The organism is Nocardia ninae NBRC 108245 (assembly GCF_007990755.1).
GTDB lineage: Bacteria > Actinomycetota > Actinomycetes > Mycobacteriales > Mycobacteriaceae > Nocardia > Nocardia ninae.
Genome location: NZ_BJXA01000080.1, coordinates 1 through 40,742, shown reverse-complemented (window position 1 = coordinate 40,742; position 40,742 = coordinate 1). Strand labels below are relative to the sequence as shown.

37 protein-coding genes are annotated in these 40,742 nt (G+C 68.1%); 19 read left to right on the top strand and 18 right to left on the bottom strand.

The window, feature by feature from the left end; genetic code table 11:
* Positions 1 to 176: 176 nt before the first annotated feature.
* A complete protein-coding gene (locus NN4_RS36840) occupies positions 177 to 1,352 on the bottom strand; it encodes a DUF2786 domain-containing protein (protein WP_147140861.1) in 1,176 nt (391 codons plus the stop codon).
* A gap of 198 nt (positions 1,353 to 1,550) precedes the next feature.
* Positions 1,551 to 2,429 (bottom strand): helix-turn-helix domain-containing protein, encoded by an 879-nt coding sequence (locus tag NN4_RS36835; protein ID WP_147140859.1) that lies wholly within the window; start codon positions 2,427 to 2,429, stop codon positions 1,551 to 1,553.
* Between the two features lie 129 nt (positions 2,430 to 2,558).
* Here NN4_RS36835 and NN4_RS36830 point away from each other — a divergent pair, with 129 nt between their 5' ends.
* Both NN4_RS36830 and NN4_RS36825 read left to right on the top strand, forming a co-directional pair.
* On the top strand, positions 2,559 to 3,350 hold the full coding sequence (locus NN4_RS36830) for an SDR family oxidoreductase (protein ID WP_147140858.1): 792 nt from the start codon (positions 2,559 to 2,561) through the stop codon (positions 3,348 to 3,350).
* Between the two features lies 1 nt (position 3,351).
* Positions 3,352 to 4,419: an NAD(P)H-dependent amine dehydrogenase family protein gene (locus tag NN4_RS36825; RefSeq protein ID WP_147140857.1), complete on the top strand. Its 1,068-nt coding sequence runs from the start codon at positions 3,352 to 3,354 to the stop codon at positions 4,417 to 4,419.
* A gap of 2 nt (positions 4,420 to 4,421) precedes the next feature.
* Here NN4_RS36825 and NN4_RS36820 read toward each other — a convergent pair whose 3' ends face one another.
* Together NN4_RS36820 and NN4_RS36815 are read right to left on the bottom strand one after the other, a co-directional pair.
* Complete coding sequence (locus tag NN4_RS36820) at positions 4,422 to 5,654, bottom strand: alpha-hydroxy acid oxidase (RefSeq protein ID WP_147140855.1); 1,233 nt, start codon at positions 5,652 to 5,654, stop codon at positions 4,422 to 4,424.
* Positions 5,651 to 6,427 carry an SDR family NAD(P)-dependent oxidoreductase gene (locus NN4_RS36815; RefSeq protein WP_147140854.1) on the bottom strand — a complete coding sequence of 259 codons (777 nt, stop codon included), beginning with the start codon at positions 6,425 to 6,427 and terminating at the stop codon, positions 5,651 to 5,653. Before NN4_RS36815 ends, NN4_RS36820 begins: the two co-directional genes overlap by 4 nt.
* Before the next feature lie 210 nt (positions 6,428 to 6,637).
* On the opposite strand from NN4_RS36815, the gene NN4_RS36810 reads away from it, so the two are divergent.
* Genes NN4_RS36810 through NN4_RS36785 form a run of 6 tightly spaced genes read left to right on the top strand, consistent with a single transcriptional unit; the run spans position 6,638 to position 12,835 of the window.
* Positions 6,638 to 7,975 (top strand): L-fuconate dehydratase, encoded by a 1,338-nt coding sequence (locus tag NN4_RS36810; RefSeq protein ID WP_147140851.1) that lies wholly within the window; start codon positions 6,638 to 6,640, stop codon positions 7,973 to 7,975.
* Positions 7,972 to 9,069, top strand: a complete 1,098-nt coding sequence (locus tag NN4_RS36805; RefSeq protein ID WP_147140849.1) for a sugar ABC transporter substrate-binding protein — start codon at positions 7,972 to 7,974, stop codon at positions 9,067 to 9,069. Before NN4_RS36810 ends, NN4_RS36805 begins: the two co-directional genes overlap by 4 nt.
* Positions 9,066 to 10,562, top strand: a complete 1,497-nt coding sequence (locus NN4_RS36800) for a sugar ABC transporter ATP-binding protein (RefSeq protein WP_147140847.1) — start codon at positions 9,066 to 9,068, stop codon at positions 10,560 to 10,562. The genes NN4_RS36805 and NN4_RS36800 overlap by 4 nt, the downstream gene beginning before the upstream one ends.
* Positions 10,559 to 11,590 carry an ABC transporter permease gene (locus NN4_RS36795; RefSeq protein ID WP_147140846.1) on the top strand — a complete coding sequence of 344 codons (1,032 nt, stop codon included), beginning with the start codon at positions 10,559 to 10,561 and terminating at the stop codon, positions 11,588 to 11,590. The genes NN4_RS36800 and NN4_RS36795 overlap by 4 nt, the downstream gene beginning before the upstream one ends.
* A 2-nt stretch (positions 11,591 to 11,592) precedes the next feature.
* Complete coding sequence (locus NN4_RS36790) at positions 11,593 to 11,928, top strand: L-rhamnose mutarotase (protein WP_147140844.1); 336 nt, start codon at positions 11,593 to 11,595, stop codon at positions 11,926 to 11,928.
* Positions 11,921 to 12,835 (top strand): aldo/keto reductase, encoded by a 915-nt coding sequence (locus tag NN4_RS36785; protein WP_147140842.1) that lies wholly within the window; start codon positions 11,921 to 11,923, stop codon positions 12,833 to 12,835. Before NN4_RS36790 ends, NN4_RS36785 begins: the two co-directional genes overlap by 8 nt.
* 14 nt (positions 12,836 to 12,849) lie before the next feature.
* Here the strand turns inward: NN4_RS36785 and NN4_RS36780 are convergent, their stop codons facing one another.
* Positions 12,850 to 13,518: a FadR/GntR family transcriptional regulator gene (locus NN4_RS36780; RefSeq protein WP_147140841.1), complete on the bottom strand. Its 669-nt coding sequence runs from the start codon at positions 13,516 to 13,518 to the stop codon at positions 12,850 to 12,852.
* A gap of 40 nt (positions 13,519 to 13,558) precedes the next feature.
* Here NN4_RS36780 and NN4_RS36775 point away from each other — a divergent pair, with 40 nt between their 5' ends.
* Together NN4_RS36775 and NN4_RS36770 are read left to right on the top strand one after the other, a co-directional pair.
* Positions 13,559 to 14,440, top strand: a complete 882-nt coding sequence (locus tag NN4_RS36775; protein WP_147140839.1) for an amidohydrolase family protein — start codon at positions 13,559 to 13,561, stop codon at positions 14,438 to 14,440.
* Complete coding sequence (locus NN4_RS36770; RefSeq protein ID WP_147140837.1) at positions 14,437 to 15,321, top strand: fumarylacetoacetate hydrolase family protein; 885 nt, start codon at positions 14,437 to 14,439, stop codon at positions 15,319 to 15,321. The genes NN4_RS36775 and NN4_RS36770 overlap by 4 nt, the downstream gene beginning before the upstream one ends.
* A 2-nt stretch (positions 15,322 to 15,323) precedes the next feature.
* On the opposite strand, the gene NN4_RS36765 is transcribed toward NN4_RS36770, so the two are convergent.
* The 4 genes from NN4_RS36765 to NN4_RS36750 all read right to left on the bottom strand — a co-directional run bounded on the left by NN4_RS36765 (position 15,324) and on the right by NN4_RS36750 (position 20,876).
* Positions 15,324 to 16,373, bottom strand: a complete 1,050-nt coding sequence (locus tag NN4_RS36765; RefSeq protein WP_147140834.1) for an aminotransferase class V-fold PLP-dependent enzyme — start codon at positions 16,371 to 16,373, stop codon at positions 15,324 to 15,326.
* 191 nt (positions 16,374 to 16,564) lie between these two features.
* A complete protein-coding gene (locus NN4_RS36760; RefSeq protein ID WP_147140832.1) occupies positions 16,565 to 17,209 on the bottom strand; it encodes an MBL fold metallo-hydrolase in 645 nt (214 codons plus the stop codon).
* A gap of 64 nt (positions 17,210 to 17,273) precedes the next feature.
* The gene (locus NN4_RS36755) at positions 17,274 to 20,363 is read right to left on the bottom strand and encodes an ATP-binding protein (RefSeq protein ID WP_147140830.1); all 3,090 of its coding nucleotides are present in this window, start codon (positions 20,361 to 20,363) and stop codon (positions 17,274 to 17,276) included.
* A 30-nt stretch (positions 20,364 to 20,393) separates the two neighbouring features.
* Positions 20,394 to 20,876: a nuclear transport factor 2 family protein gene (locus NN4_RS36750; RefSeq protein WP_147140827.1), complete on the bottom strand. Its 483-nt coding sequence runs from the start codon at positions 20,874 to 20,876 to the stop codon at positions 20,394 to 20,396.
* A gap of 172 nt (positions 20,877 to 21,048) precedes the next feature.
* Between NN4_RS36750 and NN4_RS36745 the strand changes: the two genes are divergently transcribed.
* Entirely contained in the window at positions 21,049 to 21,309 is a 261-nt protein-coding gene (locus NN4_RS36745) for a three-helix bundle dimerization domain-containing protein (protein WP_147140825.1), read from the top strand.
* Between the two features lie 177 nt (positions 21,310 to 21,486).
* On the top strand, positions 21,487 to 22,329 hold the full coding sequence (locus NN4_RS36740; RefSeq protein ID WP_135237030.1) for an IclR family transcriptional regulator: 843 nt from the start codon (positions 21,487 to 21,489) through the stop codon (positions 22,327 to 22,329).
* Positions 22,330 to 22,338: 9 nt separating this feature from the next.
* Here NN4_RS36740 and hemC read toward each other — a convergent pair whose 3' ends face one another.
* On the bottom strand, positions 22,339 to 23,268 hold the full coding sequence (hemC, locus tag NN4_RS36735) for a hydroxymethylbilane synthase (protein WP_147140823.1): 930 nt from the start codon (positions 23,266 to 23,268) through the stop codon (positions 22,339 to 22,341).
* 97 nt (positions 23,269 to 23,365) lie between these two features.
* On the opposite strand from hemC, the gene NN4_RS36730 reads away from it, so the two are divergent.
* The 3 genes from NN4_RS36730 to NN4_RS36720 all read left to right on the top strand — a co-directional run bounded on the left by NN4_RS36730 (position 23,366) and on the right by NN4_RS36720 (position 26,377).
* Positions 23,366 to 24,508 (top strand): acyl-CoA dehydrogenase family protein, encoded by a 1,143-nt coding sequence (locus tag NN4_RS36730; protein ID WP_147140821.1) that lies wholly within the window; start codon positions 23,366 to 23,368, stop codon positions 24,506 to 24,508.
* A gap of 35 nt (positions 24,509 to 24,543) precedes the next feature.
* The gene (locus NN4_RS36725) at positions 24,544 to 25,164 is read left to right on the top strand and encodes a PadR family transcriptional regulator (protein ID WP_222595235.1); all 621 of its coding nucleotides are present in this window, start codon (positions 24,544 to 24,546) and stop codon (positions 25,162 to 25,164) included.
* A 292-nt stretch (positions 25,165 to 25,456) separates the two neighbouring features.
* Positions 25,457 to 26,377, top strand: a complete 921-nt coding sequence (locus tag NN4_RS36720; protein ID WP_147140819.1) for an expansin EXLX1 family cellulose-binding protein — start codon at positions 25,457 to 25,459, stop codon at positions 26,375 to 26,377.
* Positions 26,378 to 26,396: 19 nt separating this feature from the next.
* On the opposite strand, the gene NN4_RS36715 is transcribed toward NN4_RS36720, so the two are convergent.
* Positions 26,397 to 28,082 carry an FAD-binding dehydrogenase gene (locus NN4_RS36715; protein WP_147140817.1) on the bottom strand — a complete coding sequence of 562 codons (1,686 nt, stop codon included), beginning with the start codon at positions 28,080 to 28,082 and terminating at the stop codon, positions 26,397 to 26,399.
* Positions 28,079 to 28,714, bottom strand: coding sequence for a TetR/AcrR family transcriptional regulator (locus NN4_RS36710; RefSeq protein WP_147140815.1), 636 nt, complete (start codon positions 28,712 to 28,714; stop codon positions 28,079 to 28,081). Before NN4_RS36710 ends, NN4_RS36715 begins: the two co-directional genes overlap by 4 nt.
* Before the next feature lie 165 nt (positions 28,715 to 28,879).
* Here NN4_RS36710 and NN4_RS36705 point away from each other — a divergent pair, with 165 nt between their 5' ends.
* From NN4_RS36705 to NN4_RS36695, 3 genes are all read left to right on the top strand, one after another.
* Complete coding sequence (locus tag NN4_RS36705) at positions 28,880 to 29,935, top strand: zinc-binding alcohol dehydrogenase family protein (protein ID WP_246181285.1); 1,056 nt, start codon at positions 28,880 to 28,882, stop codon at positions 29,933 to 29,935.
* 163 nt (positions 29,936 to 30,098) lie between these two features.
* Positions 30,099 to 30,755, top strand: a complete 657-nt coding sequence (locus tag NN4_RS36700; protein WP_167769079.1) for a cutinase family protein — start codon at positions 30,099 to 30,101, stop codon at positions 30,753 to 30,755.
* A gap of 226 nt (positions 30,756 to 30,981) precedes the next feature.
* On the top strand, positions 30,982 to 31,200 hold the full coding sequence (locus NN4_RS36695) for a hypothetical protein (protein ID WP_147140813.1): 219 nt from the start codon (positions 30,982 to 30,984) through the stop codon (positions 31,198 to 31,200).
* A 172-nt stretch (positions 31,201 to 31,372) separates the two neighbouring features.
* Here NN4_RS36695 and NN4_RS36690 read toward each other — a convergent pair whose 3' ends face one another.
* Both NN4_RS36690 and NN4_RS36685 read right to left on the bottom strand, forming a co-directional pair.
* Positions 31,373 to 33,385, bottom strand: coding sequence for an SDR family oxidoreductase (locus tag NN4_RS36690; protein ID WP_147140811.1), 2,013 nt, complete (start codon positions 33,383 to 33,385; stop codon positions 31,373 to 31,375).
* 268 nt (positions 33,386 to 33,653) lie between these two features.
* Positions 33,654 to 35,315, bottom strand: a complete 1,662-nt coding sequence (locus NN4_RS36685) for a bifunctional metallophosphatase/5'-nucleotidase (protein ID WP_147140809.1) — start codon at positions 35,313 to 35,315, stop codon at positions 33,654 to 33,656.
* A 217-nt stretch (positions 35,316 to 35,532) separates the two neighbouring features.
* Between NN4_RS36685 and NN4_RS36680 the strand changes: the two genes are divergently transcribed.
* Entirely contained in the window at positions 35,533 to 36,585 is a 1,053-nt protein-coding gene (locus NN4_RS36680) for an endonuclease/exonuclease/phosphatase family protein (protein WP_246181284.1), read from the top strand.
* 52 nt (positions 36,586 to 36,637) lie between these two features.
* Here NN4_RS36680 and NN4_RS36675 read toward each other — a convergent pair whose 3' ends face one another.
* The 4 genes from NN4_RS36675 to NN4_RS36660 form a co-directional block, all read right to left on the bottom strand.
* Entirely contained in the window at positions 36,638 to 37,411 is a 774-nt protein-coding gene (locus NN4_RS36675) for an SDR family oxidoreductase (RefSeq protein WP_147140807.1), read from the bottom strand.
* Between the two features lie 98 nt (positions 37,412 to 37,509).
* Positions 37,510 to 38,619 carry a glycosyltransferase gene (locus NN4_RS36670; protein WP_147140805.1) on the bottom strand — a complete coding sequence of 370 codons (1,110 nt, stop codon included), beginning with the start codon at positions 38,617 to 38,619 and terminating at the stop codon, positions 37,510 to 37,512.
* On the bottom strand, positions 38,616 to 39,983 hold the full coding sequence (locus NN4_RS36665; protein WP_147140803.1) for a glutamate-1-semialdehyde 2,1-aminomutase: 1,368 nt from the start codon (positions 39,981 to 39,983) through the stop codon (positions 38,616 to 38,618). The genes NN4_RS36670 and NN4_RS36665 overlap by 4 nt, the downstream gene beginning before the upstream one ends.
* A 29-nt stretch (positions 39,984 to 40,012) precedes the next feature.
* Positions 40,013 to 40,742: GNAT family N-acetyltransferase (locus NN4_RS36660; protein WP_147140801.1), on the bottom strand; the 730-nt coding region annotated here is incomplete at its 5' end.

Genomic DNA, 40,742 nt, shown 5'->3' with positions numbered 1-40,742 from the left:
CCTTCACGAAAGCCCCCCAGCACAGCTGGGGGGCTTTCGTCGTTTCCAGACCACCCACGCGAAAATCCGCACCCTGTCTCGGGATTCGTACCGATTGCAGGGGTCCAGAGTCAGTGCGTTTCCAGAGAGAGAGTGCGGCTGAGCGCCGGACTGAACAGCGGTGAAGGCGGCTTGAGTTACTTCCGAAGGGGGCGGCGGGCTCCGAGTTCGGCGGTCTCGGCCGCTGCGCGTCCATCATCCCAGCCGTTCGCATTGGGAATGGAGACACCGCGATTCCGGACTTCCGGGAACAGCGAATCGAATGCTTTGTCCACCTGCAACTGACGGGAAGCGAGCACCGGCAGTAACCGCGCGGAATCCGCTGAGGTGGCGATAGTGCTCTCGTTCGCAACTGCCAACCGCTCACCGATCCGCGTGGCATAGGCGATGAGGAACGATTTCCGGTACGAACGACTCCGTGAGTCGGCGCTGCGCTCAGCCTGGTTACCGCTGGCGATCATTGCTCTGGTCGCTTGTACGAGCAATGAAGTCGTCAACAGCTCTACGACATCCAGATCGTTCTCGTCTCCGACGACCGTCATGAATCCCCAGGCCGACGAGAAGATCGCCCGGCAACGATTGGCTTTGGTGACCACATCGACCAACAACGCCTTGGCGTCGACGTACGGCGTATCCAGCCAAATCCGGCGGGCACCAGGCAGATCCGGTACGGAGGCGTCCGTGTCGACCAGCACGCGGTCCACCGCGTACTTGGTCATCAACTCCTGTGCTTTCGCCGACAGCGTCTCCGCCTCTTCCGGAAACGATGTCGACTCGGCTTTCGCCAGCAACCCCCGCACCCGACTCAGTATCTTCTCGTCCACATGGTGATGACCCGCGGCACTCGGTCGCGCGGTCCCGGGCAGCGGGCGGATGAGCTCCAACTTCGGCAGCCGGATCAACAGCGCCAACGCCTCGACCACGGTGGTGAGCGCTTCCTCCGCGGTCAGCAGATGCTTCACCGCCCATTGGCCGAGGTGCGGAGCGGACTCCGACCACCACACCGCCGCATCGAGCTCCTCGAGCTGCGCACGCCACGTCTCGTCTACCGACGCGGCGGCGAACGGGCGCATGTACCCGGCGATCACATCGGTCAGCAGCGCTACCGCATACTCGTCGAGATGCCGCCGCGCCGCCTGGTGCACGTCCTCGGGCAGCCAGCCGTACTGAAAGATCCGCGAGATGATGTGCTGCCCTGCAAGGTGCGCACCGTGCTCCACCTGCGGCGTCAACGCCCCACGCCCGACCAGCGCGGTCGCGCAACGCTGCGCAGCAGTCGCAACGCCTTGCGCGAACTCCATGGCGGCAGCCATCACCGCATTGGCGATCTGCTCCGCATCCGCCGGCGCTGCGGACCCCTGCGCAGACCAGAAACCCGCGCCGCCGGACGGACCACTCTCCGGTCGACGACCCGACCGCTTCCGCCGATTCTGATTACCGATGCCGTCACCTCCGTCCCAGTGTCTGTTCTGCAACGATAGGGCAGTCCACGAACGCCACCGGCACATGGGTCAGCGGTGTGGAGCACCAGAAAGAGCCGCAGTCAGCTGCCTCGCCGCATCGAGGGTCGCCGAAATATATTCATCGCGTTCAGGTTTGGCTACCTCCGCGCGTAGCGGTCCGAGCTGCACCTCGTAGGCGGCGGTACCGGTGGCATCGAAGACCGGGGCCGCCAGATAACTCAATGCCAGCGCATCATCGGAGTCCAATTCACTCCTGGTGAACGGCCGCGACGTGAGTGCCGCGAGCTGGCGGAGTGCGCGCGTGCGCAGATGTGGTTGCAGTAGGTCGGATCCCACGGCGCCGAGCAGATCGGCCAGCAGGTCGACTAGGCCCGCGTCATCGGCGCGTGGCCGGAAGACCGCGACTCCGCGTTCCCGGACGACGGCGAGCAACGTGCTCGCGGTGCGCCGGTCCGCACCGGCGGCGGTCGCGGTCCAGGCATTCTGTTCGCTCGCTGAACGCCAGGGCATCACACTCGCCCCGGCCGGGAACTGCAACGGAATGCGATGCCCGACCGGTATTCCGGGGACCACGCGGTGCGTGCCGTGCCGGACGTCGAGAACGGTCAGGCGATCGGGCTCGATGCGACTGAACGTCGCACCCGATCCGGTCCGTTCGGCGAGTTCCGCGAGCACCGTGCCGACGCCGGAGGGGAGCGCCGCACCGTGCAGGCCGGCCAGGGCCGGGCCGATTGCATAGCCGCGATGGGGATCCCGGCCGACCCAACCGGCCGCGTCGAGCTCGGTGAGGATCGCGGTGGCGGTGGCGCGGGCGATGTCGAGCCGTTCGGCGATCCCGGCGACGCTGATCGGCTCGGTCGACGTCGCGAGCAGCGAAACGATGTCGATGACGCGGCGCGTCGGCGGTGACGTCGAGCGGTCCGGCATGACGGAACCTCTTGTTCTGCTCGGTTGGGCGACCTACGATGTGTCGAATATTAGAGCATTAGTCGTCGAATATTCGACGCCTGGCCGATGGGATCGGCGGGAGTTGTCTACGGCGCGGATGGAGCGCGAATGATTCTGGATCGATTCCGCATAGACGGACAGGTCGCCGTGGTGACCGGTGCAGGCCGTGGCCTGGGTGCCGCGATTGCGGTCGCCTTCGCGGAGGCTGGCGCGGACGTCGTCATCGCCTCGCGCACCAAGAGTCAATTGGACGAGGTAGCCGCAAGGGTGACCGCAGCTGGACGCCAGGCGCATGTGGTCCCGGCGGACCTGAGCGATATCGAGGCGACCGCGGCACTGGCCGGTATCGCGGTGGAGCGCTTCGGCCGGTTGGACATCGTGGTCAACAATGTCGGCGGCGCGATGCCGTGCCCCCTGCTCGACACCACCCCGCAGGCCCTGGTGGACGCGTTCAACTTCAATGTCACCAACGCGCACGCACTCGTCCGCGCGGCGGTGCCGCACATCCTCGAAACCGCCGGTGGCGGTTCGATTCTCAACGTCACCTCGACCATGGGCCGGTTGCCCGGCCGCGCGTTCGCGGCGTACGGCACCGCCAAAGCCGCGTTGGCGCACTACACCAAACTCGCTGCACTGGACCTGAACCCGCGCATCCGGGTGAATGCCATTGCCCCCGGCTCGATCCTGACCTCAGCGCTGGAGATCGTCGCGAGCAACGATGCGATGCGTACCGAACTCGAAACCAAGACGCCGCTGCACCGCCTCGGTGAACCCGAAGACATTGCCGCAGCCGCGCTCTACCTGGTCTCCCCGGCGGGCAAGTACCTCACCGGCAAGGTGCTCGAACCCGACGGCGGCCTGATCGCCCCCAACCTCGACCTCCCGATCGGGGACCTGTGACATGACCTATCGCGTAGTGCAGTGGGGCACCGGCAATGTCGGCAAACATGCCCTGGCAGGTGTCATCGCCAACCCCGACCTCGAGCTGGCCGGCGTCTGGGTATCGGGCCCGGCCAAGGACGGTATCGACGCGGGAACCCTTGCGGGACTGGATGATCCGGTAGGCGTCGCCGCATCGATGGATACCGACGCGATCCTCGCGGCCCGACCCGACTGCGTCGTCTACTGCTCGATGACCGACAACCGTCTGATGGAGGCCCTCGCCGACCTGCGGCGAATCCTCAGCGCCGGAATCAATGTCGTCGCCTGCGCCCCGGTGTTCTTCCAATACCCCTACGGCGTCCTGCCCGACGATCTGCTGAAGCCGGTGCAAGAGGCTGCGGCACAAGGCAATGCGTCGCTGTGGGTCAATGGCATCGATCCGGGTTTCGCAAACGACCTACTGCCGCTGGCGCTCGCGGGCACCTGCCTGCGCATCGATCAGCTGCGCTGCATAGAGATCGTGGACTACGCCAGCTACGACAACCGCGAAGTCATGTTCGACATCATGGGTTTCGGTAAACCACTGGACGACATCCCGATGCTGCTCCAGCCCGGTGTGTTGTCGCTCGCCTGGGGCGGCACCGTGCGCCAGCTCGCCGCGGGCATCGGTGTCACTCTCGACGCGGTCACCGAGACCTACCAGCGGATTCCGGCCGACCGCTCCTTCGACATCGCCACCGGCCACATCGCCGAGGGCACCGCAGCTGCCCTGCGTTTCGAGGTGCGCGGCATGGTCGGCGCAGAGCCCGTCACGGTCCTGGAGCACGTCACCCGGCTGCACCCCGACCTCTGCCCGGACTGGCCGCAACCGGCCCACCACGAGGGCTCGTATCGGGTCGAGATCACCGGCGAACCCAGTTACGCAATGGATCTGGTCACGTCGAGCCGCAACGGCGACCACAACCACGCCACCCTGCTCGCCACCGCCATGCGCATCGTCAACGCGATCCCCGCCGTAGTTCGAGCGCCCGCCGGAATCCTGACCGCCTTGGATCTGCCGCTGATCACGAAACCCGCACAGCGCTAACCCTATTCTCGCGGGCGGTACCGCTCGAGCAGGCGCACATGCCCCGGCTCGAGCTCCTCGACCGAGCCGACGCCGAGCAGCTTCATGGTCCGCACGATCTGGGTACGGAGAATCTCGATCGTGCGGTCCACGCCCGCCTCGCCGCCGGCCATCAGCCCGTACAGGTAGGCCCGGCCGACGAGGGTGAACCGCGCGCCGTGTGCGAGAGCGGCGACGATGTCGGCGCCGTGCATGATGCCGGTGTCGAGGTGGACTTCCAGGTCATCGCCCACCTCGCGCACCACCGCGGGCAGCAGGTGCAGCGGTACCGGTGCGCGATCCAATTGCCGCCCACCGTGATTCGACAGGATGATGCCGTCGACGCCGAGCCCGGCCAGGCGTTTGGCGTCATCGACCGTCTGCACGCCCTTCACCAGCAGCTTGCCCGGCCATTGCGCCCTGATCCAGGCCAGATCATCGAAGCCGACGGTCGGGTCGAACATGGCATCGAGCAGCTCGGCGACCGTCCCCGACCAGCGGTCCAGCGATGCGAAGGCCAACGGTTCGGTGGTGAGGAGGTCCCACCACCACCATGGCCTGCGCAGCGCATCCACCGCGCCGCTCAGCGTGATCGAGGGCGGCACCGTCATGCCGTTGCGGACGTCGCGCAGCCGGGCCCCCGCTACCGGCACATCGACCGTGACGACGAGCGTGTCGAAGCCGGCCCGTGCGGCGCGCTCGACCAGCGCCAGGGAACGGTCTCGATCGGTCCACATGTACAGCTGAAACCAATGGCGCGCGTTCGGTCCGGTGCCCGCGGCGACATCCTCGATGGCGGTCGTCCCCATGGTGGACAGCGTGAACGGGATGCCCGCGCGTTCGGCGGCGCGCGCCCCCGCCAGCTCGCCCGCCGTGTGCATCATCCTGGTGAACCCGGTCGGCGCGATACCGAAGGGCAGCGCGGCCGTTTTACCGAGTACCTGAACCGTGGTGTCGGCACTGCTGACGTCGCGCAGGATCGCGGGCCGGAACTCGATGTCGGCGAACGCCTCCCGGGCGCGGGCGAGGCTGATCTCCGCATCGGCCGCGCCGTCGGTGTAATCGAACGCGACCTTGGGAGTACGTTTGCGGGCCAGCTCACGCACGTCCCAGATCGTCTGTGCGCGAGCCAGTTTGCGCTCCCGGCCGCCGAACGGCCGCTCGAATTTGACCAGCGGTGCGAGGTCTCGCGGTCGGGGCACCCGGCGCGCGGTCATCGGTGCGCCCCAGCGACCTGTGCCGCCGCCCGCAGGCGTAGTGAATGCATGCCGCCGTCGACCTCCAGCATCGTTGCGGTGATGGACGACGCCGCCGGTCCGGCCAGATACGCCACCGCGCTCGCGACTTCCGCGGCGGTGACGAGACGCCCGTGCGGCTGCCGTGCTTGCAGCGCGGCCATTTCCGCGCCGGGATCCGCGCTGCTCGCCAGCAGCCGCTGCACCCAGGGCGTGTCGACGGTCCCCGGATTGACGCAGTTCACTCGGATGCCGTCGTGGAGGTGGTCGGCGGCCATCGCGCGCGTCAGCGACAGGATCGCCCCTTTGCTCGCGCTGTAGACGGCGCGATCCGGCAGCCCGGTGGTGGCCGCGATCGAGCAGATGTTCACGATCGCGGCGGCCGGTGACCGGCGCAGGTGGGGGAGCGCGGCGCGGGAAACGCGCACCGTGCCCAGGACATTGACCTCGAACACCCGCCGCCACTCGTCGTCGGTGTGGTCGGCGATGGTGCCCTGTGCGCCGATGCCCGCGTTGTTGACGAGGATGTCGAGCCGGCCGTACTTGTCGACGACGCCCGCGATGGCATTGCGGACTGATTCGTCATCGGCGACATCGCAGCGCAGGGCGATCCCCGGGGTGTTGCCAGGGTGCAGATCGAGCACCGCCACTCGCGCGCCTGCCGCCGCCAAGGTCTCGGTGACGGCCATTCCGATGCCGGACGCACCACCGGTGACCACTGCTACCAGCCCGTCGAACGTGCTTTTTACCGACATACCGCCCACCTTCTCACCTCGGTTCCGGTGCGATAGCTCGACCCGGACAGATCCGATGTTTAACACTGGCGAACATAACACCGATCGCGGGTATTCGCGCGAGATTGCCACTGCGCAACCAGGATTGACGGATTTTCCATCTCCCATTGCGCAAGCAGACATCCGATGTATAGTCGTGACCCAGATCACTATCTGGAACGAGGATCACCCATGGCGCACCTCACGGCGCTGGACACGTTAGACGTCCGGTTCCCGACCTCGCGCGAGCTGGACGGCTCGGACGCGATGAATCCCGACCCCGATTATTCGGCGGCCTACGTGATCCTGCGCACCGACGATCCGGCGGGCCCGCAGGGCCACGGCTTCGCGTTCACCATCGGCCGCGGTAATGATGTGCAGCGCGTCGCCATCGAATCGCTGGCGCACTTGGTAGTCGGGCGATCGGTGGCCGAAATCGCCGGGAACCTCGGAGGATTCGCCAGATCCCTCACCGCCGATTCCCAGCTGCGCTGGCTCGGTCCGGAAAAGGGCGTCATGCACATGGCGGTCGGTGCCGTGATCAACGCCGCCTGGGATCTCGCAGCGAAACTCGCCGGAAAACCGGTGTGGCAGTTGGTCGCCGAGATGTCCCCCGAGGAGATCGCCGACCTCATCGACTTCCGCTACCTCACCGATGCGCTCACCCCCGGCGAGGCGCTGGCGATCCTGCGCCGTGCCGAACCGGGCAGGCAGGAGCGCATCGCTCGGCTACTGGACACCGGGTATCCGGCATACACGACCTCGCCGGGCTGGCTCGGCTACTCCGACGAGAAGCTCGCCCGGCTGGCCAGGCAGGCGGTGGCCGACGGTTTCGGCACCATCAAGATCAAGGTCGGCCGCGACGTGGACGAGGACGTGCGCCGGGTCAAGGTCGCCAGGGAGGCGATCGGACCCGACATCGGACTGGCGGTCGACGCGAACCAGCGCTGGGACGTCGACGTCGCGGTGGACTGGATCTCCCGGCTCGCGTCGGCGAATCCGGCCTGGATCGAGGAGCCGACCAGCCCGGACGACATCCTCGGCCACGCCGCGATCCGCCGCCGCGTCGCGCCGGTGCGCATCTCGACCGGCGAGCACGGGCAGAACCGGATCTTGTTCAAGCAGCTGTTGCAGGCCGGGGCCGTCGACCTCGTGCAGATCGACGCGGCCAGGGTCGCCGGTGTCAACGAGAACCTGGCAATCCTGTTGCTGGCGGCCAAGTTCGGTGTGCCGGTGGTGCCGCACGCGGGCGGCGTCGGTCTCTGTGAGCTGGTCCAGCATCTCGCGATGATCGATTACGTGGCGATCACCGGCACCACCGAGGACCGCGCGATCGAGTTCGTGGACCACCTGCACGAGCATTTCCGTCATCCCGTGCGCGTGGTCGGCGGCCGTTATCTAGCACCGCGTGAGCCCGGTTTCAGCGCCGAGATGCTACCCGCGTCGCTGCGCGACTACACCTATCCGTCCGGCGCCGCGTGGCAGGCGGATCCGCAAGCCCGCTCGTTCCAACCGCAGGAGAACTCATGAAAACCGCCAGCATCATCGGCGTAGCCCTCGGCGCGACCCTGATCATTTCCGCGGGCGCCGCGTGTACCAGGGAACCCACCGGCACCGGTGACAGCGCACCCGCCGTCACCGTTGGTAGCGGCGCGGACAACGGCGTCCTCGTCGGTGCCGATCAACCCCGCTCGGACTCCGACTTCTGGAGCGCCTACGCGGGTTATCTGGGACCGAAAGCCGCTGCCGCGGGGGTGAAGCTGGAGAACACCTCCTCCGACAACGACGCCAACCGGCTCAAGTCGAACGTCGACACTTTGCTGTCCAAGAACGTGAAGGCGCTCATCATGGCCCCGCAGGACACCGCCGCGGTCAAGCCCGCCCTCGCCGCGGCGGCCGCCAAGAATGTGCCGGTGGTCAGCGTCGACACCCGGCCCGACAGCGGCGGGGTGTACATGGTGGTGCGGGCGGACAACCGCGCCTACGGCACCAAGTCGTGTATCTACCTCGGCGAAACCTTGAAGGGCACCGGCAAAGTCGTCGAATTCCAAGGTGATCTGAGTTCGATCAACGGACGCGATCGGTCCGAAGCGTTCGCCGAGTGCATGAAGACGCGGTATCCAGGCATCAAGGTGATCGAGATCCCGACCGACTGGAAGGGCGATCGGGCCGTCTCGGGCCTCCAGGACAAACTACTGACCGATCCCGACATCAACGGCATCTACATGCAGGCGGGCGGCGTGTTCCTGCAGTCGACCCTGGCTTTGCTGCGGCGCAGCGACAAACTGGTGAAAGCCGGTGCGCCGGGCCACATCACGATCGTGTCCAACGACGGCATCAAGGCCGAGCTGGACGCCATCGAAGCCGGCGAGATCGACGCCACCATTTCCCAGCCCGCCGACCTGTACGCGCAATACGCGACCTTCTATGCCAAGGCCGCCGTCGACGGCCGCAAGTTCACCCCGGGACCCACCGACCACGGGTCCACGATCATCGACACCGGCGTCGGCGGGACCCTCGAAGATCAGCTGCCCGCCCCGGTGGTCACCCGAACCGGCGGCAAGGTAGGCGAACTCGACACGCTGAGTACCTCCGCGCCCGGCCTGTGGGGTCACGGCGGATGACCGGCGAACCGATCGCCGAGGCGATCGACGTGTCGAAACGCTTCGGCCGCAATGTGATCGCGCTCGACAAGGTGGGGCTCCGGGTGGCGGCGGGCCGGACGCACGCGCTGGTCGGCCGCAACGGTGCCGGAAAATCGACCCTGGTATCGATCCTGACCGGACTCACCACGCCCGACGCGGGGGAGGTGCGGTTCAACGGAGTTCCGGCGCCCTCGCCGGCCGACCGGGACGCCTGGCGCTCCCGGGTGGCGTGCGTGTATCAGAAGTCGACGATCATTCCCGAACTGTCGGTGGCGGAGAACCTGTTCGTCAACAGTCAGGGGTTCGGCGGCCGAATCATCAACTGGCGCAGAGTCCGTGGCCGGGCGCGCGAGCTGCTCGACACCTGGTCGGTGCCGGTCGATGTCGACACCGTCGCCCGCGATCTGTCCGTCGAGCATCGGCAGCTGGTGGAGATCGCGCGTTCCCTCTCGCACGGTGCGCGTTTCATCATCCTGGACGAGCCGACCGCCCAGCTCGACGGACCTGCGATCAAACGATTGTTCAGCAGGATCACCGACCTCCAAAAGCAGGGCGTCACCTTCCTGTTCATCTCCCATCACCTCGATGAGACCTACGAAATCTGCCAGGACATCACCGTTTTCCGGGACGCCAGACACGTGGTGACCGCGCCGGTCGCCGAGCTCGGCAAGAAGGCGCTCGTCGCGGCGATGACCGGCGATTCGGTCGAACTCGCGACGCCGGCCGCGCGGCGCGATCCCGTGGCTGCGGACGCACCGACGCTGCGGGTCGACGGACTCTCGCGGGCAGGCGAATTCGCCGACGTGACGTTGTCGGTCGGGCCGGGGGAGATCGCCGGCCTCGCGGGTGGTGGCAGCAGCGGCCGGATCGAGGTCGCCGAAACCATTGTCGGACTCCGCAAGGCGGCCACCGGCTCCGTCTTCGTCTCCGGGAACCGGCTGCACCGCAACGGTGTTCGTGCCGCGCTCGACGCCGGCATCGGCTTCGTGCCGCGGGACCGGCACGAGGAGGGGCTGATCCCGGAGATGAGCGTCGCCGACAACGCCACGCTGACCGTGCCACGCCGGCTGGGGCGCCTCGGGCTGCTGTCCCGGCGCACCCGGAACGCGGTGGCGGGCAAAGCCATCGGCGACCTGGGCATCAAGACCGAGGGCCCGGACCAGAGCGTCGCCGAGCTGTCGGGTGGCAACCAGCAGAAGGTGGTCTTCGCTCGCGCGCTGGCCACCGACCCCGCCGTGCTGGTGCTGATCACGCCGACGGCGGGTGTCGACGTGCGGTCGAAGGAAACCCTGCGCGGTGTCGTGCGCGACGCCGCCGACCGCGGCACCGCCGTCCTGGTGGTGTCGGACGAACTCGACGATCTGCGCGACTGCGACCGGGTACTGGTGATGGTGCAGGGCCGGATCGCGCGGGAATTCGAGAAAGGCTGGGGCGACAAAGAACTCGTCGCCGCGATGGAAGGACTGTCATGATCCCGATCGCTACCGGGCGCGAACCCGCGACCAGCGCGTCCCCCGCGACCCGGCGGTGGCCGGGGACGGTGCGCTGGGGTGCGCTACGCGACTTCCTGCTCGTGCCGCCGATCCTGCTGGTCCTGGTGGTCGGCTACTTCATCAACAGCAACTTCGTCTCCTCGGCCAACCTCACCAATGTGCTGACCGCGATGAGCGGAATCGCGCTCATCGTGCTGGCCGAGGTGCTGGTGCTGGTGGTCGGCCGGATGGACCTGTCGCTGGAATCGACCTTCGGGCTCGCTCCCGGCGTCGCCATCTGGGCGACCATGGGCACCGCGAAGGTGGGCGCCTACACCTGGACCTCGCCGTGGATGGCGATTCCAATCGCGCTGCTCGTCGGTCTCGCCGTCGGCGCGCTCAACGGCGTGCTGATCGTCCGGTTCGGCTTGAACGGCTTCATCGTCACCCTGGCGATGCTCATCGCCTTGCGCGGACTGCTGACCTTCCTCACCGAAGGGTTCACGCTGACCAAGATTCCGCCGTCGGTCGAATGGCTCGGCAACACCGACATAGTGGGCGTGCCGGTGGACGTGGCAGTCTGTCTGGCCTTGTTTGCCCTCGGCTATTTCGTCCTCACCTATACGACGGCCGGCCGTGCCCTCTACGCCGTCGGTGGCAACGAGGCCGCCGCGCGGGCCGCTGGTATCCGCACCGATCACGTCGTTATCGCCGTGCTGGTCGTGGCGGGTGGGCTCGCCGCGGTCGGCGGGCTCATCTACTCGGGGCAGTTCGCCAGCGTGCAGGTCAGCCAGGGTGACGGGATGATCTTCCAGGTGTTCGCCGCCTGTGTGATCGGCGGAGTGGCGCTCAACGGCGGGCGGGGTTCGGTGCTCGGCGCGTTCTTCGGTGTGCTGATCCTGACGTTGATTCAAAAGCTGCTGTCCTACGGTGGCGTCAGCGCCGACTCGCTCAAGTTCATCAACGGCGCGCTGATCCTGGTGGCCCTGGTGATCACTCGCATCGCCAGCGGACGACGGCAGGAGTGAGCGTGCGAATCGCGTTGCACACCAAGCTGAAACCCGGGGCCGAGGCAGCTTACGAGGCGGCACACCGGGCGGTGCCGGCCGAACTCGTCGCGGCCATCAAGGACGCCGGGGCCACCTCCTGGACGATTTGGCGCAGTGGCACCGACCTGTTCCACGTGATCGACTGTGCCGCCTATGATTTGCTGCTCAGCCAGTTGGCTGAGTTGCCTGTCAACGTGGCGTTGCAGTTGCAGATCAACGAGTACCTGGAAGGGACGCACGACTACTCGGCGACGGGAGCCGCCGCGACCCTGCCGGTGGTGTGGGAGCTGAATCCGGCGGGTGACGCCGATGAATGACGTAGCCGACATCGTCCTCGGCGGCGCGGGTTACGCGGGCCTGTTCCGCACGGTCGGCGAGGCCGAAGCCCAAGCGGGCATCGCGGCCGCGTGGGACGCGGGCATCCGCGCCTTCGACACCGCGCCACACTACGGCGCGGGCAGCAGCGAGGAACGTCTCGGCCGGTTCCTACGGTCGCGCTCCGAGTACACGGTATCGACAAAAGTGGGGCGGCTGCTCTACGAGGACCCGCTCGCACCCGATGGTGTCGATGACTTCTACGGCGCACCGAAACGCGCACGCTGCCGCGACTATTCGGCTGCGGGCGTGCGGCGTTCACTGGAGGACTCGCTGGAGCGCCTCGGCCTGGATCGGGTCGATCTGCTGCTGATCCACGACCCGGACGACTACCAGGAGCAGGCCCTTGCCGAGGCAGTGCCCGAATTGGCGCGGATGCGCGCCGCAGGGATCGTCTCCGCGATCGGCGTCGGCGTCAACGACGCGGATGTCGCACTGCGCTTCGTACGGGAAACCAGCATCGACCACGTGCTGATCGCCGGCCGGTATACGTTGCTGGACCGGCGGGCCGAAGCCGAGCTACTCCCGGAGTGCGCCCGCCGGGACGTGCGCGTGCTGGTCGCCGGTGTGCTGAACAGCGGAATTCTGGCTGATCCTTGGCACAGAACGACTTTCGACTATCGGCCCGCGCAGCAGCAGATCGTCGAACGGGCACAGGCGATGGCGCGGATCTGCGCGAAATACGATGTCGCGCTGCGGGCGGCGGCATTGCAGTTCGCCCGGCGCAACCCGGCGGTCGCCGCCACTGTCATCGGCGCGGGCACTGCGGCGGAGGTCGCAGACACCATCGCGATGCTGAATACGACAGTGCCGGAAGACCTCTGGTACGAACTGGACCGGTGCCTGTGATCGGCCGTCAGCGCTCAGCCGGCGGCGCGGCGCAGCCACTCCATGACACCCGCCACATGGGCCAGGGCCCTGGCGTGCGCGAGTTCGGGATCGTGGGCGGCGATCGCGTCGCAGATGCCGCGGTGCTCAGCAACGGTGCGCTCGAACGCGCGCTCCTCGGTGATGCCGCGCCAGATCCTGGCCCGCATGGTCGGCAGCGACAGCGACTCCAGCAGGGAGGCAAGCACTTTGTTGCCGGAGGCGGCGGCGATGGCGGCGTGGAACTCGAGGTCCAGCGTCACCAGCTCGGTCACCGACGACGTCTCGGGCTCGACCAGGGTGCGCAGATGCGCGATCTGGTCCTCGGGCATCGCGCGTGCGGCGAGTGCGGTGGCGGCGGGTTCGAGGATGCGCCGGATGGCGAGAATGTCGAGAACCGAGTCGTCCTGGTGGAATTCGAGCAGGAAGCTCATCGCGTCGAGCAGCGACTTCGGCTCCAGGCTGGCCACGTAGGTGCCGTCGCCCTGCCGGACGTCCAGGATCCGGACCAGCGAGAGTGCGCGGACCGCCTCCCGCAGCGAGTTGCGCGAAACGCCGAGCTGCGCGGCGAGGTCCGCCTCGCGGGGCAGTCGCGCGCCCGGCTCCAGATCGCCCGAGATGATCATCGCCTTGATCTTCGCTATCGCGTCGTCGGTAACCGACACCTGTTTCCTTCGCCCTCGAGGATGTGAACGTATGCCTCCGATGACTGTAGACTCACATGTTCATGTTTGGCGGGTAGACGGCGGAGAATTCGGCGTCGAGTACGACTGGCTGACCGAAACATCCGATGTTTTGCACCGAAACTACGCGCTACCGGATATCGAGCCGGAGCTGTCGGCGCACGGGGTCGGCGCGGTCGTGCTGGTGCAGGCCGCCGATTCACTGGCCGAGAATCGCGCGCTGCTGGCCGCCGCGACGGCGACGCCGCACCCTGCGGCCGTGGTCGGCTGGCTGCCGCTGCACCGGCCCGAGGTCGTCGCCGCCGAACTGCCCGCGCTACGCGCCCATCCCGAGTTCGTCGGCGTCCGGCACATGATCCACCGCGATCCGGACCCGAAATGGTTGCTGCGGCCCGAGGTTTCGGCGGGTCTCGCGCAACTGGCCGAGGCAGGGCTCGTTTTCGACGCGGTCGCCGAACGACCTGATCTGCTCGCGCAGGTGCCGGTAATCGCGCGGGCACACCCCGAACTGACCATCGTGCTGGACCATCTGGGCAAACCGCCGATCGCGACCGGTGACTGGCAGCCTTGGGCCGACCTGCTCACCGAAGCGGCCGCGCAGCCGAATGTGGTCGCCAAGATCTCCGGTCTGGCCACGGTTTCCGGCCCGGAGATCAGCGCGAAAGCGTGGCAGCCCTACGTCGACCACGCACTGGCGGTATTCGGTCCCGGACGGCTGATGGTCGGCGGTGACTGGCCGTTCACGCTCACCGCCGCGTCGTACCGGACCGTGTGGCGGACCACGCTGGACACCCTCGCCCACCTCGCGCCCGCCGACCGCATCCAGGTGCTGACCGAAGTCGCCTGGCGCACTTACCAACTACCGCTCGCACCGACCTGGATGACCGAAGGAGAACCCGAATGAAGTTGCAGCGTATCGGCGAAGTGGGCGCGGAGCGGCCGATCGTCGTCGACGGCGAGCACGCCTACGACCTGCGCGCGCTCACCGGCGACATCGACGGCGACTTCCTCGCCGCGGGCGGCATCGCGGCCGTCGCCGAAGCGCTTGCGGCGGACCGGCTTCCCCGCATCGACATCGCCGGACAGCGCATCGGCGCCCCGATCGCGCGGCCGCAGGCGCTGTGGTGCGTCGGCATGAACTACGCCGCGCACGCCGCCGAATCGGGCTCGGCGCCGCCGCAGACGCCCGTCGTGTTCTTCAAGACGCCGAACACGGTGGTCGGCCCCTACGACGACGTGCTGATCCCGCGCGACTCCGCGAAAACGGACTGGGAGGTGGAACTCGCGGTGGTGATCGGCCGGCGGGCCCGCTATCTCGACTCGGTCGAAGACGCGCCGAATCACATTGCGGGGTACACCATCTCGAACGATGTCTCCGAGCGTGCGTTCCAGCTCGAACAGTCGGGCGGCCAGTGGTCGAAAGGCAAGTGCTGCGAGACCTTCAACCCGCTCGGCCCCGCGCTGGTGCCGCGCGACCGGCTCGATGCGGGCAACCTGCGCTTGCGTTCTTTCGTGAACGGCGAGCCCCGTCAGGACTCCAGTACCGCCGACCTCATCTTCGGCGTCGACTACCTGGTCTGGCATCTGTCCCAGTACGCGGTGCTCGAACCCGGCGACATCATCAACACCGGAACCCCTGCGGGCGTGGCACTTTCCGGTCGTTATCCGTACCTGCGCGACGGTGACGTGGTGGAGGTCGAGATCGAGGGGATCGGCCGGGCCAGGCAGCGCTGCCGCGACGCGGTGTGGGCATCCGCGGCAGCGCCCGCTCCGGTGCAGGCCTGAGGTCACTCGGCGGCAAGAACCTCTAGCGCTCGGTCGACCTCCTCAGCGGTGTTGTACAGGTGGAAAGCGAACCGCAGCCCGCCATTGCGCGCGGAGGTGATGACATCGGCCTGCTCCAGGCGCCCTGCCGCATCGCCCGCACCGGGAAGGTTGACGATCGGCGAACGGGTGGGCACCAACGGCAGGCCGAGTTCGGTCAGTCCGGCGCGGAAGCGGTCGGCCAGCGCGAGGTTGTGCGCGTGGATCTTCTCGAGCGTCAACTCCTCGATCAGCGAGAGCCCCGCGCTCGCCGCAGTCACCCCCAGCCAATCGGGCGTGGAATCGAAGCGCCGGGTGGTCTTCGGCAGCTCGACCGGGTTGTACAGCTCGGCCCACGGGTCGGCCGCCGCGTACCAACCGGGTCCGACCGGCCGGATCGACTCGAGCGCTTCGGGTCCCGCGGCGAAGAACGACACGCTGCGCGCGCCGATCAGCCACTTGAACGTCGCGCACACCCAGTAGTCGGCGTCGGCGAAGCTCAGCGGCAGCCAGCTCGCCGCCTGCGTGGCATCCACCAGCAGCCGGGCATTGTGCGCCCGCGTGGCGGCCCGCAGCGTCGGCAGATCGGTGATCCGTCCGTCCGCCGACTGCACCACGCTCACCGCGACCAGCGCGGTCTCCGGCCGCACCTCCTCGGCCAGCCGCTCCAACGGCACCACCCGCACCGCGAGATCACCCCGGTGCAGGAACGGCATGGTGACCGAGGCGAATTCACCCTCGGCCACCAGCACCTCGGCCCCGGACGGCAGCGCGACCGCGATCGGCCCGATCAACTGCGAAGCGGCGCCACCGAGCGCGATGTCGTCCGGGGTAGCACCCGCCAGCAGACGTGCGAACCCCTCCCGCAACCTCGGCACCAGTACGTCGTTCGACATCGGACCACCTCGCCCCGCCGCCCACCGCTCGCTCGCCTCCTGAACGGCGACCAGCGAACGCGCGGACGGCAGCCCGAACGAGGCGGTATTGAGATAGGTGACTTCGGTCGAGAACTCATCAGGCGCAAGGGAGGACATAGTAGGAGCATCCGCCGCCGAGCCACACCGGTACAGCGCCAGCACCCTGAAACTGGACCGAAATGTGCCGCCGAGCCGACGGTCGTACGGCTTCGCACGCGAGGACGTCGAACTCGTCGCGGTAGGCGAAGAGAGCCGTCCGGAAGGCTGGTGCGGCGGCCCCGCATCGTCGGCGGGGCCGCCGCGTGCGTCTACTCCTTCGGCGGATCGGCGAGCAGACCGCCGCGTGCTTCGGCGACGCACTCGGACCATGCGCGGTCGCCGAGTTCGATGACGCCCTTGTCGCTCATGAAGGCGCTGGAGACGATGACGTCCGGCTCGAGTCGGGCGAGGGCGTCGAGGGTGGCGAGGAGGGTGTCGCGGTCGCTGTGGCCCTCGATGTAGCCGGCCCACCACTTGCCGTTTTCGCCGAGGACGAGGGTGTCGCCGGTGAAGAGGTAACGTTTGCCGTCGATGGTGGCGAGGTAGCAGGCGCTGCCGGGGGTGTGGCCGGGGGTGGGGATCACCTCGAGGCCGGCGATCGCGGTGTGGCGGGTGTCGAAGGCGTCGTCGACGGGGGTGTCGGTGACCATGACCGCGTCTGCTTTGTGGATGTGCAGCTTTGCGTCGAAGCGTGCACGGACGGTGGCCAGGGACGAGGTGATCTCGTCGCGATGGCTCAGGTAATGGTGGGCGACACCGCCGAGCTCGGCCATCTTGTCGAAGTCCTCGGGGAAGGTGGTGTTGTAGAACAACACATTTCCCTCGGGGGTCGTCCAGAGGTAGGCGTGGGTGTTCAGACCGGGGAACGGGCTGAGGGTCTCGGTCTCCCAGAGGTTGGGGACGATCTGGTGCATGGTGTGCTCCTTCCGAGTGTGGTCTCTACTGGGAAGGCGCTAGATCGGATCTCGCGGCGCTAGATCAGAGCCGCCAGCGGATGTCGCGGTGGGGCTGATACCGGCAGAGCAGGCCTAGAGAGACGGCGGCGCGCAGGTGTTCGGTGAGTTCGGGGTGCAGCCGATCGACCCGGCGCAACGTGTCGCGGACCCGGGCGGAGACGGATTTGCGGGCGCGCTCCGCGTCGTCGCCGAGCTGACGGGTGCGTCCGGCCAGGCCCGCTGTGCGGCGTAGCTCCTCGAGCAATGCGGCCCGTTCCTGGTCGAGTTCGACAGCGCGAGCATCGTTTCCGATCTCGACGGCCCGATCGATCTCGGCGTCGAGGGTGCTGAGTCGCCGCTGGTACTCGGCTTTGGCTCGGTCGTCGAGCACGGGATCACTGCCGAACGACTGTGCCGCGTGCTGGGTTCCGGCGTCGGGTGCACCGAACAATTCCAGCGACGGAATGTCGTGTCCCGGATGTGCGAGCAGCACGTGCAGATCCCGGATTCCTTTGGCGTCGGGCAGATGGACAGTGCGATCGGCGAACCGCAGCGTCCACACCGCGCCGTCGAACCGGAACTCGTTGTCCGGCGGCGGTACCGGGGCTCGGACCGGCGGTGGCTCCCGATGTGAAATCAACCGCAGGTGGTGCCGCGCGGCCTCGACCCACGGCTGCGCCCGCATCCGGTGTGCCGAATCCGCTGCGGCCGTGAGATGTTCGGCCGCGGCGTCGAGGTCCCCGTCCGCCGCCGCCACCCGCCCGAGCCAATAGGCGTACGGACCGTAGACGGCGCCGCCACCGGCGACGACCGCCCACCATCCGGCCAGCGGAACCAGCTTGGCGCGCACCGCCGCTCGCAGATCAGCGTCATCGAGGGCGAGCGCGGCATACACCTGCGCGATCAGGATGGCGGGGTGGAAGTGCCGGGGATAGAACTCGTACAGCGCCGGAAGGTCGCCGACGCCGCGCCGAACCCGCTCGACATCACCACGCCGGGCCGCCGTGATCACGTCCACGATCGCCGCGTACTCGCCCGCCATCTCGCGATAACGGTCGACGAAGGCACCGGCCTCCGCGAGATCGCCCGTGAACAGGGCTAGGGCCCAACGCTGTTCGAGCCAGAGCGGCACCCGATCGACTTCGCCGAGTCGTTCCGCGAGGGCGTACGCGTCGTCGATGGCCGTGCGTGCGTCGGCGAATCGGCCGCTCACCATCGCCAGGGCACCCGTTCGCGACAACGCGATGAAACGGAACCGGGGATGGCGGGCCCGGTCCGCCAGCGCGCGGAACGCGGCCAACTCGGTGTGCACGCGCGGGTCACCGAGCTCCAGCAGCGCGGCGAAGCGCAACAGGCGGCCCTGCAATTCGAGCTCGTCGCGGTGCATGCGGCGGCCGACGCGGGCGAGCTCGTCGGCCAGCGGCAGTCGGTCGCCTGCGGCACCGGGCCGCCAGATCGCGTCGTGCCGGGCCAGCAGGCTCGCCGCGAGTGCGTCGTCGTCCCCGGATTCCCGGGCCAGGCGCAGCGTTTCGGCACTCGCCTGATCCGTGGCGTCGCGTAACGCATGCCCGGTATGCACCCGCACGCGCGTCGCGGCGGCCAGCACCTGCACGGCGAGGGGATCGGTGGGCGGGCGTTCGGCCAATAGCATCCGGTGCGCCTGGTCCATGATCTCGATCTCGCGCTGTGCCTCCCGTTCCGGATCGGGCATGCCGAGCATGTGCAGCCCGAGCGCGGCCCTGGCGAACAGCTCCGCCGCCGAGCGGGCCCCGGCGGCGGTCAGCAACGCCTCGTAGGTGTGGCGCGCGGCGGCCAGGTCACCCGAATCACTTTGTGCCGCAGCCAAACCGAGGCCGACGGTGCCACGCAGATCGGCCTGATCCGCCGGAATGCGGGTGAGCGCGTGCCGATAGTGCTCGGCGACCTCGCCCGCGGCCAGCCGCCCGCACGCGTCGGCCGCCGCGTCGAGCAGATACCGCAGCGTCCGGGCATCGTCGATCGCGTCGGCGGCGTTGTAGGCATGCTGCGCCAGGTCGCGCGGGGTCGCCCCGGAGACCTCCCGTGGCAGCTGCTCGAGCGCGGCGAGGATGGCGGCGTGGCGTTTACGGGACTCCGCCTCGCCGATCCGGGCGCGCAGTGTCTCGCGGACCAGATCGTGCACGAAGATGAATCGGTCGCTGGGGAGTGGGGTCACCAGCCTGGCGCGCACGGCTGCGGCCAATTGTTCTTGCACGACGGCGATTTCGCACCCGGTACTGGCCGCCACCACCGCCGCGGCGAACTCGCGCCCGACCAGTGCGGCGGTCGTCAGGATGTCAATCGCGGTCGCAGGCAACGGTTCGAGACGCGCGTCGAGGGTTTCCCGCACACCAGGAGCCAGGGTGTCGAGCGGATTGCCCGCCTGCCACAGGCGCGTGGCCTGCTCGATGAGGAAGGGGTTACCGCCGGACAAGCTGTGCAGCGTGTGCACGACCTCGTCGTCGGCGTACGCACCCGTCACGCTGCCGACCAGCGCCGCGACCCCGTCGACCGGCAGACCCGTCAACTCGATGGTTCTTGCGGCGGTCAGTAACTCCGCGAACACCTTTCGCAGTGCTGCGTCGATATCGGTGTCGCGCACGGTGCCGACGATCGCCAGCCGCTCGAACCACGAATGCCGGGCGACGAAAGCCAGCAACCTGATCGATGCCGGATCGGCCCGGTGCAGATCATCGATCACCACGAACACCGGCCGCAGCGCGCTGGCGGTAACGAGCGCCTCGGTCACCGCGTCACCGATCCGGAACAGCGACCCGGCCGCAGGGTCCGGCTGTTCCGCCTCACCGATCAGGAACGACAGCGCGTCGTCGACGGCGGCCCACTGCTCAGGGGTGGCGGCGCGCCGGAGTCCGCGCAACACCTGCACCCAGGGCCAGAAGCCGGGGGTGCCGTCGCCGCTCCAGGCCGTCGCGGTGAGTACCAGCACCTCGCCCTCGTCGAACTCACCGACGACCTCGGTGACCAGCGTCGTCTTCCCGATGCCCGCCTCGCCGGACACCAGCACCAGCCCACCGTGACTGGACACCGTGCGGCGCAATGCCTCCCGCAGCAGCGCCGCCGGGTGGTCTCGGCCGATCAGCCGCGTTCCCGCCACGCACCCAGCTTAATCGCCGCGCCGAGCCGCCTATTTCGCTGTGGGCGCCGCCCACATGTTCGTCAGCAGTTGATGGCTGGGGGTGTCGGCGAGCGACTGCATCGATTCGTAGATCCGCTGGTAACTGGTCGAGGCGATGCGCCAGGTGCCGTCGGCGTCGAGCCGGTAGCTGTCGGTGTAATATCCCGCGCCGCGGATCAGCACGTTGTATTCGGTGGCGATCACCGTGTCCTCGAAAGCCCATGAGCCGGTGGCAGTCTCGCCGTGCACGGTGATCTCGGGATGGTTCGCGATGTGGACCGTGACGACCGTGGGTCCGAGGTTCTCCCGCATGAACGCGATGATGGCGTCACGGCCGTCCAGGATGAGCGGTTCGCCGAGCGCGTGCGTGCCGTAGCGGCCGGCGGCGTCGACGGCGAGGGTGTCGCCGAACGCGTCCCACTGTTTGAGGTCGAGCGTCCGGAAGTATCGGTACTTGAGCTGACGGACGGCTTCGATGGCGGCGAGATCCATCCGACCAGCGTGGCATGCCACCGCCCAGTAAACAATAACCTGTTCTAATTTGTCCGGTGACGGCCCGGAATGTGTTCCGAGCCGACCGTTGGGTACTCGACCAACCGAGGCATGTCGCAGCCAGTACATGCGCTCACCGCACCGAAAGTCTCGTCACGATCGGGAGTCCGCAGTGAACGACAGCCCTGTTACCACGCCCAATCCGCACGATCCGTCCCTCGATCAGGCGGTCGCCCTGCACGCGGCCGCACTTCGGCTGGAGGAAGAATTCGACGGTCTCTTCGACGACGAGGCCATCGAGCAGTTCCTCCGCTCGGCCTATGAGCACGTCGCCGACCATGCCACCATCGACAACTTCCTCCCGCTGCTCGCCGAGCGCTACACCCGAGAGTGGTTGTCCGCCATGGTCGAGGAGCAGAGCAGCCGCGCATAGCTGTCAAGATTCGTTCCCGGCTACCGAGAAGATCCGTAGTGCTCTCCGTAGTTTCCGGGATGTCACTGCGCGCCCGCCGAGGCACTGTGATGGGGCACACACAGGAGTGCGCCGGAAACGTACATGCCTATTAGAAATACTTCTAAGCTCTAGGCGAGCACACAGTGGAGGTGAGCCATGGCGGTCGAGGCGGTGACCCCTCCCGAATCCGGAGAGTTGTGGGCGGGATCGGCTCCGGTGCCGGCTCGGCCGTCCCAGCCGCCGGTCTCCATGATCGAGCGAATGACGTTGATACTGGACGCTTTCGACGGCGCGACGCCGACGCTGACCCTGCTGGGGCTGTCCGAGCGCACCGGCCTGCCTCGCTCGACGGTGCATCGCATCCTCGATCAGATGATCCGGCTGCGCTGGCTCGCGCACGCTCCCGGCGGCTACCGGCTGGGCATGCGCACCCTGGAGCTGGGCGGACTTGCCGCTGACCACAACGAGATTCGCGATGTGGTGAGCCCGCTGCTGCACGACCTCTGCCAACGCACCGGCATGGTCGGGCACCTCGGTGTGCTGGACGGCCGCGAGGTGCTCTACCTGGACAAGGCGGGCGGCCGGTTCGCCGCCAGCATCCCGACGCGCCTCGGCGGCCGGATGCCCGCGCACAGCACCGCGCTGGGCAAGGCGCTGCTGGCTTCCCTCGAACCGAGCATCGTCGAGACCTCGTTCCGGGATCACCTACCACAGTTGACGGCCCGAACTATCTGCGACAGAGCCGAATTGCATCGCGAGCTGGCCCGCGTCCGGCAGCGGCAGGGCGTCGCGGTGGACAACGAGGAGTCCGTGGCGGGCATCGCCTGTGTGGCCGTCCCGCTCCGCGGGCGCGGCGCCGCGGTGGCCGCGCTGTCGTTGTCCGGCCAAATCGGCGGCGAGCGAACAGTTCTGGATACCGCCCGGCTGGCTCGGGTGCTGGTCGAGGTCGCGCACGAGGCAGGCCGTTCGCTCTTCCCGCGGCACGCCCGCTGGCGCTGAGCCGACGGATCAGTGCGGGATCGCGTCGATGATGGCGCGTGCGCCTTGGCGCAGCAGATCCGCGCCGACGAAGAAGCCGAGCGCCTGCGGATCTTCCGGGACACCCCACTGTCGTGAGTCCAGCCACTGGGCACCGTCCGGGCTGAACACCTTGCCGTGCAGGGTGAGTCGGCCGGTGCGGTCGGTGGTGGCGTAGCCGGCGATGGGGGAGTTGCAGTGCCCCTGCAGGGCATGCAGCATGGCGCGTTCGGCATCGGCCTGACGGTGCGTGTCCGGGTCGTCCAGGCGAGCGCCGAGTTCGATCAGTTCGGTGTCGGTGGTGCGGCACTCCAGCGCGATGATGCCCGCGCCGATCGGCGGGCACATGGTGTCGAGATCGAGGGTCTCGGTGATCCGATGGGCCTGCTCGACGCGGTGCAGCCCGGAGACGGCCGCGATCAGCACATCGACGTGGCCCTCTTCGAGCCGGGCCAGCCGGGTATCCACGTTGCCGCGCAACGGTTTCACCGTCAGGTGCGGATAGTGCAGGAGCAGCTGCGCGGTCCGGCGTACCGAGCTGGTGCCGACCACGGTGCCCTCGGGCTGTTCGGCGAGCGGTGCGCCGTTACCGGTGATCACCGCGTCGTGCACGTCGTCGCGCGCCAGATATCCGGCGAACGCGAGGCCCTCGGGCACCGGGATGTCACCGGGAATGTCCTTGAGGCAGTGCACGGCCAGGTCGGCCTCGTCCACCAGCAGCGCGTGGTCGATCTCCTTGACGAAAGCGCCCTTGCCGCCGAGCTTGGAGAGATCACCCATCCACCGATCCCCGGCAGTAGTGACCTTGACCAGCTCACTCTCCGCCCCGAGCCCCGCGAGCAACCCGGCAACCTGCTCCGCCTGAGCCACCGCCATGGGACTGGACCGAGTAGCGATCCGAATAATGCGCGCACGCGACATGCCGAGCACCCTACTCCCGCCCCGATGGTTGGCCGGAACGGGGACGCGCGGGTGGGGCGGCGGTGACAATGAGGGTGGCCGGGACGAGGAGCACCGCATGATGTACAGCGACGAACATCAGGAATTCCGGGCGATGGTCCGGCGCTACGTCGAGCAGAAGATCAACCCGCACGTCGACGAGTGGGAGCGGGCCGAAATGATGCCGCTGCACCAGATTTTCGCCGATATGGCCAAGCTCGGCATGCTGGGGCTCGAATACGATCCGGCCTACGCGGGGCAGGGCGCCGACCATCTGTTCACCGTGGTGCTGTGCCAGGAACTGGGCCGGGTCGCGCACGGGTCGTTCCCGATGGCGCTGGGCGTGCACGTCGCGATGGCCACGCCGTCGCTGCACGCGCACGGCAGCGAGGAACTGAAGCAGGAGTATCTGGCGCCGGCCATGCGCGGTGAAACAGTCTGCGGCGTAGCGGTTACCGAGCCGGAGGCCGGTTCCGACGTGGCGGGCATCCGGACCAGCGCCCGCCGCGACGGCGACGACTGGGTGATCAACGGCTCGAAGATGTTCATCACCAATGCCGTGCAGGCGGATTGGCTGTGCACCCTGGTCCGGACGTCGCCGGAGGGCGGGTATCGCGGTATCAGCCAGATCATCGTGCCCACCGACGCCCCCGGCTTCCGGGTCGATCGCAAGCTCGACAAGCTGGGCATGTGGGCCTCCGATACCGGCCTGCTCACCTTCGAGGACGTGCGAGTTCCGGTGCGCAACACCATCGGTGAGATCGGGCGCGGCTTCCAGCAGCAGATGTCGCAGTTCGTGATGGAGCGGATGTTCGCCGCCTACGGTGTGCCGGTCAGCTGCGCCATGGAACTGGAGATGACGCGCGACTATGCGCGGCAGCGCAGGGTTTTCGGTCAGCCGCTGTCCGCGAACCAGTACCTGCAGTACACCTATGCCGAACTGGCCGCCAAGGTGGACCTGCTACGGGTCTACACCGAGGCCGTCGCCCAGTCCTATCACGAGGGCGGTGACGTCACCCGGATGGCCACGATCGCCAAACTGGAGGCGGGCAGGCTGTCGCGCCAGGTCGCCGACTGGTGCCTGCAGGTGCACGGCGGCATGGGCTACATGGCCGAGACCTGGACCTCGCGCGCGTACCGGGACAGTCGCCTGCTCAGTATCGGCGGCGGCGCGGACGAGGTCATGCTGCGCGTTCTTTCCCTGATGGACGGTTTCACCTAGCCCCCGAAATATGCCTGAGCGATATAGTTCTGCTGGTGACCGACGCGCAGGCTGTTTCGGCGAAAGCCGAGGTACCCGACCTTCCCACGACCAGCTGGGCCGTGCTCGGAATGCTCTCGCATGCGGACGAACTATCCGGCTACGACCTGAAGAAGTGGGCCGACGGCAGCTTGCAGTTCTTCTACTGGAGCCCGTCGTTCAGCCAGATCTACGCCGAGTTGAAACGGCTGGAGAAATACGGCTACGCGACCTCGCGCACGGTGCTGCAGGAGGACGGCGTGCGCGGCAAGCGAATGTATGCCATTACCGCGAACGGTCGTGCGGCAGCGGCACATTGGGTGAATCACGCGCCGGTGGAGGCGCCGGTGCTCAAGCACAGCGTGATGCTGCGCGCCTGGCTCGGCCACCTGGCCGAGCCGGATCGGCTGCGCGAAATCCTCACCGAGCACATCGGTTACGCCGACCGGATGCGGGGGCTGGCCGAGGCGGACGTGGCGGGCGCGGGGGACGATCCGGCCCAGCCCTACCCGGCCGCCGTATTGCGCTGGTGCGTGCGCCATTACGAGGCCGAGGCCGAATTCGGCCGGGAACTGCTCGCCGATGTCGACAAGATCGCCACCAAGGCCGTGCCGAAAGCGAAGCGTCGCGCTTCCTGACCGATTCGCGTCGCCGAGGGCGCGGCACGACCGGATGATTTCCGGCGGGCTGCTGGAGTGTCCAACAGTATGCTGGGCGTTTGCCCTACGCTTGCTGAAGCGTGAGTCTTTCACTGCGAAGAATTTTCGTTCCCCGTATGGGCGGGCCGTCCGACTGCTTTCCTGATGGACGTCAGGATGGACAGTCCGTGAAGGAGCGCAGCGAGCGAACCATCTTGCAGCGCGTCCGGCGCGTGACGCAGCCGAGCGCTCGCGAGGCCGTCACGTGCAGGTGAACCGTAGTCGGGGAGCGATGCACCGGATACCTATCAATCAACGACACGTCCGTTCGGGGTGGCTGTGGTCGGCGATCGGTTTGGTCGCGATCGCGGGTGCGGCGGTCTGGCTGACCCGACCTGACCCGCTGCACTGTGAGACGCCGAGCGCGCTCACTCAGTCATCGACGGCCCGAATGCCGGTGGACAACAGCGGTTTCACGCCGATCACCGCCCCCGCGACGGACCCGCAGCCGGTGGTCGCCGGTGAGGCGCGGTTCTACTCGTTCAGCCAGGGCGTCTCGTGCTCGTTCGCCGGTCTGCCGCTGGACGGCTTTTATGCGGGAATGTCGACGCCGGAGTTCGGCAGGGCCGATCCGTGCGGTGCGTACCTCGACATCCAGGGGCCGCGCGGCGACGTACGCGCACTCATCGTCGACCGTTGCCCGGCATGTGCTCCGGGACAACTGGATCTGAGCGTCGCCGCCTTCGCTCAGCTCGCCGACCTGTCCGACGGGGTGGTGCCGATCCGCTACAACGTGGTGCACAATCCGGAGCCGCCGCCGGAACTGTCCTACCAGGTGAAACCGGATTCCAGCAGCGCGTGGTTCGCCATGCTGGTCAGCGGGGCAGGAAACCCGTTGCAGGACATCGCCATTCGGCATGTGCTCGGCGGCGACTGGCGGCCCCTCACCCGCGGCATGGACAACTACTGGACCATCTCCGGCGCCGGGGCGGGCCCCTTCGTCGCGCGGGTCACCGACGTGCACGGCAACCAGGCCGAGATCTACGACATCGACCTGGAGCCGGGCGTGCATCCGACCGGTACCCGGCTCTACAGCGGGACACCGCCGGTCGCCGCGCCCGTGACCACGCCACCGCCGATCACCTCGCCGACCACGCTGGCCGCCGCGCCGCAACCGCCGTCGAGCCTGGTCTCCGCGGCCTGCCGCCCCTAGACGCGGCTTTCGACAGGGCCTAGCCGAGTTTCGCGGCCAGCGCCTTACCCGCGGCACGCCCGGAGAAGATGCACCCGCCGAGGAAGGTGCCCTCCAGCGCGTTGTATCCGTGCACCCCGCCGCCGCCGAACCCGGCCACCTCACCCGCCGCGTACAGGCCGGGGAATGCGGTGCCGTCCTGGCGCATCACCTGCGAATCGAGGTTGGTTTGCAAGCCGCCCAGCGTTTTCCGCGTGATGATGTTGAGCCGGACCGCGATGAGCGGGCCTGCTGCCGGGTCGAGGATCCGGTGCGGCTTGGCGACTCGGCTCACCTTGTCGCCGAGGTACTGGCGCGCGTTGGTGATCGCCATCAGTTGGCTGTCCTTGGTGTACTTGTTCGTCACTTCCCGGTCCCTGGCGACGATCTGGCCTTCCAGCGCGTCGTAGTCGAGCTGCGGGCCGCGCGCGATCTTGTTCATCCCGGCGACCAGCTCGCGCAGGTTGTCCGCGACCACGAAGTCGACGCCGTGCTGCTTGAACGCCTCCACCGGTCCCGGCGCGCCCTTGGCCAGGCGGCTCTTGAGCGTGAATTTCCAGTCCTTGCCGGTGATGTCGGGGTTCTGCTCCGAACCCGACAGCGCGAACTCCTTCTCTATGATCGACTGGGTGAGCACGAACCAGGAGTAGTCGTAGCCGGTGGACAGGATCGCCTTCATCGTGCTGATGGTGTCGAAACCGGGGAAACACGGTGCGGGCATCCGCTTTCCGTTCGCGTCGAACCACAGCGAGGACGGTCCGGGAATGATCCGGATGCCGTGGTCGGGCCAGATCGAATCCCAGTTCATGATGCCCTCGGTGTAGTGCCACATCCGATCCCGGTTGACCAGGGCGCCGCCCGCGGACTCGGCGATGGCGAGCATCCGCCCGTCCACGTACGCGGGCACGCCGGAGATCATCGTCTCCGGGCACTTGCCGAGCCGTTCGGTGGGCCAGTTGCGCCGGATCATCTCGTGGTTGTGCCCGATGCCGCCGGAGGTGACGATCACCGCCTTCGCCCGGAACTCGAACTCGCCGACCACCTCTCGCGACGAGGCCTTGCCGCGGTCGAGGTCGGTCTCGGCCAGGACGCTGCCGCGCACGCCGACCGCGGCACCGTCCTCGATGATCAGCTCGTCGACCCGGTGCCGGAAACTGAAGCCGACCAATCCTTTTCGTTCGCCTTCCAGGACCGGCTCGGCGAAGACCCGCACCACCTCCGGCCCGGTGCCCCAGGTGAGGTGGAAGCGCGGCACCGAATTGCCGTGCCCGTCGGCGAAACTTCCGCCGCGCTCGGCCCACCCGACCACCGGGGTGATCCGCAGTCCGAGCTCGTGCAGATAGTCGCGCTTCTCGGTGGCCGCGAACCGCACGTAGGCCTGCGCCCACTGCTTGCCCCAGAAGTCCTCGTCGTCGCGGTCGAAACCGGCCGAGCCGAGCCAATCCTGCAACGCCAGGTCGTAGGAGTCCTTGATGCCGAGTCGCCGCTGCTCCGGGGTGTCCACCATGAACAGGCCGCCGAGCGACCAGAACGCTTGTCCACCGAGGTTGTTGCGGTTCTCCTGGTCGAGCACGTGCACCTTGCGGCCCGCCTTGACCAGCTCGTGCGTCGCGACCAGGCCGGCCAGCCCGGCGCCGACGACGATGACATCTGCCTCGGTGGCGAATGCGGAATCGGACATGTTCATCCTTCGGTCTCGGTGCTGTAGGCCAGCACGACGTGGTAGAAGAGGTCGGTGCGCCTGCGTCGGACGACGCGGCTGCGTGGTTCCATCAGCACCTGCACGCTGGTGCCGTCGTGCACCGCGACGAGGGCCTGACCCAGCGCTTCCGGGTCGGGCACGGTGCGGCCGATCTTGGCCAGGCCCGCGACGACGGTCGGCATCAGGGCACCCACGATCGCCTCTTCGCGCGCGGCCATCACTCGCCGCAGTTCGGGATTGCGCAGCGCATGCGTGGTGAACTCCGCGGTGATGCGGTACCAGCCCTCATCGATCGGCACCGCCCGCTCCAACCGCTCGATCGACGTGCGCACATCGGTGCCGCCGACCGGGATATCGTCGAGCAGGCGTTGCACGTCGGCGAGCATGGCGGCCGAGCGCTGCTCCCACATGGCCAGGAACAACTCGTCGAGCGAGCCGAAGTTCGAGTAGAAGGCGCCCCGGGTGAACCCGGCGCGCTCGCAGACGCGTTCCACGGTGGCCTTGCCGAAGCCTTCCTCGGCGAAGGCTTCGTAGGCGGCGGTGAGCAGCCGCTCCCTGGTCTCGGCGCGGCGGCGGGTGACGCGGGTCGCCGAGGTTCTCGCGTCGGTGGTCGACAACGGGCACCTCCTCGGGCGGGACCGGCGAGCACCGGCCGAATGGATACAAAAATGTATTCAATACACAAACGTATCAGATTAGGCGCTGTGACGTGGTGAAATCAGACGAGTAGCGGGATCGCTACTCGATACGACCGTGCATCCTGGTGACAAGGAGAGATCGGTATGAACGAGGTCGACCGGCCCGCATCCATGACCGGCTGGCGCGTGCGACGCCCCGGGCCCATCGACGAGGCACCGTTGGATCAGGTGTGGGAGCCGGTGCCCGAACCTGCGGCCGACGAGTTACTCGTGCGCGTGCTGGCGTGCGGTGTGTGCCGGACGGACCTGCACGTGGCCGAGGGCGACCTGCCGGTGCATCGGGTCGGGGTGGTGCCCGGACACGAGGTGGTCGGTGAGGTGGTGGCCGTCGGACCCGGGGTCGGCGCGGTGGCCGAAGAGTCGCGGTTCACCCAGACCTTCGCCGTAGGCGACCGAGTCGGCATCGCCTGGCTGCGGCATACCTGCGGCGCCTGTAAGTACTGCCTCCGCGGCGCCGAAAACCTCTGCCCTCGTTCGACTTACACCGGCTGGGATGCCGACGGCGGCTACGCCGAATTCGCCACTGTGCCAGCCGATTACGCGCTGCTACTACCGGACGGCTACGCCGATACCGAACTGGCCCCGCTGCTGTGCGCGGGCATCATCGGTTACCGCGCGCTGGAACGCGCCGCGCTGCCACCCGGCGGCCGCCTCGGTCTCTACGGCTTCGGCGGCAGCGCGCATATCGCCGCCCAGGTGGCGCTGGCCCGCGGCGCGGAGCTGCACGTGATGACCCGCGACCCGGCCGCACGGGAACTGGCCTTGGCGCTCGGCGCCGCTTCCGCGCAGGATGCCGCGGATCCACCTCCGGTGCAACTGGATTCGGCGATCATGTTCGCGCCGGTCGGCAACTTGGTGCCGCCCGCGCTCGAAGCACTGGATCGCGGCGGCATCCTCGCCATCGCGGGCATTCACCTCAGCGACATCCCGGCGCTGAATTACCAGCGGCACCTGTTCCAGGAGCGGGAAATTCGCTCGGTCACCGCCAACACCCGCACCGACGCCCGCGAGTTTCTCGCCCTCGCAGGCGAACACCGCATAGAAGTGACCACCCGTGGGTACTCCTTGGGGATGGCAAATCAGGCCCTCGCGGACCTCGCGCACGGACGTTTCACGGGCGCAGCGGTTCTCGTGCCATAGAAAAAGCCGAGCAGGACACGATTCGGTGCTGAGTACGCATCGTTCGGGTTCTTTTGCTTGACGGCCCGCTCCGCCGTTCTTACCTTCGCAGATATAGCCGAGTGGCACTTGTCTATGACAAGTGTCACTCGGCTCCTCACAACGGCGTGAGCGGGTGATCACGATGGCAAACCGGAAGGTAATTCATTTCGAAAAGTGGCGGGTGGTGCAGGCATTCATTGTGCTACTGCTCGTCGCGGGATTCGGAACGACGACAGGATCGAGTGCGTGGGCGTCGCCCTGTACAGCGGTCGAGGTGGTGGTCGCACGAGGTACCAACGAACCCGGATATCTGGGTTCGGGGGTCGGCGATCCACTGTATGACACGCTGCGGCAGACGCTTCCGGTGAGCTCCAGCGCGTACCGCGTCAATTATCCTGCGGACCTGCTGGATCCGACCTCGATCAGCCGGGGCACCCAGGACATGACCGCGCACATCATGTGGCAGTCCTCGATCTGCCCTGATCAGCGGTTCATCCTGGTCGGCTACTCGCAGGGCGCGGTGGTCACCCACGGCGTGCTCGGTACCGGCATCGTGACCGCGCTCGGTGGCATGCACACCCTCCCGTTCGACATGGAATGGCGGGTGGCGGCGGTGCTGCTGTTCGGTGACCCGGTCCGGCTGGTCGGCTGGAACGTGCCGGATCTGTACGGCTGGCGCACCGCGAACTACTGCACCGGTGGCGATCCGGTGTGCGGTGCCGGCTTCGACTTCGGGGCGCACGGCAACTACGGGTGGGCCATGTGGCCCGCGGCCGAGTTCGCCGCTTCGCGAGTCTGAGTCCTCCACCGGGGAATCCGCGGCGGGGCCGACCCGAGGGTCGGCTCCGCTGTCGGCTGTTCGCGGCAGGTGCGTCGGTACCACCGACGGTCCTTTGTTCGCCATGCGCAGCAAATTCTCTGAAACACCGGTGGTCCTTTTCGATTCGGACACGCTGCGGCGAAATCCGGTGGAACGCGGGGAGTTCCGGTGGTGCGGCCCGCGGAACGCGTGATAGGAACAGCGAATGTCCGATGATTCCGACATCGCACAAGCCCGGGTATTTCTGGACTTGCTCGCCGCACACGCCCGCACCCTCGTGCGCGCCATCAATGCCGCCGAAAGGACATTCCAAACACAGCGACTGCGCGACCTACACGCGGAGCTGCACACAGTGCGCCACTGCATCGCCCGAATCCACTACCGCTACCCCCATATCGCCCCACCGAACCGCGCCCGAATCTGAGCGATTCCGCCCCGATCGCTCACAATTTGCGAAATCGGGCACGGGTTGTGAAAGGAAGGCGCACACCACTTGTGCAAGCCGCACACCCGGCATAGGGGTGTGCGGCTCGAACATAAAGCGTGGGTTCGTTGCGGATCAGCGGATCCGGTGCGATCCGTCGATCAGCTCGCGGCTACCACTGCAGGCCGGGCACCACCCGGGCCACGCGCGCGGCCGGGCCGGGGAGCGCCATGAAGGGCATGAGGACCGGCGAGAGGACCTGCAGCGGGCTGCGCCCGGCGTCGGCCTTCTTCGCCGCCGCCTTCTTCTTGCCCTGTGCCGCAGGGGATTCCCCGAAGAGGCGGAAGCCCTGGTGCAGGATGGTCTGCTTCACCGACGGCATCAGGAGGTCGACGGCCTGGGCGAAGGTGCCGACGGGGGTGTCGATGCGGTGCGGGCGATCCTCGAGTGCGCGGACCACGATGGCGGCCGCCTGGTCGGGGTCCGGGACGGGCAGCGACTTGTAGAGGTCGGTGGGGGCGATCATCGGGGTGCGCACCAGCGGCATCCGGACCGAGGTGAAAGTGATTCCCGCATCCCGGTTTTCGACGGCCGCGATCTCGCTGAAGTTGTCCAGCGCCGACTTGCTCGCGACGTAGGCCGCGAACCGGGGCACCTTGGTCTGGACGGCGATCGAGGAGATGTTGACGATGTGGCCGAAACGCCTTGCCCGCATGGAGGGCAGCAGTGCGAGGATCAGCCGGACCGCGCCGAAGTAGTTGACCGCCATCGTCCGCTCGAAATCGTGCATGCGGTCGGTGGAGTTGAGCACCGACCGGCGGATCGAGCGGCCCGCGTTGTTCACCAGGTAGTCGACGTGGCCGTGCTCGGTGAGCACGACCTGCACCAGCGTCGCGACCGCGTCGGCGTCGGTGATGTCGCACGGATAGTCATAGGCCACACCACCTTCCGCACGCACGGAGTCGGCCGCGTCGGCCAGGTCGTCCTTGCCGCGGGCCACCATCAGGACGGTGGCGCCGCGACGGGCGACCGCGTGGGCGGTGGCCAGGCCGATGCCCGACGACGCACCGGTGATGAGCACGATCCGGCCGTTGAGTGGCTCGTTGGCCACGGCGGGCTGCCCGCGGTGCGGGTCGAGGTTTTCCCGCCAGTACTGCCAGAGCCGGTCGGCATAGCTGGCGAAGGGCGGCACGGACAGTCCGGTGCCGCGCAGCTGCGCCCGAGTCGAGTCCGAGATGAACTCTGCCGAGAAGGAGGTGTGCGGCGCGACGGCGGCCGGAATCCCCAACTGCTCCAACAGGAAATCGCGCACCGCGGGCACGCCGGGCAGCTGGGAGAGCCCGCTCAGTGCCCGAGCGCTGAGCGGCACGACGCCGATACCCGACGGCGCACCCGCCGCCGCGGCGAGCGCGCTGTACACCTCGCTGAACGGCTGCGGCTCGGGATTGACCAGGTGGAAGGTGCGCCCGTCCAAGCCCGGCTTGCGCACCAGGGCGGCCATCGCGGCGGCCACGTAATCGACCGGCACGATATTGGTCGCGCCGAGATCGGGCAGCGGCAGCGGCAGTTCCGCGGGCAGCGCGGCCAGCTTGGCGATGGCCGAGAAGAAGTAGTACGGGCCGTCGATCTTGTCCATCGCGCCGGTCCGCGAGTCGCCGACCACGATCGCGGGCCGGTACACCCGCCAGCGCACCCCGCGCGATTCGCGAACGAGTTTCTCCGCCGCGAACTTGGTCCGGTGATACGGCGAGGTCAGCCGCTGGCCGAGGTCGAAATCCTCCTCGAAGAACTTGCCCTTGTGGTCGCCCGCCACGGCGACCGATGAAACATGATGCAGCACAGCGCCGGTCGCACGGGCCAGGTCGAGCACCGACCGGGTGCCCGCGACATTGGCCGCGTGCGCGGTGTCCTCGTCGGCGGTCATGTCGTAGACGGCGCCGAGATGGATCAGGTGATCCGCCGCGGGCGCCTCTCTGGTGAGTCCGAGCCCCTCGGCGGTGAGATCGCCGACCAGCGAGAACACTCGCTCGCCGCCGTTCCATCCGGTGGCGAGGTCGGCGAACTTCTGCAGCGACTCCTCGCGCACCAGCACGTGGATGACGGCCTCGGGGTCGTTGTCCAGGAGTTCCTGAACGACCCGCCGTCCCAAGAATCCGGTACCGCCCGTCACGATGTAAGTAGCCATCGCCCTCTCCTGCTCTTCATTCGAACCGTGTTGTCGCACAAGTCATCCGGCATGCAACGGTGAATGCGGAGATTTTGGAAAGCAGGAACCCCTTCGTCCTGACTTATAGGAAACAGTAATGATCCTGATCATTTCCGGCAAGCCTTCCGGACCGGATCACTATGTGGGACTGGTCACCCATCGGTGCAGGTCAAAGGGTAAGTGTTACAACAATTTCCAGGTATCGCTTAACTGGTCGGTTGTCCAGTAGGGCTGAGCTACCGACCGGCTACCGCTTCTCGATCCGGGCGGGCGGCACCTGCACGGCAGGCTTGTCGCGAAAGAGTGCTTCGAGAGCGTCGAGATCGGTGGGGCCGGGGACCTTGTCGGTGCCCTCGCTGAAGACCGTGAAGCCGTCGCCGCCACCGGCGAGGAAGCTGTTGGTGGCGATCCGATAGGTAGCGGTCGGGTTGAGCGGCTGTCCCGCGATCCGGACGCTGTCGCCGATCACCTTGCCGCCCTTGGGCGCTGAGTCGGCGTAGGCGTAGGTGAGGCCGGCGAGGGAGAGCACCGCGGGCTTGCTGGTGTTGTCCCACTGCTGCTCGAGCAGGCGCAGGACTTGCTGCCCGGTGAGCGTCAGGGTGACGACTTGATTGCCGAACGGTTGGACGGTGTAGATGTCGCCGTAGGTCACCGGCCCCGCCTTCAGATCGGCGCGGACACCGCCCGGATTCATGAACGCCGCGACGGCGCCGGCCGGACCCGCGGTCGCCGAGAGCATCGAGTCCGCAATGACATTGCCCAGTGGCGAGGCGCCCGAGGCATCCGGTTCGCGCGGCAACACATCGGCGGCCGCACCGACCATCCGGGCCGCGCGCGGGCGGGCCTGCTCGGCATAAAAGTCGACCAGCGCGGTGGTGGCCGCGTCCGGTGTCACGTCGCGGGTCACCACCCGGTTCACGGCCGACGCCTGCACACCCTCGGGTGCGAAACGCAACGTGAGATCGGTGATCAGCCTGCCGAAGGAGGCCGCCTGGCTGACCACCTTGCCGTCGATCGTGCACACGTAGGACTGGTGGCTGTGCGCGGTGAAGAGCGCCTTCACCATGGGGTCGACCCGCTTGGCCAGCCCGACCACATTCGGGGTGAGGTCGGCGCATCCGTTGTAGTCGATCGGGGCGTCCTTCTCGGCACGCTGACTGCCGCCGTCGTGCATGAGCGCCACGACGGTCTCGGCGCCCGCGGCCCGCATCTCCGGCACGTACGTGTTGATCGCGTCCACCCCGTCGCCGAACCGGTATCCCCGAATGCCTTCGGGGAAAACAAGGTTCACAGTGTCGGGGGTGACCGTGCCGACCACGCCGACCTTGTGGCCACCGACCTGCACCATGGTCCACGGTGTCAGCGCGGGCGGCAGCTTGCCCTCGGCGTCGGTGACGTTCGCGGCGAGGTAGGGAAACTTGGCCCCGGTGAACGGTTCGCCCGGCGAACACCCGTCCGGCGCGCAGCCGCCCTGCTGGAGCCGGGCCAATTCCAGGACGCCGTCGTCGAATTCGTGATTGCCGACCGAGGAGGCGGCGACGCCGATGTTGTTCATGAACGTGATGGTCGGTTCGTCGTGGAAGAGCCCGGACACCAGCGGGCTGGCTCCGATGTCGTCGCCCGCCGCGATCACCGCGCTCGCCGGGTAGGCCGCCTTCAGCCGCGCCAGATGTGTCGCCAGGTAGGCCGCCCCGCCCGCGTCGTAGTTAGCGATCTTGCCGGTCGAACCGGCCGGTGGCTGCAGGTTGCCGTGCAGGTCGTTGAACCCGAACAGATGCACCTCGTCGGATTTCGCCGCGGGTAGATCGTTCGTCGAGACCAAGGGGATGGCGCCCGGCGTGGTCGACGTGGCCGGGGCGGTGCCCTTGTCGTCGGCGGTGCCGCATCCCGCGATCAAGACGATGCTCACGAACCCGGAGAAAACTGCGGCAAAGCGGCGGCACGCGTTCATGCTCCGACTGTCCCATGTGCGGCCGGTCGCTGCCACCGCACACGCCTGCCCGCGCCGGTGTTCGCGCGGTGCTCTCGCTCAGTTCACCGGGTATTCCGATGGGCTGGCTAGGCACGAAGGCAGAACCAGGTCCCGCTGTGCAGACGATCGGAGTGAGGTCACCATGACGAGTTCGATGACGCGACGCGATGCGATGAAGGTGTTCGGGGTGGCGGGCGGTGTGCTGGCCGCCGGTGCCGGACTGCCGGTGGCCGCCGCGGCGCCGGAGGAGATCCGGGTGCTGGCGATCAATATCTGGTTGGGCGGTAGCAAGATCCCCAACGGGATCGGGCTGGTCGCCGATCTGATCGTCGACACGCAGGCCTCGATCGTGCTGCTGTCCGAGGCGAACAAGGCCACGAACGCGATCGCGGCCGCGCTGGAAAAGAAGGGGCGCAAGTTCACCGCGGTGTCCTCCGGTGACACGGGCCTGCTCTCGGAATTCCCGGTCGAGGACAGCGCCGATCAGCGCTGGATGGTGAAGGCGCGGTTGAACATCGACGGAAAGCGGGTGACTGCCTACGCCGCCCACCTCGAATACCGTTGGTACGCCACCTATCTGCCGCGCGGCTACGGTGCGGGTGTGCCCGCGCCGGGGGAGTACTCCGAGTTCGGCTGGAACAAGATGCCGGGCGGGCCGGTGACCGATCCGGTGGCGGTGCAGCGGGTCAACCTCGCCTCGGGCCGTCCGGACGTACTCAGCGCCTTCATCGATGATGCGAAAGCCGAAGCGGCAGCGGGCAGTTCGGTACTGCTGGGTGGCGACTTCAACGAACCGTCCGTGCTGGACTGGACGCCCGCGACGGCGAACCTGTTCGACCACCACGGCGTGGTGCTGCCGTGGGAGAGCACGCGGCGTCTGCAACAGGCCGGTTTCGTGGACGCCTACCGTACGACCTACCCGAATCCGGTGACCCACCCCGGATTCACCTGGCCCGCCAGCAATCCGGACGCACCGGTCGACCAGCTCACCTGGACACCCGAGGCCGACGAGCGCGATCGGATCGACTACATCTTCGCGGGCCCCGGCTCCGCGCTGAGTTTGACCGGCGCCGGAATTGTCGGCCCCCGCGGCTCGATCGTGCGCAACGTCCGCCAGGACGAGAACACGCAGGACAATTTCATTGCCTCGCCGCCGAAGTGGGTGACCGACCACAAAGCAGTGCTGGCGACCTACCGGCTCGGCTGAGCGTCCACGGCACCCCGCGCCGACGGGGGCGGGGTGCCGTGGACGAGTGCGGTCAGCGCAGTGTGTAGCCGCCATCGGGGTAGAGAGTAGATCCGGTGGTGAAGGTATTGGTGAACAGGTAGACGACCGAGTGCGCGATCTCGTCCTCGGTCGCGGGGCGGCCGAGCAACGTGTCGCGGCGGTACTGATCGAACGCGGCCGCCCGGGCAAGATCCGGCCGGTTCGACCACAGATGCCCGTCCACCGTGCCCGGCGAGACGACATTGACGCGGACCGGCGCGAGTTCGACGGCGAGCCCGCGCCCCAGTCCTTCGATGGCGGCATTGCACGCGACGTACGCGGGGGCGAGTCCGGCGGGACGGGCCGACGCGGCACCCGACATCAAGACCACCGATCCGTCCGCGGCGAGCTTGGGCGCGGCCAGCCGGATCGCGTGGTACTGGCCCCAGAACTTGGACTCGAACGGTGACGCCGCGTCGGCCGCGCTGAGCTCGCGCATCGGCCCGACCTGGTAGGACGCCGCCGTGGTGAAGAGATGGTCGACGCGCTCGATGCCGTCGAAGAAGGCGGCGAGCGAAGCGGTATCGCCGGTGTCGACGGTCTGCCACCTGGCCCCGTCACCGAGTTCGGCTGCCGCTGCGGTCAACCGGGCGGCGGTGCGGCCACCCAGGACGACTCGCCCGCCTGCCGCGACCACCCGGTGCGCAACCCGCAACCCGATGCCGGAGCCGCCGCCGATCAGCACGACCGTCCGCCCGCGCAGCTCCCCGGCCTCGTTCGGTGCGCCGGAACCGTCGGCGGTGCTGTCGACCCTGACCTGCGACATACTGCTGCCTCCTTCGCGCACGCTGTTTACTCGACCATCGGCCGCAACCAGCCGGCGACCCGACCTATTCCCGCACCGTCCTCGTGGGGCGGCGCGGGTCAGCGCACGAACCGGGCGACGGTGGCGGCCACGTCGGCGCGGAACGCGGCAGGGGAGAACGTCTCGGCGTGCGCCCGGATAGCGGCGGGGCGATAACAGTCGGGGTCGAAGTCGACCATCGCCTCGGCCAGGTGATCGACGACCGCCGTGTCAGGACCGTGCGGTATGTGCTCGCCGGTCACGCCGGGGACGACGGTGTCCAGCGCGCCACCGTGGCCGACGGCGAGAATCGGTGTGCCACAAGCCATTGCCTCGACGGGGACGATGCCGAAGTCCTCCACACCGGGCATCAGCAGCGCGCGGCACCGGCGATAGGTGTCGAGTAGCACGTCATGGGAGGTGGCGCCGAGAAAGGTCGTCTCCGGTCCGGCGAGCGTGTCGAGGTGGGCGCGGAACCGTCCATCACCGAGGATGACCAGGCGGCATCCCGCACGCTGTGTGGCGCGGATGGCCAGGTCCGGGCGTTTGTACGGGACGAGCCTGCCCGCGAAGAGGAAGAAGTCATCGCGCGGAATCGCAGGCTCGGGCGTGAAGCGGTCGATCTGGACCGGCGGATAGGTGACCGTCGCGGGCAACCCCCACCAGTCGTTGACCCGATCGGCGACGGCTCGGGAATTCGCGATAATGTGCGAAAGCCTGGGCGCCGCACGCAATTCGGACCGGCGAGCCAGCGATCCCAGCGCGGTGAGCGCGAGCTGACCCGCCCGGCCACCGGCCTCCTGCGCCCGAAAATCCTTGTCCCAGGCCCACCGTGCCGGGCTGTGCACATAGGCGATAACCGGCGCGTCGGTGGCGAAAGCGGCTTGCGTGGCGAAGGCGTGATGGCTGACGACGACGGCGTCGTATCGGTCCCGGAGGGGGAGGCGGCGCAGGGCACGCGGGACGAACGGCAGCAACGGTGCGTGCGACCGGCCACCCGAGACGGCATAGGCACGGCTCAGCCAGGTGTCGTGCACCGTGGTGAGCGGTGCTCGCACGCCTGCGGGATCGACGATCGGCGCGAAAACGTCGGTCCCCGGCCAGGTTTCGGCGAGCGCGCCGACGACCGCCTCGGAGCCGCCGAACTCGGTGAACCGTTCGTGCACGATGGCGATGCGCGGCTGCGTCATGCGAGCTCGGACGAGATGCGCCGCGGCGCCGCGTGGCGGCGGACAGCGGGGGCGACGGCACGGCCTTCGAGCAGCCCGCCGACGCCACCCTGCTCTATCGCCTTGCGATAGACGGCCGCCGCTTCCCGGCAGGCCGCGATCGTCTCATCGATATCGGCGTCGGTGTGCGCGGCCGAGGTGACGAAGGACTGCCCGAGCACACCGCGGTGCAGTAGCTCCTGGAGGAACAAGGTGCGAAATTCTTGGGAGGGCTGACCGTCCGGATCACGGGTGACGAAGATGAGGCAGGACGGGCGACCGAGCACCTGGAGATACTCGGCGATGCCGAGCTCGGCGGCCACGGCGTTGACACCGTCGGCGAGTCGGCGGCCCGCGCGCTCCATTCGCTCGATGGGATCGCTGGTCCGGTACTCGTGCACCACGGCACGGAAGGCGGCCAGCGCACCGGTTTCCGGTCCGTGCGTGGTGGACAACAGGAATACCCGATCCTGATCGGTACGCAGGCCGCCGAGTTCCATGAATTCGCGCCGGCCCGCGAGGGCCGAGAGCGGAAATCCGTTGCCCATGGCCTTCCCCCAGCAGGAAAGGTCGGGCCGCACGCCGTACACCGCCTGCGCGCCGCCCGCGGACCAGCGGAAACCGGTGATCATCTCGTCGAAGACGAGCAGGGCGCCGTAGCGGTCGCAGAGCGCCCGAACACCGGCCAGGAAGCCGGGTTCCGGTTCGGCCAGCGCGGTGGCGGCCTCCAGGACGACCGCCGCGATCGCCCCGGAATCCAGCACGGCTGCCAGCGACGGCAGCTCGTTGTAGCGGAATCGCACTGTGTCCGCCGATGTTTCGGCGGGGATGCCGCTGTTCATCGCGGTGGTGCCGATGAACCAGTCGTCCACCGAGAAGAACGGTTGATCGCAGACGGCGACGGCGGTCCGGCCGGTGGCGGCTCTGGCCAGCCGGACCGCGGCGGTGGTCGCGTCGGAGCCGTTCTTGGCGAACTTCACCATGTCGGCGCTCGGTACGAGGCTCAGGAAATCTTGCGCCGCAAGCAGTTCCAGTTCGGTCGGCCGGCTGAAGCTGACGCCGTCGGCGATGGCGCGGTGCACGGCGTCGAGGACCGGTGGAAAGCCGTGACCCAGGGTGACCGAGCGCAGGCCCATGCCGTATTCGACATAACGGTTGCCGTCCGCGTCCCAGACGTGACAGCCCTTGCCGCGCACCAGGATCGGCGCCATCTGCTCGGGGTACTGGTCGGGGCCTCTGGCATAGGTGTGCGCGCCACCGGGGATCAGCTCGTGCAGCCGGGCTTGGAGCTCGTTGCTGCGGGTGAAGCGGCGGGGTGCCGCCGGATCGTCGGAAATCGGCTCCATGGTCGGGCTCCTGGAGGGTCGGGTCGTGGTCACTGAGGGTCGGCCGGGCCCAGCGTCCGCCTGGCCGAGGGCGCGGGGGTCTCCGGCTCCGCGTCGGCGGCCGTGCCCATGGTGACGGCCCACAGATCGTGGTCGCCGCGACGGCCGGTGGCGCCGACGTAGCCGCGCATGCGCCCTTCGAGGGTCATGCCGACGCGCGCGGCGATGTCGGCCGAGCGGGCATCCTCGGGTTCGACGGCCGTCGCGACCCGGCACAATCCGAGCGGGCCGAACGCGTGGGTGAGCAACAGCCGGGTAGCGGCCGTCCGGATATCGTCGCCGTGCGCGGGATCGGTCCAGACGAACATGCGGGCATTGCGGTCGAACATGTCGAGGTCGAACAACCTGGCCTCGCCGACATAGTCGCCCTTGACCTCGATCGCCAGCACGAGCCCGCGCGCGGACCGCAAACCTGGCCGCGCATAGAGAAATTCGCGTAGCCACCGGAACCAGGTGTGCCTGCGAGCCCAGGTTTCGGTCGGTGTCGCCGCATCGGGATCGAGCATCGCACGACTGCGCAGCCGGGTGGCGCGCCACCCGGCCCAGTCGGTCACGCGCCGGTTCCGGATGACCACCTCTTGCCTGCCGGGATCGGCGAGCCGGACCCGCCGTGGGGTGCGCAGCGGGTCGAGCAGATGCAGCACCCGCCCGGCGTAGTGGCGCGAGGTCGCGGCGAGCACCGTGATTCTCGGCAACGGCGCCTCGGTCGCCGCGCCGGCC

Bases quoted from the DNA above. Each gene is read 5' to 3' on its own strand.
- NN4_RS36805 (WP_147140849.1), top strand. From the start codon at position 7,972: ATGAAAACCGCCAGCATCATCGGCGTAGCCCTCGGCGCGACCCTGATC.
- NN4_RS36715 (WP_147140817.1), bottom strand. From the start codon at position 28,082: ATGAACATGTCCGATTCCGCATTCGCCACCGAGGCAGATGTCATCGTC.
- NN4_RS36820 (WP_147140855.1), bottom strand. From the start codon at position 5,654: ATGACCGCGCGCCGGGTGCCCCGACCGCGAGACCTCGCACCGCTGGTC.
- hemC (WP_147140823.1), bottom strand. From the start codon at position 23,268: ATGTCGCGTGCGCGCATTATTCGGATCGCTACTCGGTCCAGTCCCATG.
- NN4_RS36720 (WP_147140819.1), top strand. From the start codon at position 25,457: ATGCACCGGATACCTATCAATCAACGACACGTCCGTTCGGGGTGGCTG.
- NN4_RS36670 (WP_147140805.1), bottom strand. From the start codon at position 38,619: ATGACGCAGCCGCGCATCGCCATCGTGCACGAACGGTTCACCGAGTTC.
- NN4_RS36665 (WP_147140803.1), bottom strand. From the start codon at position 39,983: ATGGAGCCGATTTCCGACGATCCGGCGGCACCCCGCCGCTTCACCCGC.
- NN4_RS36815 (WP_147140854.1), bottom strand. From the start codon at position 6,427: ATGTCGGTAAAAAGCACGTTCGACGGGCTGGTAGCAGTGGTCACCGGT.
- NN4_RS36705 (WP_246181285.1), top strand. From the start codon at position 28,880: ATGAACGAGGTCGACCGGCCCGCATCCATGACCGGCTGGCGCGTGCGA.
- NN4_RS36740 (WP_135237030.1), top strand. From the start codon at position 21,487: ATGGCGGTCGAGGCGGTGACCCCTCCCGAATCCGGAGAGTTGTGGGCG.
- NN4_RS36690 (WP_147140811.1), bottom strand. From the start codon at position 33,385: ATGGCTACTTACATCGTGACGGGCGGTACCGGATTCTTGGGACGGCGG.
- NN4_RS36830 (WP_147140858.1), top strand. From the start codon at position 2,559: ATGATTCTGGATCGATTCCGCATAGACGGACAGGTCGCCGTGGTGACC.
- NN4_RS36675 (WP_147140807.1), bottom strand. From the start codon at position 37,411: ATGTCGCAGGTCAGGGTCGACAGCACCGCCGACGGTTCCGGCGCACCG.
- NN4_RS36770 (WP_147140837.1), top strand. From the start codon at position 14,437: ATGAAGTTGCAGCGTATCGGCGAAGTGGGCGCGGAGCGGCCGATCGTC.
- NN4_RS36835 (WP_147140859.1), bottom strand. From the start codon at position 2,429: ATGCCGGACCGCTCGACGTCACCGCCGACGCGCCGCGTCATCGACATC.
- NN4_RS36825 (WP_147140857.1), top strand. From the start codon at position 3,352: ATGACCTATCGCGTAGTGCAGTGGGGCACCGGCAATGTCGGCAAACAT.
- NN4_RS36700 (WP_167769079.1), top strand. From the start codon at position 30,099: ATGGCAAACCGGAAGGTAATTCATTTCGAAAAGTGGCGGGTGGTGCAG.
- NN4_RS36810 (WP_147140851.1), top strand. From the start codon at position 6,638: ATGGCGCACCTCACGGCGCTGGACACGTTAGACGTCCGGTTCCCGACC.
- NN4_RS36800 (WP_147140847.1), top strand. From the start codon at position 9,066: ATGACCGGCGAACCGATCGCCGAGGCGATCGACGTGTCGAAACGCTTC.
- NN4_RS36750 (WP_147140827.1), bottom strand. From the start codon at position 20,876: ATGGATCTCGCCGCCATCGAAGCCGTCCGTCAGCTCAAGTACCGATAC.
- NN4_RS36695 (WP_147140813.1), top strand. From the start codon at position 30,982: ATGTCCGATGATTCCGACATCGCACAAGCCCGGGTATTTCTGGACTTG.
- NN4_RS36680 (WP_246181284.1), top strand. From the start codon at position 35,533: ATGACGCGACGCGATGCGATGAAGGTGTTCGGGGTGGCGGGCGGTGTG.
- NN4_RS36795 (WP_147140846.1), top strand. From the start codon at position 10,559: ATGATCCCGATCGCTACCGGGCGCGAACCCGCGACCAGCGCGTCCCCC.
- NN4_RS36840 (WP_147140861.1), bottom strand. From the start codon at position 1,352: ATGGCTGCCGCCATGGAGTTCGCGCAAGGCGTTGCGACTGCTGCGCAG.
- NN4_RS36785 (WP_147140842.1), top strand. From the start codon at position 11,921: ATGAATGACGTAGCCGACATCGTCCTCGGCGGCGCGGGTTACGCGGGC.
- NN4_RS36730 (WP_147140821.1), top strand. From the start codon at position 23,366: ATGATGTACAGCGACGAACATCAGGAATTCCGGGCGATGGTCCGGCGC.
- NN4_RS36775 (WP_147140839.1), top strand. From the start codon at position 13,559: ATGACTGTAGACTCACATGTTCATGTTTGGCGGGTAGACGGCGGAGAA.
- NN4_RS36760 (WP_147140832.1), bottom strand. From the start codon at position 17,209: ATGCACCAGATCGTCCCCAACCTCTGGGAGACCGAGACCCTCAGCCCG.
- NN4_RS36765 (WP_147140834.1), bottom strand. From the start codon at position 16,373: ATGTCCTCCCTTGCGCCTGATGAGTTCTCGACCGAAGTCACCTATCTC.